Raw genomic sequence first — 57671 nt, 5'->3', positions numbered from 1 at the left:
CTATTATTCAGTCGCAAAGTACTTCAAACCCTTGTTCAATAAGTCAAATGGCTGCTATTGAAGCATTAAACGGTCCTCAAGATTATATAAAGCCTAATGCTTTAAATTGTCAAAAAAAGCGTGATCTTGCTTTATCAATTTTGAAAAGAGTAAAATATTTTGAATGCTATAAGCCGGAAGGGGCGTTTTACTTATTTGTTAAATGCGATAAAATATTTGGGCATAAAACTAAATCAGGAACAATTATTGCAAATAGTAATGATTTTGCCGAATATTTACTTGAAGAAGCAAAAGTTGCCGTAGTACCTGGTATCGCTTTCGGCTTAGAGGGATATTTTAGAATCTCTTATGCTACTTCTATGGAAGAGCTAGAAAAAGCTTGTATTAGAATTGAGAGAACAATCGATGTCATTCCTGCTTAAGGCTTTGCATGGATACCAAATCGTCATTGCGAGCAGCCCTAGGCTGCGTGACAATCTCGTCAAATATCCTGAGATTGCTTCGTCACTTACTTCGTAATTTCCTCGCAATGACGGAAAAGTTAAAAAGCCACCTAAACCAACAAAAAAATAATGAGGAAAGTTTTTAAAAAATTTTTAAAAAATAATAAATACGTACTTAGTATAATTACTATTTTACTATATTGGTATTTGCGTTTTGTTTACTTTACTTCAAAGCAGAAATTTATATTTTACGATAACGGCAATAAGGAAAAATTCCTAAACGAACAAGGGGTAATCTTTGCATTTTGGCATAATATGCTTGCCTTAAGTCCGTCTATGTTTATAGGACATAGAAATATCTATGCTTTAATATCACCGCATTTAGACGGAAAAATTTTAAACGATCTAGTAGGAAAATTCGGTTGCAGAGTGATAGTAGGTTCTACTAATAAAAATCCAATTGGAGCTTTACGTAATATTATAGGTAAGTTATCTCAAGGTGCAAATATAATAGTCACGCCGGACGGTCCTAAAGGACCGGTATATAAAGTAAATAGCGGTATTACCGAAATTGCCTATAGATATAACACAAAACTTATTACTATAGTCAGCTCCACTTCTAGATGTTTCAGATTAAAAAGTTGGGATAAATTAATAATACCCCTACCGTTTGGTACCATTAAAATCATAGTTGGCTCGCCTTTAGAACTCACAAATGATAAAATACAAAACCATATAAGCCTTGAAAAACAATTAGCAAGCTTAACAGAAAGTTTAAAGAAATGATGTTATTATATTATGCTTTAAGCTTTATATTATTACCTGTTTATTTTATCATAATTCTTATACGTTTATTAATAGGTAAAGAAGATATAAGACGCATCCAAGAGCGTTTTGCTATTGGCAAACACAGACAAGACTATTCATTAGACTTCGTGCAAACGTCCGCTAATAAAGAGGAATTTAAAGGAGACACTTCACTGCGAACCACAGCGTATACACTAATACGTGAGGATGAAGGGTTAGGATCGACGTATAAATTATCTTTAGAAGCAAGTTATGCACGAAGGCTGATATGGATTAATGCAGCAAGCATTGGCGAGTCTATGGTAGCTTTGACATTAATACATAATATAAGTAAACGCTACCCTGACGTTCGTTTTCTAGTAACTTCTTGGACTAACAGCTCCGCTAAAATATTAACTGCCAAATTACCTAAAATAGCAGTTCACCAATTTTTACCGATAGATAATATTATTTTTACTCGAAAATTTTTAAGAAATTGGCAACCTGATTTAGGCATTTTTATAGAATCGGAATTATGGCCGTGTACTATTAATGAGGGAGCAAAGCAGTGTAAATTACTACTAGTTAATGCTCGTATTTCCGATAAATCGTTTAAAGCTTGGCTACAAAGAAAAAGCTTTTTTCAGCTTATTCTCAAAAATTGCAGTAAAATTATCGTGCAAAGCGAACGTGACTTACAAAAATTCAATGAACTTGGCGTATCAGATGCAGTGAATTTAGGCAATATTAAATTTGCCAACGAAAAACTTCCGGTTAATCAAGAAGAGTTATCAAAATTAAACTTACATTTAGACAATAAGCGAGTCGTGCTATTTGCCAGCACTCACCCCGAAGATGAAGAGGTGATTTTGCCTATAATCAAAAACCTAAAAGAGCAGTTTTTAGACTGCTATATTATCTTAATTCCAAGACATCCTGAGCGAGTTAAATCAATTATCGATAATTGTAAGTCACATAATTTATCCGCTACCGCTAAGTCGCAAAATGATTTACCTGTTTTAAGCGATGATCTTTATATAGTTGATAGGTTCGGCGAAATGGGACTATTTTTTTCTGTAGCTACAATTTCTTTTATCGGCGGTTCTTTTAAACAAGGCGGGCATAATATTTTAGAAGCAGCATATTTCTCTAATTGTATTATATTCGGTCCCGATATGAGCAAAAACACCGATATCGCTAAAGGCGTACTGCAAAATGAAGCAGCTATCCAAATCAAAAACAGTGAAGATTTACTAACTAAACTAACATATCTACTCAGGTCTAATAATGCTCTAGAACTTACAGCTTACCGCGAAAATGCTTTAAAATTTATTAAGGACAACCAAAAAGTCCTAGATGAATATTTAAAAGTAATTACGAAGTTTCTTTGATAGAATTTAACTAAAAACTCTTATTCTCCTAAAAGCTCTATAGTAAATTCAGGATCTACGTGACTGATTTCTATACTTCCGTTATTTTCTAGTATTTTCTTATTCAAATACCTATAATACCCACTACTTATAGGCAAAGAACATAATTCACCTTTATAAACGGTTAAGGCCGGATACCATTGGTTATGAAAAATTATAGGTGGGTTTGGCAACGATAACTTATTTAATTTTCCGTCTCTACCGTAATGTATCTTTAAAAAAGCAGGATCTGCTTTAGGCATGTTTGCCCCATCAGAATATTTTAAAATTAGCGACATATCAAAAGTTTCTCCTGTATCTTCTGTAGTATCAGGGACAATCTCATGCTTCTAAATTCTTTAATCTTAACTATACGCTTGTTATTTAATCTTAATGTTAAGGAAGCTTCAATTGTCTCTTCCAACATAATACCGCACTTATAACCGTTTTCGGTTTTAAATTCTTTTTGAACAACTTTACACTTAGTAGGTTCAGAAAATATAAATTTTTCCTTACCGGTGCTGTTAAAAATCACTTCCTGGACCGACGACTTCTATTGTACCGATTGTCACTTTATAAGCGTTTGAAAGGGTTTTAGCTCCAATCTTTGCACTATCTATCAGTTTTTTTCCGTATATTTTAGCCTTTTCTCTTTTAGAGGTAGGAGTATTAGGGGGAGTTTGCTCTAAAGGATCTACACGATTAGTTGTCATCGACTGAGTGGGAGTACTCGTATTACCTCGAGACGAAGGATGCTTTGTTATATAAGTTATTTTACTTTCGGCATCAGTACCGAGTACTGCTATTTGTCCACTTCCTATCTTATAGGCGTTTTCTATAATTTTACTTCCTGTGACGGTAACTTTTACTGCCCCTTCTACTGCTTTATAACATGCATAACCGGCACATACTATAATAACTTCAAGCAATTCGGCATCATTATCACTATAATTAGCTTGTCTCCTACGATGCTCTTCGGCAGCATAAATTTGTGCAGCATATTCCTCTTTTGTCCTTGACATAAAATGCTCTTCACTTAAACTAATAATAACAATTAATGTAAGATTTTCTATGATTAAGTCAATATAAATCTTTTATTATAAAGTAAAAAACCGAAAATTATTTATTAATAGATAGTTGATTGTAGTTAGAAAGATATTATAAATACGAGTTTAGAATAAGCACTTATCCTAAATTCGCCTTTGTTTGCTTTGAAAAGGTGTGAGTGAGTATTTACGAGTTTTTTACTGTCACCTAGTTCAATTGACCACGGGAAGGTATTATTGCGTGGATAGAAAAACGTATTCGGTGTCATACCGTGGTTTGACCACGGTATTCATAAAAATAACTAGTATTAGGTGTTTTTATATTTTTACTGGATCCCGCGATCAAGTCGCGGGATGACAGGATAGAATTGTGTCTGCACAACAACGCATGCTCGCAATGACGATTTGGTATCCACGCGGGAATGACATTGAAGCTATGAAACAAGCCCATTAACCTTGCGTAATGGCAGCTACTTCATCGGCAAAGTTTTTTTCTTCGTGTTCTATACCTTCACCAAGTTCGTATCTAATAAATTTGGCAATTTTAATTTCTGCACCGAGTTCTTTTTCAGCATTTTTAATTACTTCCGCAACGGTAAGTTTAGGTTCAAATAAGAAATTTTGCTGAAGTAATACAACTTCCGAGAAGAATTTACGTATTCTACCTTCTACCATTTTTGCTATAATATTATCAGGCTTTCCTTCTTCTTTAGATTTTTCAAAAAATACTTTTCTCTCACGCTCTATGAGTGCTTGATCCAAGCTTGAATCATCTATACTTTGCGGGTTATTTCCTGCTACATGAACAGCAATTTGTTTAGCTAAAGCTTCTAGTTTTGCTTTATCTTTTGCGTTAGACGCAAGACCTACTAATACGGAAATTTTTCCTAAATTCGGTACAACTTCATTATGCACGTACGAACCGATTGCTCCTTCAGATATCTCTAATATATCCATACGACGTAATGTTAAATTTTCACCGATTGTAGCGATATTTTCTATAATTTCTTCTTCAACTGATTTACCGCTTTGCATTTTAAATGTTTTTAGCGTGTCTATAGTTTTTGCAATTACTGCAAAATTTGCAATATCCTTAACTAGATCCTGAAATTGCTCATTTCTAGCAACAAAATCCGTTTCGGAATTTACTTCAATTACCACTCCGGTAAGCCCATCAACTTTTGCAGCCGTTAAACCTTCAGAAGCAATGCGTCCGGCTTTCTTTGCAGCAGCAGCTAAACCTTTCTTACGAAGAAAATCACTAGCTTTTTCAAAATTACCGCTGGTTTCTATTAATGCTTTTTTGCAATCCATCATACCTGCACCGGTTTTTTCTCTTAATTCTTTAACTGCTGCAGCACTTATATTTATTTCACTCATACCTTACTTTCTCCTTAATTATTATATTTGGCTTGGGTTGTAGCTCGAAGAACGACCCCGGTGTCACCCCGTGGCTTGCTCCTGGGGTCTATAAAAACAATTTAAAATACTAATATTAATATTATTAGTATTTTAAGCTGGATCCCGCGATCAAGTCGCGGGATGACAATGGGAAATCCGATCCATGCAACAACACTTATGCATTATCAGAATTTTTATTTTCATCGGCATCATTTAATGCTTTCTCAAATTCTGTATTTGTCTCTTCATCAATATTTTTCGTTTTAGAGAATTTTTTAGCTTGTTTTAATTTAGAAACATTTTTAGAAGTTAACCCCTTATCTGTATGCTCTTGCATAGCACCCATATCAACTCCTGAAGCTTTCATTGATTCTTCAAGTCCTTGTAATGCCGCATCTGCAAATAAACTACAATAAAGTCTTATTGATCTTATAGAATCATCATTACCCGGAATCGGATAATCTACATTATCAGGATTAGAATTAGTATCAACTACTGCAACTATAGGAACATTAAGCTTTACCGCTTCATTAATTGCGATATGCTCTTTATTAGTGTCAATAACTACTAGAAGATCAGGTTTAGAATTAAGATTTCTAATACCGGCAAGAGATAGAAGTAATTTATCTTTCTTACGGCTCATATAGAGTATCTCTTTCTTAGTATAACCCATAAGTGCTTCTTCGTTTTCTAAGGTTTTGTCTAACTTATTTAGCTTTTCTATTGAACCCGCAATAGTTTTCCAGTTAGTTAGCATACCACCAAGCCATCTATGATTTACGTAATACTGCCCGCATTTTTCGGCATATTCAGCTATAATATCGCTTGCCTGTATTTTAGTACTTACAAATAATATTTTACCGTCTTTTTTTACGGTTTCATATATTGCATTCAAAGCAACGCTCATTAAAGCGACACTTTGTCTTAAATCGATTATATGAACATCATCACGTTCACCATATATATAAGATGCCATTTTAGGATTCCAGCGTGAGGTCTTGTGACCAAAATGCACGCCCGCATCTAATAATGCTTTAATGTTAACAGATGGTATTTTTGACATTTTTAAATTCTCCTAATTGTTAGTTTATACCTCCGTAAGATGTCCATTCTAATGAACTAACATATATCTTACGTGTGAATTTTTTGCTTAAGTTTTGGATAATCGTCATTGCGAGCAGCCGTAGACTGCGTGACAATCTCATCAAATATCCTGTGAGATTGCTTCGTCAATTATTACATAATTTCCTCGCAATGACTACTTACAAGCCCATAAATTATATACGCATATTGCGTAATTTACAAGCTTTTATTCTTTTCGCCAAATAGTAGTACCATCAGGTTGATCTTCTAGAATTATTTTTTCCTCTAATAACTGGTTACGAATTTGATCGGCTAATAACCAATTTTTTTGTTTTTTTGCTTCCAAACGCTTATTTACAAGCTCATTTATATAGAGTTCATCCACACCGCTATTAAACCACTCGTGTGGAGTCTTATTCATTAAACCAATAAAATTAGCACAAGTAATAATAGCAGAGGCGTTAAGCTGCCTTTCTTCTTCAGTTTTAGAAATAAAAACACCTTTAGCGTAGTCATTAATGATTTTAACGGCAAGCGGCGTATTCATATCATCAAGTAAGCTTTGCATGAAATCATGAGGTAAATCTATTTTCTGCACATTAATATTTTCTATAGCTCTATACCAATAATCTAAAGTTTTCTTAGCATCTTCTATAGCTTTATCATTATAATCAAGAGGACGCCTATAGTGACTACTTAATAAAAATAACCTTACTACTTCTCCTTGAATTTGTTTATCCATTAAATCCCTTACAGTAATAAAATTACCAAGAGATTTACTCATTTTCTCACCGTTAACCGTTAGAAACCCATTATGTACCCAATATTTAGCATAGGTAGAACTTGGAAAAGCACATCTACTTTGAGCAATCTCATTGGTATGATGCGGAAAGATTAAATCTGCTCCGCCGCCGTGAATATCAAAATTCTCACCTAAATATTTGTAGCTCATGGCTGAACATTCAATATGCCATCCAGGGCGACCAAGTCCCCAGGGGCTTTCAAAATTCATATTTGCCGATTCATTTTGCTTTGCCGGTTTCCATAATACAAAATCTTGTGGATTTTTTTTGGTTTTACTATTTTCTACATGCACTCCCTCAAACATTTCTTCTAAATTTCGGTTAGATAATTCCGTATAATTTGGCGCTGATAAAACATCAAAATAAACATGATTATCAGCAATATATGCGTGATCTTTTGCTATTAAGCGTTCTATTATTGCGATCATTACATCAATATGCTTTGTAGCTTTCGGCTCAATACTAGGTAGCATACAACCTAAATATGCCATATTTTTATGAAACTCTTTCGTAACTTTATCAGTCAACTCATCAATAGTAACACCAAGTAGTGCAGCTCTATCGATAATTTTATCGTCAACATCCGTAATGTTACGTACATATTTTACTGCCTTCTCACCGAATATTTTTATAACTATACGATAAAGTAAATCATATACTACTCCCGACCTACTATTGCCTATATGAGGATTATAATAAACAGTCGGTCCACATACATACATTTTTACGTTAGCTTGATCTTGAGGATTAAAAACCTCTTTAGTACGACTAAGAGTGTTATATAAGTGAAATTGAATTTGCATATTTTATATTTACCAAAAACTGAAGTACATTTCTGTCAAAAGTAGTATTACATACTCCTTTTGAAAAAAGTTTAAAATTCGGAGTATACATTAGCTTGAGATATATTAAACACATTTTGGCTAAAAAATTCATTGGTTAACAAAAATTAGTAATTAATAGTTCACATAAGTTAACAAAAATTATATGATTCGCCTCGTTTGTATTTAAAAAATAATAACTAATCAAGGTTTGAATGAATTTACAAAATTCCCACTCAAAAAAATATGTTTTAACTTTTTTCATGTCAACATGTTTGTTGACTAGTAGCTTTTTAAGTACAAGTGCTAGAGCGGCAAGCTTTAAAGATTTAGTTAGTAAAACCCCGGCATGGGAAAAGCACAATGCAACACAGCAACAAAATATTTGGAACGATTTGACTCAAAATGAAAAAATCAAAAAATGGCAAGAAGCAGCTTTAGTTCCTAGTTTTACTCAAGCACACAATGATCTAGGAATAAAGTATAAGGAAACAGATTTATCAAGTTTTTTAGATAATACTAGACATAAAGCAAGACAAGCAAGAGCTAAAATTTTATTATACATCGAAAGAGTAAAACAACAGGATTTTGATACAAAAAAACAAGAATATATTAATCAAGGTGTAGTTCCTACAGATATAGAAGCAGCAACAAATCTTGGAATAAGTTATGACCCTAGCAAAATAGACAATAATGTAGAACACGATCAAAAGGTACGTCGTGCAGAAAAAGACAAAAAAGCAGTAATCGAACTATATATCAGCTCAATAAACAGAGATATTAAATACAAACATTATGTTGATAATGATATTATCCCTGAACTGCAAGAAGTAAGGACTGCTCTTAACATGAATAAAGATGATGCACAATCTTTTGTTGCTTCAATAAGAACTGAAATTATGGAAAACGCAAAGGGACAATATATAGCCGATAGCCATATTCCTACAGAAAAAGAGTTAAAAAAGAAGTTTGGTATATCTCGTGATGATAATAGAGACGGCTATATTAAGTCAATAAGACTTAAAGTTATGGACAAAGAAAAGCCACAATATATAGCCGATAACCATATTCCTACAGAAAAAGAGCTAGAGCAGAAATTTGGTGCTGATAAAGGTGAGGCAACAAATTATATTGCATCAATAAACCAAATAAGAGCCGGAATAGAAGCAAACCAGTTTCTAAACAACAATGATACTACTAAACCATCTACCGGACGCTCTCAAAAAAAGAGCGGAAGCAAAAACGACCATTGGTATATGTCAAATCAAAGTATAAATGATACAAGAACATCTTCACGGATTTTCACGGGTAGAGCAAAGAAACAACGATATTTTTTTGATCCTATAAGTACTTTTAAAACTCACTTTAATACTAAAGCAAATAAGGGTAATTTAACGCAGTCTCAACACAATATAAATAGAATAATACAACAAGAAGAAAATATTGAAGAATTTAAAAATCTTATTAAAACAGATCCTATAGCAGCATTAACTCTTCAAGTAGATAGTAGTTATAAACAAGAAGCAGTAACGACTATCTTAAGTGATTTTAATGATGATACTATTCAAAGGGTATTATTTAGCAATGATAAGGGACAATTAGATTTCAAGACCAATATTGACGTTAAAAATAGACCTATTTTACAAGAATTATTAGAAAATAGTTCTTCTGAAGAAAAAACTAAATTTGTTGAAAGAATTCAAGACTATGCAACACGAAATATATCTAATAGTCAATTTGAAGAAAAGGCACGATTAGATCTTATCAAACTAGCAGCAAGTAAAGATAAGAGTTCAGTAGAAAACTTTTTAACTCTGCAATTAGAGTTAAAAAACAGAATACAACCCCATATTGCAAACAGCGTCTATGTTTTAACACTAGAAATGGTAAAAGAAATAAATATAGAACTAAAAAATAAAGGGCTAATAAAAGATAGTTTAACTAAAGACTATATGATTAAACTAGCCAAAGAAATAAATAACCACACATTAAATTCAGTAATTAAAGTAATATTATCTGATAGTAACATACTCAGCAATGAAACCAATAAAATTTTAGGGTTAGCAGTAGGTAATAATGCAAATAATTTAGAACAAACACAAAGCGGCATTCCGAATCCACCACCTCTACCGCTAAATGGGGATATTCCAAATCCGCCTCCTCTACCGCTAAACGGAAGCATACCATCACCGCCCTTACATTCTCAAGGCTTTAGTAGCAACTCTAAACATTTTGATTTAAATCAGTTACAAGCAGAATATCCTCACATACATTCATTATATATTCAGTTTACTCACAATACTACTGTTCAATCAAAAGCACCACTTCAACCTACAGCTTCTAGTGCAACCAGCACAGGCAGAAGCACGCCAAAGACAGCTTATGCCAAACTATATGCAGAATATAGAACTGAGACAGGAGGTACAAAAGCTAATGATTTACAAGATCAGCTTATAAAAAGACAAGCTGATCTTACAAATGTTATACGTCAAATATTAACAGAATCATACGCCAACCAAGGAGCTGACGAGAAAACTCTTGTAAATTTATTTAGCATTTCAACCCCTGAAATCGCAGAAAAAGCTAAAGAAGCTTTTAACATCCTTGCTCAAGACCAGTATATAAAAGATATAACCGTAAATGGTAAGAAAACAATAACAAGCGAAGAGATAATTAAAAATCTTTTCAATGAAGACACTGATGATGCAGTAAAACGTATTTTATTATCGTCATGTAAAATATCTGAAGAATTAAAGAGACCTATTAAACTTGAATTCAATAAATCAGAATTGATTAGAGAGTTACAGGGCAAACAAAATCCGTTTAAACAATTAGAATTTGCCTATATTAATGCAAAAAACTTCGATCAAGATATATTTAGCAATAGAGTCGACGAGTTAATTAACAACCCTAATATATTAACTATAGTACAACAAGCTACTTTTTTAATAACAGAAGATACAAACTTAAGAAAAACAATTAATTCTGATCAAGCACAGGCTAAACTTGATGATTTAAGAACAGCTATTTTAAGCACAATAAAATTTGAAGAATTAATTACAGCAAAATTACCTCAACATGATTTTATTGCTATAGTAAAGGAAAAAGACCCCGAATTATTAAAAGAGTTTTTAAAAGCTACTACTCTCAAACTAACAGGTAATAATAATTTAGATCAATTAAGATTAGCTTTGCCTTCATTTACAGACATGAGCAATGAACAAATAAGAATTCTTGCTAATAAATTAAAGATGCCTATAATATTAAAAGCTCTTAAAGAGTGCTCGCAAGAAAAAGCTAAACAACACATCCATACCGGAAACATGCCACCACCACCGCCACTGCCTGATTCACAAGATTTGGAATTAGCTTATCTAACAAGTTTAGGGATTACTAAATTCAATGCAAATACATCTACTTTTAAAACAACTCCAAAAACTTATCGCTTTAGCTCCGATATAGCTTTAAGATATAAAGAATTTACTTTATCAGGACAAAAATCAGCAGGATATAAAGCAAAATACTCCGATGCCGATTTATTGCAAAAAGCTATAGTGGAATCAGTAGCATTTGAGCATTCAAAAAATTTATCTAAAGCTCATCAAAATAATAAGTATTTTGAACAAATCCAAGAAGCAGTCGACACTATGCACCCTCGCTTTATAGGTCCTAGAACTGAAATAGGACAAAAAATACATAATATTTATACTTCTAAACTTTTGGCATTAACAAAAGATAAAGAATTTATTAAATATGTTGAAGATAATATTATACTTAGCAAAAAATTAACGGAGGCGTTTACTTCCGCTGACTCTGATTTTATAGATTCTAGAACTGAAATAGGACAAAAAATACATAATATTTATATACAGCAATTGACAAAATATCCAGAGGAAGCGGTAAAAGAGGCATTTAATACTGCTCACCCTGATTTTATAGGTCCTAGAACTGAAATAGGGCAAGAAGTACATAATATTTATAAATCTCAACTTTTAGAGTTAGCAAAAGATAAAGAATTGTTTCTACTTGTTCAACAAGTACTAGTAGAGTCTGCTGAACTAGAACAAAAATATGGTAGTGATATTCAATCAGAAAATAGTAACGATGAAAAGAAAGTAGGGCGTTTAGATCAGACAAAATTACGATTATTCCAACAAAACGAAGCTACAAATGACGAATCCTCAACAAAGGATGATACACAACCTGAAGATAGCAATAAAAAGTCAGAGCAATCTGATTCAAACACCGCTTTATCACCGAGATTATTGAGTTCTAACGATAGCAAAAATGATAAATCATCAGATTACAAAAAATCACTTCTAGCATTAAGATCTAGTGATGAAGACGATAAAGGGTATGCAACTGATGAAGAAGAATTAGAAGAAAGCAATAGCACCACTGGCGAAGAATTAAAAAAAGATATAGTTTTAGAAAGCGAAGATGAAGCTATCGATGTGTCATTCAAAACTGAAGCAATTACAGAACAAGATGAGGTGACACAGAGACAACAGGTATCTGATGATACTAGTGGGAAAGTAGCAATATTAGTTCAGGCGACTTCAACTCTTCACAAACCTGTTCACTATAATATAAATGATAGATTAAAGGTTGCTGCAATAGGGGCCGGTGATGAAGAAACTAGTATAAACAGAGGGGTATGGATTAGCGGCTTATACGGCATCAGCAAACAAAGAATTTGGAAGAATATTCCAAAATATCAAAATCGTACAACCGGCATAACCATCGGGACTGATGCTGAATTCATCAATAGTCATGATGTTATAGGAATAGCTTATAGCCGTTTGGCATCCCAAATTAAATATAATAAAAAACTAGGGAAAACCGCAGTTAACGGTCATCTTTTAAGCATTTACAGTCTAAAAGAACTAATTAAAGGTTTCTCATTGCAGACTATAACATCTTACGGTCTTAATTATATTAAGAATAGATCTAAAAATATTAATAATATAATTGGAAAATATCAAAACAATAATTTAAGTTTTCAAACTTTATTAACTTATAAATATCGTACAAAATACGATTTACAGTTTATTCCTAATATCGGTTTTCAATATGATTATTCAAGAGCTAGCAACTATAAAGAGTATAATGTAGATATAGAAAATCTCATGATTCAAAAGAAATCAAATCAATTATTTGAAAGTAGCCTTGGCGGTAAAATAGTGTTTAAGCCTATAGTGACCACAAACAATATAGTATTAACACCAAGTTTGTATGGTAATATTGAGCATCACTTCAATAATAAAAATACAAAAGTTAATGCAAAAGCGACTTTTAAAGGACAAACATTACAAGAAACAATTATTACACTAAAACAACCTAAGCTTGGATATAATATCGGTAGTAATATACTTATGAGTAGAAAAAATATCAATGTTCTACTTGAGTATAATTATTATACGCATAGAAAGTATCAAAGCCATCAAGGACTTATTAAACTAAAAGTCAATTTGTAAATCACTAATAGAAAATTTAAATAAGGATAAGCTTTTCCTAAGAGCTTATCCTTTCTTAATAAATAAACTTATTAACCAAACTCCTGCATAGAATACTGGAGTACTAAATATAGTAAAAAATAGTTTAAATGAATAGCTATTAAGTACAAGATGACCTAATTGGTCAAAAGGAAAAATATTAAATAAGCTCATAATCCCAATTACAATAAAAGTATCGATAAATAAAGAAATTGCCGTACTAAAATTATTTCTGATCCATAAATAGATATTAATATCAACAAGTTGAGCTATATAACAGGCAAAAGTTGATACTAAAAAAGATATTAGTAGCTTCCAATTTATCCATGAGACTTATTATTAAAACTACTATTATATTAAAAATAATAGCAAGCTTTACACAAAATTTGGCTCTTTCTTTATTGTAAAACTCAGCTATTAAATCCGTTAATAAAAAAGTTAACGGGTAAAAAATTGCTCCTATAGATAATTCAAGAATATAAAAATTAAAAATATTAAGGTAAACAAATTTTTGCTATATTAAGTTTCCTACTATAATAAGGACTGTAAAAAACGTACATAAAATGATATAAATTTTTTCTTTTATATTAAATTCTATAGACATTTCTAAAATTATTTTAGGTGCAAAAACATTGCTGTACTCTAATAATATATATTGGGAGTTCTGAAAACTATACTAAATTCTCTGATGTCATGCCATTGATCCATAGGTGTTGTTACATGACTCCTGTTATGTCATTCCCGCAAAAGCAGGAATCCAGTACTTTTATCTGTCACCCCGTGGTCAAGCCACGGGGTGACACAGTGGATTTGACCGATCCACGCAACAATACTAACAAAGGTAGACAATGACAAGTATGAGAGATATTACTAAGATAAAGCTGTAACTATTTAGCTATAGGTAAACTATTTTCTGCTTGATTTTCTTCAATTTCATTAATCTTAGAAACTAAATCAGATTTCTTTTTTGAGGAAAGGTTAGCAAGTACTATTGCATTTATTAAAAATAATGTTGTCAGTATTATAGTGCTTTTAGTAAGAAAATTACCGACTGTTTTAGCACTGACTACTCCCATATTATTACCGCCGCTTATACTACTAATTCCATCCGATCCGCTACGCTGCATCAGAATAACTATAATTAGCAATATTGCAATAGTAATATGTACAAAAAGAAGAATGTCTATCATATAATAAAATAATCGTTACCGTATTTTAAATGTAAATCATACATTAGTTTTATATTATTTGCAACTTAGCTTTATAAAATAAACATAATACTATTTAATAGTATCTGACAGAAACTAGACTAAAATCAGCATATGAATTTTTCAAGAAAGGTTAAAAACTCACAAAGCTTAGGATGTGTGGTGGTGCTACTAGGGGGAATCGAACCCCCGACCTCTTCATTACCAATGAAGTGCTCTACCCCTGAGCTATAGTAGCAAGATTATTTCAAACCCTTTTTGGCACATATTTGTCATTAAATCAAGAAAAATTTTGGAAATTCGTTTACTCTTTACAAAAAAGCTCTTATTCGATCTCTTCATTCGCTCCACTTATATGTCCCCCATCATAAGATGCTACTGTAGTTTCATTAGCATGCATCCCAAATTCTTTCTGTAAATAATCACTTAAAATCTTTAGTGTTTTTTCTTTGGTTTGGCATGCTAATATCATTTTATTATCTTGTACTAACTTGTGTAATTTGGGTATCTCTTCTGCAGTAACAAGCCTCATTGCCAAACAACCATTTTCTTCTTATTGTAGAAGGTCAGCCGTTACACTCGTAGTAACTCTATGACATGTACCGAATAAGTCTAGATCTATCCTTGAAATTGCTTCGTCACTAGTTACTTCTTTAAAAGTTCTGGAATGATTGATGTATCCTCAGAGATACTGGCAAAGACTAATCCCTTTGCAGTTATTTTATGTTCACAAGCATCGCCATAGTAATAACTCTTAGGTTTAAAGACTACAATTTTGTTATTAAATTCAACTAGGTTTGCAGGTTTTGTAATTTTTTCATATTTTATCTAAACTTCTATTTTTGTAAAAAGATAAGGCAATCAATGCAAAAATACAGCTTAATATGACATAATAAACTGCTGAGGTTACATGCCCTGTTTTGTGTACTAAATATTCAAAGACAAGAGGCGTAGTACCACCAAAAATACTTGTAGCAGTGTTATATGAAATAGAGAGAGCAGTGTTACGTATATTTGTAGGATACAATTCTGCTTGTAATGCCGGTTCAGGACCAATATAGCTAGCAGCAAGTATAGCAAGTATCAATTGTGAGATAATTACACTTGTGAAGACCCCATTCTCAAAATTATTAAGTAAAAATGGCGTTGTTACAATAATTATTATCAGATTAATTACAAAAATTTTCCTGCGACCTATAATATCGGATAGATAACCGCTTAATAAAGTTACGGCTATCATAATCACGTAACACACGCTAGCAAGGCTATTTACCTCATTTTCAGTAAAGTTGCGGCTGATTTTTAAAAACGATACCAAGTAAATTGTAGTTAGATAGAATATTATCGAACCGGGAGCATTGATAAAAATCGAGATTAATATATCAAACCAATAATTGGTAATGACTTTTTTTAATGGTGATTGTAAAATCTTTTTCTGCTCTCTTAGATTTTTAAAATTCGGTGTTTCGTGTGTATTTTTTTTAATATAAAATGCTGCAAAAAGAATAAAAAAACCAAGTAAAAAAGGTATTCTCCAGCCAAAACTATCAAATTGTGAAGCTGTTAGGATATTCTTAACTATATAAGAAACAAAAGAACCAAGCAATAAACCAGCGCATATACTAGACATTGAAATACTACCGATGAAGCCTTGGTGTTTATGGCTAGTATGCTCAATAACAAAGGAAATAGAGCCGGTCAAAACTCCCCCCATTGATAATCCTTGTAGAATTCGTACACAAATCATTAATATAGTCGCAGTTATACCGATAGTATGGTAAGTTGGTAATATTCCTATTAATACGGTTGGGGCAGACATGCAAAATAACGCACTAGTTAAGGCTACTTTGCGTCCAAATCTATCACCGATAACACCAAAAAATATGCCGCCCAACGGTCTTGCCAAATAACCTATAGCAAATACTAAAAAAACTTGCAGTAAAGAAGTATTAGCATCATCATTTGGAAAAAATTTTGTTCCTATTATGGGTGCAAAATAACCGAATAATACATAATCATACCATTCAAAAATGTTAGCGATACCGCTTGAAAATACTAGTTTACTGCAATTCATGTTTTCTATTCATAGCTTTTTTTTCGGAATATATTATAAACAAGGTGGTAGGAATTATTATTACTGCTCCATGAAGTGTGCTTTTATCAGGAAATTCGTTAAATATGAAATATGCCGCTATTACCGAAATCACCAGCTCTAAATATCTATAAGGAGCGGTAGCGGTTGCATCTACCATGGAAAAAGCTTTAAGCAGGAAGAATAATATTAAGCTTCCGCTACTACCGAGTACAAACAATAAAGCTAATTCAAAACTACTAGGAGTTAGCCAATACTGCGATGCTACAGGTAACGACACTATAGCAGTTACTATTGCCGAATAAAATAGCATGCTAATCATCGATTCTTTTATTACGAATTTTTTATTAATAATATCAAGCATAGCAAATGAAATAGCGGCTAATACAAAATACAAAATTTCTGGGTTAAAATCCTCGGCATGCGGTTTAAGCGTAATAACAAGTCCTATAAATCCTACTACGGTAACTACCCATCTTGGCCAAATAATATTTTCGTTCAGAAAAAATACGGCAAGTATTAAAGTAAATAAAGGAATAGAAAAACTTACGACTGTTGCAGTAGTAACGGGAGCTATGGTAAGACCGTAAGTCCAAGAAGTCATACCGAAAAATAATAATAACCCTCTTAATATATGTACAAAAGGACGACTTGTTTTTAAAGTATTTTTACCATAATAAACAACAAAAGGTAGTAAAACTATGCTACTGAAAAAGAAGCGGAAAAAAGCTACTTCAAAGCTATGTAAACGAGTCCCAAGATATTTAGATATTACATCATTGGCACTACTACTTACTAAACTAAGTAAAAACCAACCTATACCGGTTAAATATGTTTTTAATGCATCATTCATTAATATGCTCCAATAATTTCTATAATTTTACTTAAATGTCTTGACTTTTAGCATAAAAGAATTCTATCTTTTATGACAATGGTATAAATATATAAACAAAAATTTTATATAATAATACGGTAATCAATTTTAAGCAAGTAAAGGTTATAATTATATGTTAAGAATAGTGAAAAAATTAGGGATAATTTTGTTTGTATCCACCATAAGTATTAATAGTTTTGCTAAAAGCATGTATGATTATGTAGACTCTGCTTCTGACTATGATAGTACACCGTATTACGAAAACGAAGGCAGTTTAGTTTTCAAGATGCGTCTAGGAGGTGTTGTTTCAAGTGCTAAGCAAAAAGGATTACCTACTCCTACCTCTCCTCAACCTGTTTCAGTAGGAGAAGTGGCAAAAAACGGTTATGGAGGTGATGCGTCCACTACTATATTCTTTAATAATTATTTAGCTACTGAATTATCACTTGGCTTTAATGTTTTACGCACTAAATATACATCCCTTGCAGCCGTTGCTCATAATTATGGCGTTGATAATGTTAAACTAGGAAAAAACAAACCTATTTATATGATTCCTGCAACAGTTACCGGACAATTTCATATAGCTCCTTATGGTGGAATAAGACCATATATAGGTATAGGTTATCACAGTTCTTATATGCTTACTCAAGCTACCGGTCTTAAAATTAGAAACGGACACGGTGCCGTAGGACAAATAGGTGTAGATTTTTATGCTACAGACGATACTTTAATCAATATTGACGTAAGACAATTTTTCTTAAATCCTAAACTTGAGTATAAACCGAATTTAGTAGGTAATAAAACCATGACCTCTAAAGTTAAACTTAATCCTTTAATAGTTTCTATAGGTATAGGATTTACTTTTTAGCCTTGTTGCATGGTTCTTGAAGCGTATTTGTCATCCCGCGACTTGATCGCGGGATCCAGTTTTTTTATTTTTTTTGGATACCGTGGTCAAGCCGCGGTATGACACTAAATAGCTAATAATATAAACATACATTCACCTATGTCCCTACAAATTATCCAGTTATTATACTTAGTTGCGGCTGTTTGCTTTATTCTATCACTCAAATTCTTATCCTCACAGAAACAAGCACGTTTAGGCAGTACCATAGGTATTTTGGGGATGGCGATAGCAGTCATCGTTACTTTTTTCCTACCGGATTTTACTCATAAATTACCCATTATAGCAACCATATTATTAGGTGCTGTAATCGGCGGGATTATCGCACTTAAAATCTCCATGACACAATGCCTCAATTAGTAGCGGGATTTCACTCTTTTGTCGGTCTTGCTGCGGTATTTGTAGCTTATGCTACAGTACTTGCTCCTGAAAATTTTTCTATAGGAATAGCAGGAAGTTTACCGATTAATGCATTAATAGAAATATTAGTAGGCGTCTCTATCGGTGCTTTAACTTTTAGCGGTTCGATTATAGCTTTTCTAAAACTACAAGGCTTAATGAAAAGTAGCGCGTTAAAATTCTACGGTCAGCAATATATATGCTTATTAACGGCAATAATATTGGTTATTCTAGTAATATCGTTTATTCGTTCAGAGAATATATTTTTATTTAATCTAATAGTCTTTTTATCACTGTTAATCGGAGTATTACTAATAATACCGGTAGGCGGTGCAGATATGCCTGTTATAGTCTCAATGCTAAATTCTTATTCAGGTTTTGCGGCAGCAGGTATAGGCTTTACGCTTGGCAATAGCCTACTTATTATTACTGGAGCATTAGTCGGTAGTAGCGGAGCTATACTTAGCTATATAATGTGCAAAGCAATGAATCGCTCATTAATTAAGGTTATTTTTGGGGCGTTTTTGCCTGCACCTACTGGAATTAACAAGGATATAGACGACAATAAAATAGCAAAAACAAGCTGCCCTGAAGATGCGGCACATTTACTACTTAATACATCATCGGTGATAATTGTTCCCGGTTACGGTATGGCAGTAGCCCAATCTCAGCATATCATAAAAGAGATGGTTGATATATTAGAACGTTCAGATATTAATGTACGTTTTGCCGTACATCCGGTAGCAGGTAGAATGCCGGGGCATATGAATGTTTTACTTGCAGAAGCTAATATAGATTATGAGAAAGTACTTGAGCTTGAAGAAATTAATAGAGATTTCGCTACCACTGACGTAGTGCTTGTGATTGGTGCAAATGACGTAACTAATCCTGCTGCTAAAAATGATCCGAACAGTCCAATTTACGGTATGCCGGTACTCGATGTCGAAAAAGCACGTACGATTTTGTTTATTAAACGTTCTATGGCATCCGGATATGCAGGTATAAAAAATGCGCTATTTTATCACGATAATACTTTTATGTTATTCGGCGATGCTAAGAAAGTAGTTGAGGAGATAGTTAAGTTTCTAAATGAAGATTGACTTAAATAACTCTATTTGTTATATTTTCTTAAATTAAGCTAAAAAACAATTATAATGAATTCGCAAAAAACATTACCGCTTCTGCCAAAAGCCACGGCTATATGGTTAATTGAAAATACTTCTTTAACTTTTAAACAAATTGCCGATTTTTGCGGTATTCATGAATTTGAAATAAAAGGTATGGCTGACGGTGAAGTAGCACACTCTATAAAAGGTTTAAATCCAATTGCAAACGGTCAGTTAACTTTAGAGGAAATTGAGCGTTGCAGTAAAGATCCTAATGCTAATTTACAAATTTCATATAGCCCTGCTGATGAATTGATGAAAAATCAGAAAAAAAAACGTGCTAAATACACTCCTATAGCAAGACGTCAAGATAAACCGGATGCTATATATTGGTTATTGTCTAATTATCCGAACATCCAAGACCATCAAATAATTAAATTAATAGGTACTACTAAAATTACTATAGATGCTATTAGAACCCGTAGCCATTGGAATATGAATTCTATTCGTCCTCGTGATCCCGTATTACTGGGGATCTGTAGTCAAATAGACCTGAATAAAATAGTAGAAAGCCTAAAGCCTCCACAAAATCCTACAAAAGAATCATAAAATTATACTAACTGCTATCCTGCGAAAAGCTTGCTTACGTGAATTATTTTTGATTGTTACCACGCCTTGATCAGCGTTATTGCGTGGCTCGTTTATGTCATTTCTGTATAGTCAGAACATTGCTGGATGGACCGGTAAAATCCACTGTGTCACCCCGTGGCTTGACCCACGGGATCCAAAAAAAACCTAAAATACTATTAATAGTATTTTAAGCTAGATTCCGTGGTCAAGCCACGGAATGACAACGGATGCGTTTTTCAATCCACACTGACAATACTTTTCTCACAAACGGATTTTTTTATGGAGTAGAAAAGTGATTATTGCCTAATAAATCGTTTATCGCTAGGTAAAGTATAACTTTTATCGGTAGAACGATAGGGACAAATATCAATTCCTCCACGCCTAGCATATACTATATAAATAGAAAGAAAATCAGGACTTATAGCGTTTTTAATATCTGTAAAAATACGCTCAGCACACTGCTCTGCAAACTCATTACAATTTCTAAAAGATATTAAATATTTCAGAAAAGAATCATATTTTAACTTTTTTCCTTTATATTTTATAACGATTGTACCCCAATCCGGTTGACTGGTTACTAGGCAATTTGATTTGAGTAAATTAGAATTAATCTCTTCTTCTACCAAAACATCTTCATACTCAATTAAACTATTATCGGGTGCACCGTAATTATTGCATACTATATCTAAATCATCGATATTTTTACCACTGGGAACACCAAATTCTACTTTTGTATTTATAGGAAATATACGTCCTGTTACTTTAGCGTGTGTAACATTACTTAGATCCTGCAAGATAATTCTTTCTAGTTCTTTTACTGATTCAACAACAAAGTTATTAAAAGAATTTAGATATAATTTAAATGATTTTGATTCTACTATATTTTCAGAATCCGTCGGTATATAAAAAGTGCCTACTCCAACCCATGGCTTACCGTTCTTATTAAGGCAAGATAGTTCATATGTATTCCAAACATCTACACCGTAAAACGGAAGATTATTACTATTTATTCCAAGTTCGTTTCGATTATTTATACGTGGAATTTTAAATAATAAAGTCACATCATAACTATCTTTATAAGTACTTTTTTTACCAAGTAAAGAAGTAGATAAAGGCATTAATTATGCTCCTTGTGCTAAAATTTCTTTTTGTTGTAACTCATCATATTCTTTTAGCATATAACCACGTCCCCATACTGTGTCGATATAATCTCTACCGCCGGCAGCATCACTTAACTTTTTACGAAGTTTACAAATAAATACGTCAATAATTTTCATTTCCGGTTCATCAACACTACTATATAAGTGATTTAAGAACATTTCTTTAGTTAAGATAGTTCCTCTTCGGAGTACTAATAGCTCTAAAATAGCATATTCTTTGTTCGTCAAATGTACTTTTTTGCCGTCAACTTCTACACTTCTAGTATCTAGGTTTATGCTAACCTTATCAAACCTAAATACTGATGCTGCATGACCTTTAGAACGTCTAACTATAGCTTTAATTCTAGCAATTAATTCCTCTCTTACAAACGGCTTGGTTAGATAATCATCGGCTCCGGAAGAGAAACCAGTAATCTTTTGATACGTATCCGTTAAGCTAGATAAAATTAAGATTGGGGTTTTTATTTTTGCAGCACGCAATCTTAGTAATATCTTAAAACCATTAATATCCGGTAACATAAGGTCTAAGATTACTAGATCATAACCACCAACTTTACCAAGTCTTAAACCTTCTACACCAACTGAAGCTTTATCGCAAACTATCCCTTCTGAAGCTAAAGTTAGTTCAATTAAGTTAGCCATTTCCGGCTCGCCTTCAATTAACAAAACTCTCATTATTTTTCTCCATAAAATTCAATTTTTATATTGTGCTATAATTTAATTACAGGTAATTATTGTTAACTACATTATAATTTTTTATCTAGTGCTGTATACATTCATTAATAATATAAGTAAAGAATATTTAATCAAATTGATAAAATTTTTACTATTAAGATCTATCTGTGGTTTAAAAACCATGGCGTTTAAAATGAAATTTATTAAATAATTAAATGATTTTCTTAGTTTTGATGCTCTGACATTTTCTTATGATATAAGGCACCAAAATCTATAGGATCAATCATTAAAGGCTGGAATCCTGCATCTTGAGTACAGCTAGCTATAATTTTTCTGGCAAATGGAAATATCATTGCCGGACAATGAACGGATAATAAAACCGGATGTTGTTCAGAATCAATATTAATTAAATTAAATACTCCAGCATATTTTAATTCTATCTGAAATAATTTATATTTCTCATTTCTTGCAATTGCCTCGATATTTAACTCTACTTCATAGAAATTTTCTTCCGATAAATTAGTAATATTTATATCTAGAGATAAATCAATTTGAGGGCGTTGATCCAAAGCCGCAAGAGAAGACGGGGCAGAAGGATTCTCAAGAGATAAATCTTTTATATATTGTGCATTAACGGAAATATGCGGCATTGTCTTATTAGTATCGGTGTTTATTGTACTCATAAAAATCCTTATTAAAAATTTAATATAATTTTTTACATAAAAAAGTTATGTTAGCGGTAAAGTTACGCCTACTTGTTTCATATATTTTCCTTGGCGATCGGCATATGAAGTATCACAAATTTGATCACTCTTTAAAAATAAAAACTGACAAGCTCCTTCATTTGCATATATTTTAGCAGGTAATGGAGTAGTATTAGAAAACTCTAAAGTTACATGTCCTTCCCACTCCGGTTCTAACGGAGTCACATTTACTATTATACCGCATCTTGCATAAGTGGACTTGCCGACACAAATAACTAATACATCACGCGGTATTTTAAAATATTCTATAGTTCTGCCAAGGGCAAAGCTATTAGGTGGGATAATACACACATCTACTTCTCTATCAACTAAATTATATTCACTGAAATTTTTTGGATCAACCGTAGTAGAATTTATATTGGTGAATATTTTAAATTCATTAGATACTCTAGCATCATAGCCGTAAGAAGATAAGCCGTAAGAAATAATCTTTTCTTTATTATGCACTCTTACCTGCTTTTCCGCAAAGGGCCTTATCATACTGTGATTTATAACAGCTTCTTTTATCCACTTATCTGACATTATAGCCATAATCAAAACTTGATTTAATTAATAAACTAATGATTATAACTCATAATTATTTACAATACAAAATTTTTCTTTAAAACTATAAGTCTGAGACTACTTGAATAATGATAGTGATAATAATACAACATTATATACTTAAAATTATATTACAAATTAAAATAGTTTTTTATTGTCAATTTTGAATAAGTATTATTATATTATAGCATAGTTAATTTTATATTTATTAATACTAAAAATTTACTTTGTATAGTAAATTTTATTAAGTTTATAGGAGCTTTATTAAAGTGAAAAAATTATTATTAGCTGCAAGTATTATTTGCCTTGCATCGGCTGGTCTTGCCGAAGAAAATCCAACACCTGTTATTTCTAATTCTGATACTGAAATAAAATTAGAAGGATTCTATTTATTTGAAAACGGTTATATTAAACAGGATCACTTAATTTTATTTGATAAAAATGTAACTGATAACAGGAAAAAGCTAGGGTTTTACACGGAAGCAGCGTTTGCGGCCACTATTGCTAAAACTATCAATGATGTAATAGCAGGTGCTAAAATAGTGCTTCAGCCTACTACAAGAGCAAAAACCTCTACAAGTTATAATGGATCACATATATTTATTGAAACTAGTTACGGTAAAGTAGAACTAGGTTCTCCTGCTGATGCAAGCGCTAAGTTGCGTATTACCGGTAGTCAAGTAACTGCAGGTACCGGAGGATGGTCTAGATATGCTCTACTTGACGGTCAATATATGCGATATAATGGTTTAAAATCGGATTTTGATACTAATGCTAGCTTTTATCTTGAGTCATACTCTAATTCTTTTGATCAAATCAATGATAAAGCTGAGAGAGCTAGAAGATTGAATTTTTTCACGCCTAAAATGAAAGGCTTCCAAGCCGGAGTTTCTTATACTCCCGATACTGCTAATACAGGCGGTAATAGAGATATAAATAATTTAACGCTTGAAAGCTCAGGCAGAAACGGAGTTAGTGTTTCTAAAACCGGAATAAAGACGGTTAAATTAGAGAATAACGAAACCATGACTATTAATCAGAATATTAGGGATGCTTTTTCTGCCGGCTTAACTTATGAACATGAAATTAGCGAAGATGCAGACTTAAAACTATCTGTCACCGGAGAATACGGTAAACCTGCTCGTCGTCTTATTCATGCTAAAATGGACGGAACTACAATTCAAGTGCTTAATACCTATAAACTTTCTAATTTAAAAGCATATAATCTTGGAGCTGTATTTACTTACGGTAATTTCTCTTGTGGTGCTTCTTACGGTAATTTAGGTAAAAGCTTAACCGCTAAGGAATATTATAAAGTCGGTCGTGATACCTATTATTACAATGGAGCAGTTGCTTATGGACAAGGACCTATAAAAACAAGTCTTGAATATCTTAAAACTTCAAGATATAAAAACACCGTTGATGCTGTAAGCCTCGCTACTGAATATAAGATCATGCCTGGTTTATTACCATATGCTGAAATTTCTCATTTCCAAGCTAAAGGTAAACCTGTATATTATCCTGAAGCACCTAGTAAAACAACACGAGGTACTGTTGGTCTTATAGGTACAAAACTTAAGTTTTAATTATTTACAAATTAATTGCCATCACTATTATAATCAAGGCTTAGAGTAATCTTATGCCTTGATTATTATATTTTTTTTAATTGAACTATCAATAAACTTTATAGTTCCGTTGTTGTAATAATCTTGTTTTCTCTTCTGTTAAATCTTTAAACCATTCTATTAGCTTACAGTACTCTAATTCTTGTCAAATTATGCTTAGCTTTTGTACTTCAAGTACCGGCCCAAACCTTGAAAAATTCATTCTATACTGCCTTTTGATTAAATAAAATTATATATTTTACTTTTTTTATTTTTAGATATTGATTTTCTCTGATTACCATATATTGTGATGCAACCACAATATATGGTAATCATGTGATATATGATTTTTATTATTTTAAAACAGGAGTAACACTGTGAATCATGCTCAATTTACAAGCTCAGGATATGCCTTTGTAAATGGATTAAAAGCAGTTACAAGATATGCAACCGCTTCTAAATTATTATTTAAAGATGCATATAATTTTGTTTCTAGTTCCAACTTAAAAAATATTTACAATATTACATGCTTTAAATATTCAGAAAGTCTATACAAAAGACAGGGATTTTGAGGCAGCATTGAAGTTTTTTAATATGCAACAGGATAATTCTCTAAAGATATGTAACTCAGAACATCGAAAACCAGCATCAGAGGACAATGAAAATCTTTTCCCTCCTATATTAATATGATGAAAATCTATTATTTTTTGGGAAGCCCATAGGAGGTAATTTACCGGTACTACCTCTTTTGCCTAAAAATGCAACAATGTTTTTCTCAAGTTTTACTTTTCCATTGTTATTCCAACCTAAGCCGTCTTCTTTATTGAATATTTTAATATCTAGAAGCTTAGCATTCTTAAATTTTTGCAGCGTTACACCTTGCCCTTTTTTCATTTCAGGTATTTCATCTATATTAAATACCAATAATTTACGACTTTCACCGATACAAGCAATACTATCACCGTTTACAGGTAAACAAGCTATACATACATGACCATCCGGTACATTCATAATTTGCTTTCCTGTTTTTGTTTGAGCCATTACTTCATTTGAATTAACTAAAAACCCCTTACCTACACTACTTGCAAGTAATAAAAGCTGATCAGGTTTATAGACTAAAATATTCGTAATATCGTTATTACCTATATCCACAAGTAGCTTTATAGATTCCCCTGTTCCTTTACCTTTGGAAATATTATCGGCAAGCAAAGTAAAAAATCTGCCTTCTGAACTAACTATTAATATTTTATCAGTCGTGTAAGCTTCTAAAATAAATTTTTCTGCATCACCTTCTTTATATTTGATAGTCGATAAATCGGTGTTATGACCTTTTAACGAACGCACCCACCCCATTTTTGAGCAGATAATAGTAATCGGCTCTTTAGTAATGAAAGCCGTTATATCAACTACTTGATTCGTAAACGTTACTTCCTCAAAGCTTGTACGCCTTGCTCCTATTACCGTATTTAATCCAAATTTCGTTTGTACTGTTTTGATTTCTTTTTTAACTATTTTCCATAGTTCTTTAGGATTATTTAGAATTTCTTCTAATATAGCTTGTTGCTTCTGCAAATTACTATGCTCATTAATAATTTCCTGCTCTTCAAGCTTGCGAAGCGAGCGAAGACGGGTATTTAATATCGCTTCTACTTGTATTTCGGTTAGTTTAAACCGCTCCATCATTATCGCTTTTGGCTCATCTTCTTCACGAATAATTTTAATTATCTCATCAAGATTTAGATAAGCTATCCTAAGTCCTTTTAGAATTTCTAAACGATGCTTGATTTTGTTTAAAAGATAAGTTGATCTGCGAGTAACAATATTTTGTCTATGATATAGAAACTCTTGTAAAATCTCTAAAATATTCATTACTCTCGGCACGTTATTACTGCCGATCACATTCATATTTAACTGAATGCGGCTTTCTAAATTCGTTAGCTTGAATAGAGATTCCATAACTATTTGCGGATCACATCCCCGATCTGTCGGCTCTATAACCAACCTTATAATGTCTGTTGATTCATCTCTAATATTGCTAACAAGGGGAATTTTTTTATCCTTTAGTAATATTGCTATTTGTTCTATAAGTTTTGATTTCTGAACCTGATAAGGTATCTCGGTTACGACTATCTGATATGTACCGTAACTTAGCTCCTCTTTTTCCCATCTGCTTCTCACTCTAAGACTACCGCGTCCAGTAGTATATGCAGCATTAATAACTTCAGCTTTATCAATAATTATGCCGCCGGTCGGAAAATCAGGACCTTTGACAAAGTTCATTATATCGTTAATTTCAGCTTTCGGATGGTTAATTAAATGTATTAGAGCATCACAAAGCTCATGTAAATTATGCGGCAGTATATTGGTTGCCATACCGACTGCTATCCCTTCAGAACCATTAGCTAGTAAATTCGGAAAACTTGCCGGCATTATTACCGGTTCTAAATCGGAACCATCATAAGTAGGGCGAAAATCTACCGTATCTTTATCGATGTCCTCCATTAATAACGTACATATGTCCGTCATACGTGATTCAGTATAACGCATAGCTGCTGCATTATCACCGTCGATAGAGCCGAAATTACCCTGCCCATCAATTAAAGGATAACGCAACGAAAAATGCTGAGCAAGGCGTACCAAGGTATCATACACTGCCACATCACCGTGCGGGTGGTATTTACCTATTACGTCACCGACCACCCTAGCACATTTCTTATAGCCGGAATTCGGCTCAAGCCTTAACTGTAGCATTGCGTATAATAACCTACGATGTACAGGCTTGAGTCCGTCACGTACGTCAGGAAGCGAACGTGACATAATTGTTGATAACGCATAAGCAAGATAACGCTCTGATAATGCATTACCAAAGTCAATATTTTCTATTTTATCTTCTTTCATAAGTTATTTAGTTTTTATTTATAGTCGTTGTTGCGTGGTTCTCTATGTCATTCCTGCGAACGCAGGAATCCAGAAAAAAAGTATAAACACAGCAAATTCTTAAAATTAAAAGCTCGATTTATCTCGCTTTATGATAGATTTCTGCTTTCGCAGGAATGACATAAGAGTATACAAATATCACTTCAACACACAACTCTGCTTATTATAAGCTAATTTCTTACAAACCGCTTTAGCTTGACTAAGACTACCATAATCACCGGCTAAGATTAAATAGAAAAATTTGCCGTCGTCATATTTAACTTTTTTGGTTGTGATAACAACATTTTTAAGAATTTTCGGGAATTGCTTTTTTATTCTTTCTCCTTCTTTCATTGCTTCTGTTTCAGATTTTACCGAACCTAGTTGTACTTTATAACTTTCATTATTTTTACAATTTTTAGCATTACTAACCTTATCTTTACTTCCTTTTTCAAGCTTTATTATATTTAAATCCGTTTCATTTTTGGAGTTATTATTTGGCTCTATTAATGCAATAAGGTTAGATATTTCATCAAAAGATTCATCGCTTTGACTTTGGTTGCGAGAATCTATACTCATAGGTTTCTCAGGGTCAGGAAGCAATTTTACGGTTTTAATATTTGTATCTTTAGCAATAAGATTTTCATATATCGTACTATGTACTGCGGCTATTTGGTTATTTTCTATTATAGACGGTTTTATTTTTGTAGGCAGCTCATCAGGATAAATAGTAATTACTGGCTTGCTATTCTGATAATATTGATAACCAAAATAAATAGCGGACATACATACTAAAAATACTAGAAATATTTTAATAAAAATATTATTGATCATATTTAGTAATTTGATAATAGAAAAACGTCATTGCGAGGAAAAATTGTAAGTTTTGACGAAGCACTCTCAGGAGTATTATTTCATGAGATTGCCACGCAGCCTACGGCTGCTCACAATGACGACTCGGTATCCACATGAGCAATACCTCCTTGCAATGACGATGAAAACCTAACTACATTTTGTTCATTGGTTCTACACCTATCACTTCGAGACCGCTAGCTATAACTTTCTGTATGGCACTTGCAAGAGCAAGGCGTGCTAGAGTTAATTCTTTATTGCTCTCAATTACAAATCTATAATCGCTATTTTCTTTACCGAAATTCCACATAGAATGAAATTTTGAGGCTAAATTTATTAAATAAAATGCGATGCGATGCGGTTCAAAATATTTTGCAGATGCTTCTAATGTTTTTGTCCAGCTAGCCAAAAGTTTTATAATCTCAATTTCTTCTTCAGAGGATAATAAAGATAAATCATACTTACCTGATTCAAAGTTATTATAAGATTCAGGAATTAATTCTCTAGCTTTTGATAAAATAGATATCGTTCTCACATGTGCATATTGTACATAAAAGATAGGATTTTCTCTTGATTGTTCTTTCACTTTTACCAAATCAAAATCAAGTGGCTTATCATTTTGTCTAGTCAACATCATAAATCTTATGATATCTTTCCCCACCTCATGATTTACGTCTTGCACACTAGCAAAGTTCCCAAGACGTTTTGACATTTTAACCGGCACACCGTTTTCAACGAAATTGACCAATTGACAGATTTTAACGTCCACTTTAACCTGCTCCTTACCTAAAGCTTTAACTATTGCCTCAATTCTTTTAACATATCCACTATGATCGGCACCAAGTACATAAATTAAGTGATTCGCTCCCCGCTCTATTTTATCCTTAGCATATGCAAGATCAGAAGCAAAATAAGACCAACTTCCATCAGCTTTTTCTATAGGACGATCTTGACTATCACCGTACTTAGTAGATTTAAATAATTTTTGAACTCTATTATCCCACTCTTCGTGAATTTTACCTTTAGGGGCAGGTAACGTACCTTCATAAATTAGCCCCATACGCTCTAGTAGTTTAACTGTTTCCTCTATCTCACCTTTATCATGCAATGATTGCTCAGAGAAAAATATATCATGTTTAATCCCTAAATCTGCTAAATCTTTTCTATTTAAATCAAGCATTTTTTCTACGGCAAAACTTTTAACTATTTTGAACCTTTCAGCATAGTTCATCGTTAATAATTTATTGCCGTATTCTTTCGCTAAAATTTGCCCAAGCGGAATTAAATACTCTCCCGGATATAACCCGGCAGGGATAGTAATTTGCTCACCTAAAGCCTCTTTATAACGTAATAATACCGTACTAACTAAATCATTTATTTGTGAGCCTGCATCATTAACATAATATTCTTTTGTAACGGAATAACTTACCTTTTGCAAAATCCTTGCTAGCACATCACCATATACCGCACCCCTAGCATGCCCTATATGCATTGGACCGGTGGGATTTGCCGAAACATACTCGATGTTAATATTTCTGCTTTTATCTATATCAATTTCAAAAAACTTTTCTTCATGCTGTAAAATATCCTTTATTGATGCCTGCCAACTATCAGCTTTTATAGTAAAATTAATAAAGCCCGGTCCTGCTATTTCTATACTTGCAATATAAGGTAATGTTATAAGGACTTCTTTAAATTTTAAAGCCACTTCCCGAGGAGCAATACTTTCTTTAGCTGCAATAATCATTGCAACATTACTTGATAAATCACCGTTAAAACTATCTTTCGGTATTTCAATAGTAGCAGTATTTGCTATTTCTTGATTATTATATAATTGCCTGCTTGCCACAATTATATCTTGTTTCAATTGATTAAATATATTCATAATTATTAAATGTTATTAAAATTCAGCGAATAGAATTCTTACAAACACTTGCTAATAAGGAGGAATTTGTAGGAGACACAGAACGCAGCACCGCAGCGTACACTTTAGTACGTGAGGATGCGAGTACCGGGTCGACGCACAAATTACCCTTAGAAGCAAGTTATGTAGGAAGTCGAGCAGAGCTGATTATATTCCTGAATGGCAAAACGGTCAGTCATCCCTGCTATATAATCAGCAACAACTCTAGCTTTACTATATGTTTCATTAGAGTCTATTAGCATTTTCCAATTAACCGGCAATAAATTAATATCATCCATATAAATCTTAAACAGCCCTTGTACGATTTTAGTACATTTAAGGCTGATGGCCGTAATTTTATTACTTTTATAAACTCGCTCATGAAGAAACTTCTTAGTTTCCTTAATATTTTTATTAGTTTTTTCCGTAAAATCCACTATCTGATAATTTAAGTTACGTATCTCATCTATGTTAGTAATTTTTTCTTTATTTAAATTTTCTTTTGTTTGCCATAATAAATCGGTAATTAACTCATGTATTAGCTTACGTACTACCTCATAAATCAGACATGAGGAACTAATATTTTTAAATTTTGACTTGAGTTCAACAACATGTTGATCAATATATTTAAGTTCAGCAAGACTATTAAAATCGATAATTTTAGCACCGATACTATCTTCCAAATCATGCGAAATATAGCTAATATCATCGGCAAGAGCTGCTATTTGAGCCTCTGCTGATGCATAGGTACTAAGTTCTAAATCATTTTGCTTATTATACTCTGCTATATATTCATTTATCTCGCCTAGTATAGGACCGTTATGTTTTACTATTCCTTCTAAAACTTCCCATGTTAAATTTACTCCATTATAAGCCGCATATCTTTTTTCAAGTAATGTTAGTATCTTTAAAGATTGAGCATTATGAGAAAAGCCGTTATACTCTCTCATACATTCATTTAAAGCCCGCTCTCCCGCATGACCGAAAGGCGTATGCCCAAGATCATGAGCAAGTGCTATTGTCTCAGCTAAATCATTTGATAAATTTAAAGTACTAGCGACCGAACGTGCAACAGTCGAAACCTCTAGAGAATGAGTTAGCCTATTTCTGTAATGATCTCCCTCGTGATTAATAAAAACTTGAGTTTTATATTGCAAACGCCTAAATGCATTAGTATGTATAATGCGATCACGATCACGTTCAAACTCGTTTCTATAAGAGGTCGGGATTTCCTTATATAATCTTCCCCTACTTTTAAGAGGATCAGAAGCGTATGAAGCAAGCATCGTTATCCTTTATTTTGAAAGACGTTGTTGTGGTTCTAACTTTTCGTCATTGCGAGGAAATTGCGTAGCAATTGACAAAGCAATCTCAGGAGTTTGTTATTATTTCATGAGATTACCACGCAGCCTACGGCTGCTCGCAATGCCGATTGGGTATCCACACAACAAAGCCAACTTGAAAAATATCAAGATATACTATATAATTTATGAGACTTTTACAAGGTAATTTTAAGTGACGATAACAATTACGGATAGAGCTTTTGAACGGGTTTGCGAGTTAGTAAAGCTAGAAAAAGATAAGAATTTAGTACTGCGAGTTTCGGTTGATAGCGGCGGTTGCTCAGGACTTATGTATAATTACGAACTAGTCTCAAAAGATAATATAGAGCAAGATGATTATGTCATTACTAAACATAATGCTACAATTATTATTGATCCTATCTCTCAAAAATTTATGCTAGATTGCACTCTTGATTTTATAGAAGAACTAGGCAGTTCATATTTCAACGTTAGTAATCCGCAAGCTAAAGCAAAATGCGGCTGCGGTAATTCTTTCTCGGTGTAAATGCAAGTATTGCGAGTGGGCATTGTTATTAGAATGCCGATGTCATTCCTGCAACAGCAGCAATGACATCGCAACGTCAAACTTTTAATGTTAATCATTAAGTTGCATAGTTGCTCCACCTACCTCAACTTCGTCATTATTATCATAAGGAGGACGCTCTACTTCATTACTATTAACGTTATTATCTTTATCTTCTTCGTTATCTGAAGCATTACTATCTAATGTTAATATAAACATGTTGTTCTTGGACTTGTTTGAGAGCTATTAAACTTTGTTTTAATGTTTCAGCTTGAGATTTTCTTAAATTTAGTCCTTGTCCTTTACATTGCTCCGTAGAGAGAATTTTAAGGCCTTGAGATTGTCTTATTAAATCATCGCATACCAAAACTCCGTAGTCCTAAGTATTTCCTTCTTCTTGTTGTTGAGTTTTTAAATCCATTATTTCTGCATCAGAGCAAACCTCGGCAATAAGTTTTACTAAGTCAGGATGATCAATTTAACGATCTGCCTAAAGGATCATTATAAGTAAATATTATCTTATTTGTATCATTATCTACCCAATGCCTATGTCCTGTATTAATTGGCATTTGTTTACTTCTTGTTGATTATTAGTCAATTGCTCATTTTGATTTTGTTGTACTTCTGGCCACTCCTTAGCTTGCAGTTCCGGCAGTGAAACAAAATCATTTATTATAGTCTGTGTATCACTTAAAAATTTTGTTCTGTCAGCCTCTTTAGTAACTATACTCAGATCTTCCATCTTACCTTTGTCAAGCATTGAGCGTATAAAAGCAGTATTTTCCTCCATCTCCGTACTATAAACTTTATGAACTTTTAACAATAATTTTTGTTCTTCCTGAGGGCTAGCTATACTTGCAGCCTTTAAATATTCAAAAGCAGCTAGCGGTACTAAATTTAATTTAAATAAAAATTCTTCTAAAGATATATAAAGATCTTTTTTTAAAGATAGATAATTCTCTACTTCTTTTTTATTCTTAGGGATGTTAAAAATTTCTCTAAGAATAAAACTACACTCTTCTATCGGGTCTATACTTAAACTTACCTTGAAATATTTTATTGCTTCAAGAAGCAATTTAATTACTATTTCGCTTTTATTTTCGTCCTTATAGAATCTCCCTAAATTTAAAATAATCCACCTATTTTTTTTACAAATTTTGCTAAAAATGTACGGAATTGTATCATGGTTATAGAGAAAGTTAAAATCTTTCTCAATTTCCAGAGTACTAATATATTCTCTTATTGCTCTAAACCAATCTAATTCCGATTTACTATTTTCATAGATCATACCTAAATAATAATGAGCATTGGCTTTTATTTCATTTATAGATATAATAATATGCTCAGCTTGCGATCCCGTAAGTTTATCAAGCCATTCTAATGCTTCTTTATAAGATTTTTTTTGTTCTTTATTAGATTCTACATTATCGGTTACTTGATAAGGTTTTAATTTTATATTATTATTTACTCCGTCAAAAAATCATTGATATTTTTCTGTTTAGGACTACCAAGCAGTGTACTGCCAACTGCTTTTATTTGATTCCATATAATAATTATACCTATAAATTATTTGCATTTATACAAATAAAAACATTTTTGATCTATAAGCTGAATAAATCAATATTAAGACTATTTTAAAAAAAATTCTAAATAAGTAAATTTACAACAAAGATTTAAAGGCAAATTTGTGAAATTCTAACGATAAGAAAGTTCTATTTTTTATATTGTAAAAAATTATTACTTCTATTTTAAAATTGAATTAATAGGGGATATTTATATATATTTTGAAAGGTAAAATTTGAAGTTATTTTTCTTTTGTAATTTTATCATATTTTTTTAGTTTGATAAGAATAGACTCTAGATTATCCAACTTCATCATACATGGACCATCGCTTGGAGCGTTATCGGGGTCTTGATGTACTTCCATATACATACCGGCGATACCTACAGAAGTTGCTGCCTTTGCAAGTAACTCTACATATTTTCTTTCTCCGCCGGTACTGCCTCCTAGCCCGCCCGGTTGCTGAACGGAATGTGTGGCATCAAAAACTACAGGTACATTTAACTCTGCCATTATTGCAAGACTACGCATATCAGATACCAAGTTATTATAGCCAAAACATGCTCCTCGCTCTGTAAATAATATATCCTTTACTCCAAAAGTTTCTAGTTTTGTTTGTACATTTTTCATATCCCACGGAGCTAGAAACTGTCCTTTTTTTACTTTTACTATTTTACCTGTTTTTGCTGCAGCTTGAAGCAAGTCGGTTTGTCTACATAAAAATGCCGGAATTTGTAAAATATCTGCTACTTCGGCTGTTTCAATACATTGACTCTCTGAATGAACATCAGTAACAATAGGGCAATCGAATTCAGATTTTACTTTTGATAAAATGTCTAAACCTTTCTCAATACCAACTCCTCTAATCCCATGTACGGAAGTTCTATTAGCTTTATCAAAAGAAGATTTATAAATAAATGGAATCTCAAGCTTGCTAGTTAATTTAACAAGTTTTTCTGCCATAAACAACGCATGATCTTTTCCTTCAATCTGACAAGGCCCTGTAATTAGAACAAACGGTAAATCATTTCCTATTTTGATATTGTTAAGTTTTACTACTTTTTGCATAATTCTTAGATTTAATCAATTGAACGAGGCACGGATTAGTGTTTCTCTGTTATATCAGGTACTGATTCATTTTCTATTAAGTCATTATTAATTATTAGTGTATAATATTTTTCTTTTATTGTCGTTAAATCATAACTACCATGATAATAACCTTCTAGGTTAATAATTTTTTTAAATAAAAATTTACCTGCTCTGTTTCTAACGGTTCATCTATATTTTTTACAATAGATGACTTAATATTAATTAAATACGCTTTTATTTTTTTTAATTCTTTAATAATTATAAAAATATCATGCGGTTTTGTTACCAATATTCCTACAAACAAAATTAATAATATTTGCGTTAAAGACATATTTATATTAATTTCTTATGTTTATATTTTGGATTTAAAATACTTTCCCCGTTAGTACTTAGCATATATTCATGATAATCTTGATAATTTCCTTCAAACCATGTAGCATTATTTTCTTTATCATATGATATAATATGAGTGGTTATTCTATCTAAAAACCATCTATCATGACTAATCACTAATACACAACCTGCAAAATCTAAAATAGCATCTTCAAGTGCTCTTAACGTATCAATATCTAAATCATTAGACGGCTCATCTAATAATATAACATTTGCTCCTTCTTTTAGTAATTTTGCCAAATGTACTCTGTTACGTTCTCCACCTGAAAGTTGTCCAACTTTTTTTTGTTGATCACCGCCTCTAAAATTAAAAGCTGCACAATAAGCTCTACTTTTAATTATTCTATTACCAAGTTGTAATTCATCTAGACCTTCTGAAATTTCTTCCCATATAGTCTTATTATCATCTAAATGATCCCGTGATTGATCGACATAACCTAATTTTACCGTTTGACCAATTTTAATAGAACCACTATCTGGCATTATTTTACCTGTAATAATATTAAACAAAGTAGACTTACCTGCTCCATTCGGTCCAATAATTCCTACAATAGCTCCACGTGGAACTTTAAAACTAAAATCTGATAATAATATTTTATTATTAAATTTTTTAGCTATATGTTCTGCTTCAATAACAAGATCACCTAAACGAGGTCCGTTAGGTATAATTATTTGAGTAGGATCAGTTTTTTGTTCTTGTTGTTTATTTAATAACTCTTGATATGCTGTAATACGTGCTTTATTTTTTGATTGTCTAGCTTTTGGAGTTTGACGAATCCATTCAAGTTCACGATTCAATTGGTTTTTTCTATCATCGTCTTCTTTACTTTCTAAAGCTAATTTTTTTTGCTTCTGCTCAAGCCAAGAACTATAATTTAATTCCCACGGTATACAATTTCCACGATCTATTTGTAATATCCATTCTGTAACATTATCTAAAAAATAACGATCATGGGTAATTACTATTACAGTACCTTCATAATGCTTTAAATAATCCTCAAGCCAAGAAACTGATTCTGCATCCAAATGATTTGTAGGTTCATCAAGTAACAACATATCAGGTTTCTCTAAAAGCAATTTACATAAAGCCACTCTTCTTTTTTCTCCACCGGAAATTTTTGTAATATCTGCTTCTTTTGGTGGGCAACGTAAAGCAAGCATTGCGATCTCTATTTCACGTTCTAGATTCCATCCATCACAATTGTCTATTTTTTCTTGCAATTCTGCTTGTTTATCAAAAAGCTTTTGCATTTCTTCATCAGCGATTTCAGCAGCAAATTTGTTACTTATATAATTAAATTCATCAATAAGTTTTTTCTTTTCATGAAGACCTTCTATGATATTATCAAAAACATTTTTACTAGCATCAAGATACGGTTCTTGAGGTAAATATCCTACTTTTATACCAATTTTAGCTGTTGCTTTACCTTCAAACTCTTTATCAATACCTGCCATTATTTTTAATAAAGTCGATTTGCCTGCTCCATTTGGACCTATTATACCGATTTTAGCTTTTGGTAAAAATGATAAATTTGTTTCTTTTAAAATTCGTTTACCATTTATAATTTTGCTTAAACCAACCATTTCATAAACATATTGATATGACATAAATTACTTATTTCCTTATATTATTATTACTACTGTATTGTATGAATTTATTGCTCTATGATCATATAATTCAAAATTAGACATTGTAATTTCTATCATTGTTTTTCTCGTTTAGATATTTATTTTAAGAAATAAAATGCTGTATATATACTTTAATTTTAGCAGCTTGAGGATTGTGTATACTTTTATACTTATAATTTTTCGTTCAAGCTTATTGATAATTTTTCCATATGCATTTTAATTTAATTTTAACAATATCAAGTCTAATTCTTCCAAATCTTTATAATGAAATATTAATTTTCCGCCTAATGGATAATTTTCTATTGTTATTTTTATACCAAATTTTTCTGATAAAGCTTTTACTAATAATTCTAGATCATTATCCGTAGCGTTGTCCTTTAAAAAACGCTTTCCTATTTTGTTATTATTGTTCGGGGATTTTGTATACTCATTTTTATACCATCGTCTTACTAGTTCTTCTGTTTGACGTACATTTAAATCATTATTTATAATATAATCAGCTATTACTTCTGCATGTTCATGATTTATTAAACACCGAGCTTGACCCATACTTAGTATATTTTCATTTACTTTATCTTGAATAGACTGCGGCAAATTATTAAGCCTTAATAAATTAGCTATATGACTACGACTTTTACCAAGCCTTTCAGCTAATTTTTCTACCGTATAATTAAAATTTTCTATTAAATATTTAAAGCCACGAGCTTCTTCCATCACTGTTAAATCAGTTCTTTGTATGTTCTCAATTAATGCTATTTCCATACTCTCTCTAGCATCTAAATTTTTTATAATTACCGGTATCTCTAAAACTTTTGCTAATTTACATGCACGCCAGCGTCGCTCTCCTGCTATAATTTGGAAATTATTATCAATAATAATAGGCTGTAATAAACCATTATTCAATATAGAATCTGCTAATTCTTTTATTTTATCATATTCAAAGTTTTTTCTAGGCTGATTCTCGTTTGGTCTTATTTTATCAATATTTATTATTTGTACTATTTCTGATTCTATAGAAATAACTTCTTCTCCAAGTAATGAAGATAATCCTCTTCCTAGTCCTTTATTTTTCGCCATATCTTTCTAAGATTTCTTTTGTAAGTTCTATATATGCAACTGCTCCCGAACATTTATAATCATATATAATAGCCGGTTTTCCATATGAAGGAGCTTCAGATAGTTTAATATTTCTTGGAATAACGGTTTTAAATACTAATTCTCCTAAGCATTTTCTAACATCATCTTCTACTTGTTCAGTTAAACGATTACGCTTATCATACATTGTAAATAATATACCTGCAATCTTTATCTTAGGATTTAATTTTTTCTCTACAATTTCAATTGTTTTTAACAAATGACTTAATCCTTCTAAAGAATAAAAATCACATTGCATTGGAATCAGTACTTCATCGCTTGCAACTAAAGCGTTTACCGTTAATAAATTTAATGAAGGAGGGCAATCAATAATTATATAATCATATAATATTTTTATTTCTGCCAATAGCTTCATTAAAATATATTCTCGGTCCTTTAATTTTGTTAAGTCTAATTCAGCCGCAGATAGATTAGTGTTTGAAGTAATTATTTCTAAATTTGGTATATCTGTAGAAATTATTGCATCTTGCAATTCTATTAAATTTGTTAATACTTGGTATATAGTATTTTTGCGTTGTTGCTGACTAATTCCAAAACCGGTACTACTATTCCCTTGAGGATCAAGATCTATAACTAAAATTTTTTTATTTACAGCAGCAAAAGCTGTAGCTAAATTTACAGTAGTTGTAGTTTTAGCTACCCCTCCTTTTTGATTAACAATAGCAATTACTTTCATATCATTTTTGTTAAATTACTAACTTCTAGAATTTTCCCTTCTTCACAAGTAATACTTTGATGTATTAAATAACCAAATAACCATCTCTCTTTAGCTTCTACTATTTCAGTTAAATAATTTTTTCCTTTTAATAACAAAAATTTTTCTCGTACTGAAATATTTTTTATGCAATTAAATATTGTATTTAAGTTAGAGAAAGCTCTAAAAGTTAATATACTACAATCTATTTCTACTTTTTCTATTCTTTGATTGATTATTTGTATGTTATTATTTGATATCTTTGATGCTTTTTCTAAAAATATACATTTACGTAAATCAGCTTCTATTAAACTTACTTGCGCTACCCCCGCTATAGATAATACTATACCAGGCAAACCGGAACCGCTTCCTATATCAACTAAATGTATTTCTTTATTATCAATATATTGTATTAATTGTAATGAGTCTAATATATGACGTTGCCAAAAATTATGTATAGTATTATCCGATACAAGATTGATTGATTTATTCCATTTTTTAACTAACTTTTGAAAAATTTCTAACTTTTTAATTATTTCACGTGGAACTTCCATCACTATATTTAGTTTTTAAATAAATTATAATAGCCGTAATTGCTGCAGGTGTAATCCCTGGAATTCGACGTGCTACACCAATAGTAGTAGGTTTATGGGAAGAAAGTTTTTCCTGTATCTCTAATGATATACTTGGTATTTTAAAATAGTCAAGATTTTTAGGTATGAACTGCGCCTCTTCACTTTGAAATAAATTAATATCTGCGTGTTGTCTAGTTAAATATGAAGCATATTTTGCTTCAATATAGAGTAATTGTAAAATGTTATTATTTTGTGTTTCTTTAAGCATAGGAAAAATTTTAATAGCTTGTTCAACATTAAAATTAGGTATTTTAAATAAGTCTAATACTGTTTTATATGTACCATCCTGTGCAACCTGTATACCCATTTTAGCAAGTTTACTAGTAGTTAAAGACAAGGTATTTAATAATGATTTTATTTTTTCTATATCTTCACATTTTTTTGTGAATATTTTTTTACGTTTTTCTGATACGACTCCAATGTTCATCCCTAATTCCGTTAAACGTAAATCAGAGTTATCTGCTCTTAAAGATAATCTATATTCTGAGCGAGAAGTAAACATACGATAAGGTTCTATAGTACCAAATGTTGTTAAATCGTCAATCATTACTCCAATATAACTGTTTGCTCTTGTTAACATAAACGGTGCTTGATCTTTTACTGCTAAAGCAGCATTTATACCGGCTATTATACCTTGCCCTGCGGCTTCCTCATATCCTGTAGTACCGTTAATTTGCCCGGCCAAATACAATCCAGCTATTTTTTTTGTCTCTAGCGTAACACTTATTTCACGTGGATCAACATAATCATATTCTATAGCATAACCTGGACGTAAAACCTTTACATTTTCTAATCCTGGTATTGTTTTGATTAATTTATGTTGCACATCTTCAGGCAAAGAAGTAGAAATACCGTTTGGATAAATTGTATAATCATCTAACCCTTCAGGTTCTAAAAATATACGATGTTCTGATTTTGTACTAAATCTGACTATTTTATCTTCAATAGAAGGACAATATCGCGGTCCTATTCCTTCTATTTGCCCTGAATACATTGCGGATTTATCAAGATTCTCACGTATAATATCATGAGTTTCTGAGGTTGTTGTTGTGATAAAACAATTTATCTGAGAAACATTAACAATATTTGTTAATTCAGAAAAAGGACGAGGAATTTTATCGCCGGGTTGTAAAATTGTTTTACTATAATCAATAGTACGTCCATCAATACGAGGCGGTGTACCTGTTTTTAAACGAGCCAGTTTAAAACCTATTTGTTTTAATGTATTTGATAATCCATACGAAGGCTCTTCATCTACTCTACCTGCAGGAATTTTTTTTTGTCCAATATGAATAAGACCTGATAGGAAAGTACCTGTAGTTAATATAATTTTTTGACAAAGAATTTTGCTGCCGTTATTTAAAATAACCGCTTCAATTTTAGAAGATTTAATTTCTATATCTTCCACTTTTCCATATAATATATCTAGATTAGGATAATTTGTTAATATTTGATACATTGCTTTTTTATAAAGCTTGCGATCAGCTTGAGCTCTAGGTCCCCAAACTGCTGGTCCTCTAGTCTCATTCAGCATTTTATAATGTATACCGGCTTGGTCTATAACATAACCCATTAACCCATCAAGTGCATCGATTTCTTTAACTAATGTGCCTTTTGCAATGCCACCGATTGCTGGATTGCAAGACATTTCGCCTAAATTTTCCGGTTTTAACGTAATTAAGAGAGTAGGAACTCCAAGACGTGCAGAAGCAGCGGCTGCTTCTACGCCTGCATGTCCACCGCCTATAACTATTACGTCATATTTTAGCATTAATTATTCTATAATTTCAGATTTATTAAAGAAAAATGCGATTTCTCTTTTCGCACTATTTTCACTATCTGAACCATGAATACTATTAGCCTCAATTGATTCGCCTAAATCTTTTCTAATAGTGCCTGCTTCAGCTTCAGCAGGATTAGTTGCACCCATAACGGTGCGGTTTAAAGTTATAGCATCCTCCCCCTTAAGCACTTGAAGTACTACCGCTCCTGAAGTAATATATTCAACTAAGCTATTAAAAAACGGTCTTGCTCTATGCTCATCATAAAAACATGCAGCTTCATATTTAGTTAAAAATTTCATTTTCTGAGCCACTATTTTTAAACCGGCATTTTCTAAGTAAGTATTAACTTGCCCTATTTTATTCCTTTTGATAGCATCAGGCTTAATCATTGAAAAAGTATATTGTATTGTCATTTTGTAACCTATTTATTATAATTATTAAATGTATTTTTTAGCTGAACGATTCCATATTAAAGCAAATAATCCTCCTCCTAAAAGAGCAGAAATACTGAAAAATATAAATACCCCATTCCAACCATAATTATCGCTAATCCATCCTACGCCGACTCCCGCAATAGCCGCTCCTAAATAACCAAATAACCCTGATAATCCATTAGCCGTACCGACAGCCTGACGGGTACTAAAATCAGCAGCTGCTATACCTACAAGGAGCTGAGGTCCTGAAACAAAAAAGCCTATTAAAGAAAGAATTACTATACTTAATAATTCACTGTGAATAGGAATAGGAAGTTTCCAAAACAAGACTAACAATAAGCTAAGCAATACCATACATATGGATGCAACAGGACCTCGACGACCTTGAAATAGTTTATCAGATAAAACACCTGCTATTAATGCCCCTGGGATACCTATCATTTCATATAAACCGATTTGTAAGCCTGCATTTGCAAGACTTATATTACGTAAATCTTTTAAAAATGTTGGAGCCCAATAAATTACTCCGGAACGTATTATATAAACAAACATGTTTGCTAAACAAACATACCATATTAGCTTATTACAAAAGACCATTTTAAGTAATTGTGGAGTTAATAGCTTCTCATAATCTCCTATAGCTTCAAGCGGATATTCTTTATATTCCTCTACGGTAGATAAACCTACTTCTTTTGGAGAATTACGAAGCCTATTATATAAAAAAAGCGATACTACACAAGCAACTACACCTGGAACAAAAAAGGCAGCTCTCCAATCAAATTTATCGATTAAATAACCGCAGCTTATCATAGCAAGAGCACCACCTATTTGATTAGAAGTTGCACCCATAGCCCATTTAGTTCCAAGTTCTTTTGAAGCGAACCAGTGAGTAAGCATCTTTGTTGCAGGAGGCCAGCCCATAGATTGAAACCAGTTACTGGCTATCCATAAAATTCCTATAAGCCATAAAGAATCTGAAAAACCTATTAGCATAGTAATGATCCCGACAAATAAAAGACCCAAAACCATAAATATCCGAGCATTAACTTTATCGCTAATAAACCCGTTACACGCTTTACTAACTCCATACATAATAGATGAAGCAGTTAATATCCAACCAATTTGTGTTTTAGTAACCCCAAAATATTCTCTTATAGCAGGAGTTGCTATATTAAAATTCTGACGACAAAAATAAAAAGTTGCGTAACCTATAATAATAGAATACAAAATCCTTACTCGCCAACTATTATATTTTTTTACATATGGCGATCTTGGAGTTTTAATTTTGGATCTTGTATTTGTCATATTATAAACTCTCTGACTATAAAAAAAGCAAGTTTAAGAGTCTAGCAGTAAATAAATTTTCATTAATAATTAAAGAGCTTTTTTGCTACAAATTATAAGATTTTTGTGAAATATGAATAACAAAAATCTTATAATTTGTAGCAAAAAAGCTCTTTAATTATTAATGAAAATTTATTTACTGCTAGACTCTTAAACTTGCTTTTTTTATAATATTAAATTTTAACAAATTCTACTTTCGGTTTTATTTACCAAAACTTTATACTCTTTATTTAAACCTTTAACGGCATATATCCATAATATTACTATTACAAAGAATATAGAAGCAAAATAAGGAGTTGCCTCTACAAAACCAAACGCAGGAAATAAAATAAAGAATGTAGATTGAATAATAGCACCACCTGATTTACCAAATCTTCCTCCGATAACTTCAACAGCAGCTTGCCCTTTTACTCGTAAATCCTTATCAAGCGGAATATACGCCATGTTTTTAGTGGCATCAAATAAAGAATATTTTACACCTTTACTTAAAACATTTTGAATCATACCGATCATAACAGCAAGTGCTAAAGGACCTGAAGCAAGAATACCTGTTAAATGCATAGCAATAACACTATCAAAAAAGATAAATGCAAAAAACGCTGCACCGGTAATTAACATCATTAATGGAGTTATCATAGCTGCAGTTAGCCATGATACTTTCCTTAAAATATTACTACCTATAAGCATGAAAGCAATTGCAACCCAACCCTGATAAAATTGGAACTTCCCCATATATATAGTGTAAGCCTCTTTCGTCGGATATAATTCTTTTACTTTGGATTTCCAAACACCTTCAACTAAATTTACTGAAACACCGTAAGCAATAAGTAACAATGCAATATAACCTACATACTTAGAAGTAAAGATCATTTTAAAACTGTCTATTAATGACATTTTAGCTTTAGCTTTCTTTTCTTTTACTAATGCCGGATCATAAAGTCTAGGATCGGTTAGAACGTTTTTATTCATCCATCTATATGTTAATATTACCAAAAAGCTACTTGTTATCATTATAACAAATAAAGGCACAAATTTTAGATGTTCTGCAACTATTTGAGTTTTTTCATGCAAGCAATATCCAATAATTACGGATGTTACAGGCAATGCTAAATTAGCAAGTAAACCAAACATTGAGTAAAAACGTTTAGCTTCATCGGTTTTAGTAATTTGGTTAGCAAATTGCCAAAATAATAAACTAAGCATCATTGTTCCCCAAAGCTCTGCCATAGTATAAAAAGATGCAAAACTCCATTTCCCAACTATTCTTATAAACCATTTGAAATTAGGATAAACTACACTCCAAGATTCTATGGTTTCAGGATCAGGATGAACTAAATCAGGGTAAGGGTAAAGAACAAAAGCAAATAATGCAAAATACCCTAAGAAAAATGAAGTAATAACATAAAACACGTTTTCTTGCTTTAAAATATCGCAGAGCTTAACATAAATTACCATAGCGATTACGGCAGAAGGTAGTACTATATATGTTTTTAAGAAACTTATTGCTTCTGCTCCTATATCCGTTACTACAAACCCGTCTTTAATTGAACGAAGCGTTGAGTAGTTTAATAAAATACAGAACATCATAAACGCCATAGGAAGAAACTTCTTATTTTCATATCTTTCTATAGGCCAAATTACCTTGCTTAGTTCCGAGAGATAATTGTCATTTTTGGGAGTATTCATAAATTAAATTTTTCTATTTATTTTGAAGATAAATATTATACTAGCATATGTTAGAAAAGTCAAACCTATGGATTTTTCTCAAAAGAAATTAAATAAAATTATTAACTATAGGATGCGTAAAAGAAATATGACAATTTATTTACTTGATTTTAGTTTCTATCTATAATTTTCTTTTTATAAATTATTATAATAAAATATATGTCCAAATTAAAAACAGCTCTATTATTAACTGCTATAATTTTTATAACAGGTTGTAAAAGTAATATGAAAAATGAAAACAATATTTCATTACCGCAATATGTAACTTTGAACATTCAAACCTTAAATAGTTCAGAGGATAAAACTATTAGAATAAAGGCAAAAACTTTAAACTTTCCGTTATCTTCAGAAGATTTACGTGATATATCTATTTTAGAAAAGAAATATGATCAAGAAGAAAATTGTGCAGGACTTGCTGCACCGCAAATAGGCATATCAAAATGTATAATAATATTTGCAGTACATGAAGATGCAGAGTTAAAAAAATGGCATCCTGACCTTAAGGATACAATGCCTAAAACTATTTGGATTAATCCCTCATATAAACCGATAGGTATTGATAAACATGAAGATTACGAGGGATGCTTTTCTGTTGAAAATGCTACAGGACCGGTAGCAAGATTCAAGAAAATTCATTATCACGCATATGATATAAATGGCAATCAAATTCAAGGTATCGCAGAAGGATTTTTAGCAAGAGTTATCCAGCATGAAATCGATCATCTAAACGGAAAAGTATTTTTAGATTATGTAGCTCCAAAAAAAATAATGACTAAAGAAGAATATTTAGAAATGCGTAAAAAAGCAATGGAGCAGGAAAATATAAAATCTTAGAGTTCTCTAAATCTCAAATATCATTCTAGCTAAAATTTGAGTATGTCATTCCCGCGAAAATTTACTTTATATTATTTGGTATAATACTATTGAATCGGATACGGGACGCACGCGATGTTCGCCTAAAGCTTCATCTTCATCACCTGTTACATTATTTATAATTTTTCCGCCCATGAATAATGTAGAAGAACCGCCACCGTCTAAATTGATTTCCGATTCATATCCAAGTTAACATATAATATGCAAGTTCTGTTTTAGTTAATCCTATCACAGTATAATTAACAAGGTGTTTTTCTAAAATTTTTAAAGCTTCAGGGATTATTAATTTATCAACATTTATTTCTTTCTCTTTCCGTAATATTGATCTTACTTGCACAAGCTTAAGGTCTTTTACATGTTGCTTATAAATATGCTCGACTACAACTATAGTGCCGTCATTACACACTCCTAAGGCAGTACGAGCATGAGCCGGATCATCTTGCTTTGGATTATCTACAACATTTTTACCGTTTTGAACCAATAAGGGAATACCGGTTACTATTGAAGCAGTGTTACTTAAATTTATAAGCTTACCGTCTTTATCGATAAATTCCAAAATTAACTTTACAGAATCATTTATATTTACTACCGGCAAACTTGTTGCTTGTGGAAAGGACAATATAAAGCCTTTCTATGGGATTTGATTATCACCATGCTTACTTATTGCCGTAACAATAAAATTAGACCTATTCTGATCAATCAAAATTTCTTTGTTAGTATACGACGTTAATGTGGTAGACGCCCAAACATCATTATAGAAAGTAATATCTTTTAGGTTTGAAACATAATGAACTTGATTTGGAATAACAGATTTATCGCCTATTGCTACTAAAATTTTTGCACTAGCCTTGGTAATTTGAATATTGCCCTGATCTATAATTAACAAACTTTGTAGTTGTTTTCTAAGGCTAAATAGCTTGCTGTCTATCATTAAAGTAAGACTTGGTCTGCCGTCATCACTACCAGCGATTTCAAAGAATCCGACATTAATAGCAGCAGCTGCATTAGTGCGGTGTGCCATAACGTTTACTGTTTCTCTGCCTTATCACCTGATTATGAGCTTTAACTAGTTTTAACCCAAAATTCTTAGGATCAATAGTTAAGACATGAATCACATGCTTATCTTTTTCATAACGATTATATGTTAAGCATTTATATTCCTTTGCGTATATTTTAAAACTGATTATTAAAGCAAGAAATAAGTAAACTAATCTAATCATATTGTTTTACTTTTTTTAACAATAAAATTTAACCATAATGCCTCTTTACTTGGAGAGAATCTCTTACTCTTTTCCGTCCATATTTTAACTATTTCAAAAAGCCTGTTAAAATAAGGTTTTATTGTATCTTCATGCATATTGTAAAAATCGCGATCATCACGTTGTATAATATCTGAACCGTATCCGTAAGAAACATAAAAAATGCCTTCCGGCTTTAATGCAGCATGAATTTTACACATTGATTGTTTCATTATAAGGTACATAAAGGAGAGTTGCTTGAGCCCAAACACCATCAAACGACTCCTTAAAATCGATATCTTGAAAAGTGGAGTGCAGTACATCTATTCCGGTCGCTTTTGTAGCTCATTTAACCATTTCGGTTGAACCGTCAAAAGCAGTAACTTGATATCTTTGACTTAAAAAATATTTTGTATCACGACCAACTCCGCAACCTGCATCTAAAATATGAGCCTGTTCAGGTAAATAGCTAGTAAATGCTTTATAGTTATCAGACAAATCTGCATTGATTGTTCTGCTATAAAACTCTTGAGCGTTATTATTATAATATTGTATATTTTTCCCAACTATTAGTATATTTATACTCACCAAACAATAACATTCAAATAGAAAATACATATAATTTCTATTATATATTAGACTTCTTTTCGAACTCGCTTATAGGGAGGCATTTGGAGGAAACACGGAACGCAGCACCGCAGCGTATAAAAAAGTACGTGAGGATGCGAGTACCGGATTGACGTACAAATTACCCTTAGAAGTAGAGTTCCAAAAGAAGTCTATTGACTATTAGACTTAAAAATGGTCTACTTATCAAGAATAAGGCTTAAGGTTTATATGATAAAAAAAATAATATTTGGAATAGCTATTTTCCTTAGTACAAGCTGCTTTGCCAATAGTACAACTTCTGACGGCTCAAAAAAAGATGCAGCAAAAACTAACGATGTTACAACACAAAAAATTATAGATGATTTTTCTGCTTACGCCGGTACTATAAAACCGGAAGTACGGGAGGAAATACAAAAATATAGAGTAGCAATAGTCAAGATTAATAAGAAGAAACGTGAACTATATAACAGGCTTTCCAAAGAGGCTCAAAATTTTTTAGCAGAGCAACAAAAATATAAACAAAAACTATCTATCTCTAAGCTACCGGTAGAAAACGACCAAAAGAATAATACTGCTGATTCTAATGATAATAAGAGCAAAGATACAAAATAAATTACTTTTCTTAGCCGTTATTGTGCGAGTCAAAAATCGTCATTGCGAGCAGCCGTAGGCTGTGGCGGCAATCTCATGAAATAATAACAAACTCCTGAGATTGCTTCGTCAATTGCTACGCAATGTCCTCGCAATGACTGATAAACCTATCCATACAACAACTCCGCTTTTTAGCTAGATTTCATAAATCTGCTCTACTACACCATCAAGACCCATTAAAAAAGTATAAACTTTTAATTGGGGGAATTTTTCTTTTATTATATCACGGGCCTTGTTTAAAATTGCTGCATGTGCTGCCGTTTCTTTTTCCTTGGTATTTAGCTGTTCCTGACCTATAAGTATTTTATAAGCTCCACATTCTCTATGATCAAGAAAAACAATTTGTTTTATGTTATGTAATTCTTGCAAAATCTCAATAGTATCTTCTATTGTTTTTCCCCAATAAGTATATTTGTCGTTAATAAGAGCAAGCGATGCACCGGGCAGTGATACTTTATCAAAATTATCTTCTAATCCTAATTGCTTCATTAATTTATCTGTTTCGTCTATTAATCTAAAATCTACACAACTAATTAAAAGAGTAGAAGCTTCATTTAATGTTTTTAAATATTCATTACTTACTTCTACCTTTACAACTTTCTTATTGGCAATTATATCATTGTTAGCAGCGTAAAGATTTAAACTAGACACCATAATAAACCCTAAAATTATATATTTTACATGTATCATAAAATTCTCCTATTTAAAAATATTTCTTACAGGCTTTAAAATAAGAATAACCTGTAATGATTGTTAAAAAAGCGGCAATCCATAAAATTATTTCCCCTACTATATCTAAATAAATAATTCCTGAACCTTTTGAGCCTAGTATCAATATCGATAAAGCAAACATTTGTAAAAACGTTTTTACCTTAGCAAGTCTCGATACAGGCACACTAACCTTTACTAGAGCTAAAAATTCCCGAAGACCGCTAACTAAAAATTCTCGTGCTAAAATTAATAAGCAAGGTATCTCATCTACATTATCTTTTTTTAGTAGCATGATAATAACGCAACCTACAAGTAGCTTATCTGCTATAGGGTCAAACATCTTGCCGAAACTTGTAACTAAATTATATTTTCTTGCAATATAACCGTCAAAAAAATCCGTAATACTAGCTAAAACAAATAATAATGCCCCAAGTGTACGTGCAAGTGAATTATTTATATAAAATACCAGTATAATAACTGGAATTACCATTATTCGAGCAATAGTTAGATAATTAGGTAAATTTTTATCTATTCTCATTAATTAATTAAATTTATTAATATAATATTGTTGAATGATGGATAGAATATTATTCCAAGACCAATATATTAAAAGTCCCACAGGAAAACTACTAAACATAAATAAAAAAATTAGCGGCATAAATTTCATTACTTGAGCTTGCATCGGATCCGCAGGTTCAGGACTCATTTTTTGCTGTAAGAACATAGTAATAGCCATTAAAATAGGCCATGCTCCAATCATTAAAAATGACGGCGGCGAGAACGGTAATAAGCCGAATAAATTAAAAATAGTAGTAGGGTCAGGTGCAGATAAGTCTTTAATCCAGCCATAAAACGGTGCTTGCCGCATTTCAATAGTTACATACAATACTTTATAAATGGAGAAAAATACCGGAATTTGAACAAGTATAGGTAAACAACCAGCTACCGGATTTACTTTTTCTTTTTTATATAAAGCCATAATTTCTTGATTTAAACGTGCTTTATCATCACTGTATAAATTTTTTATCCTATCGATTTCCGGCTGTAAATTTTTCATTTTTTTCATCGAACGATAAGACTTATTGGCTAAAGTAAACATTAATAGCTTAATTATAACCGTAACAATTAATATACTAACACCGAAATTACCGACATAGCCATAGAAAAAATTCATGGCGTAGAAAACCGGTTTGGTAATTATATAGAACCAGCCGAAATCAATAGCTCTATCAAATAATTTAATATCATATTGCTTTTCATATTTATCAAGCAAGTCTACTTTTTTTGCTCCAGCAAAAATTCTGCTTTTAATTGAAAAATTTTCGCCGGGCTTTATTATTTGTACCGGTGAAATAAAATCTACCTGATATCTTTCAGTCCCTTGCTTAAGAGCATAATTAAAATTCGAGCTGTAATTACTTGATTTATCCGGAATCAAGGAAGATAACCAATATTTATCGGTAATTCCTATCCAGTCAACCTTACTTGCTGCAAATTTTTCACTTTTCTTATCTTTAATATCATCATAAGAATATTCTTTAAGATTCTCGTCTATACACCCGATAGGTCCTTGATGTAATATATTCACCGCTTTCTCTACGGCAATATATTTACGATTTATTAAACCGTAAGATTGCACAGGAAGTTCTTTATCACTATTATTAACGATGGTTTGCTCTATAGTAAATAAATAGTTTTCATCGACAGTAATAGTAACTAAAAATTTAACTCCGTCTTCATTAACCCAAAATAAATGCACAGGTTTTTCAGGGCTTAATATTTCACTATCACTATTCCATATAGTATCGTTGTTAGGGAGTTTTACACTAGATAAATTACTAACTAAACCAACTTCAGCAAAATATGCATTTTCTGTATTAGCCGGTGAAAATAATCTCACTTCAGGACTATTTTTAGATAAATCTTGTTTATATTTCTTTAATATTAAATCATCAAATCTAAGTCCTTTTAATGAAACAGAACCGGTAAGTGATTCAGATTCTATTTTAATACGCTGTACTTGACTTTCTTCTTGCACAACAATACCAGTTGCAGGTTCGACTAAAGCTTTTAACTGTTGTTTCTTTAAATTTTCTGCTTTCTGCACTGCTATTTGCTGTTGCTGTTTTTTTTGTTCAGGTTTTACAACAAAATACTGCCAACCGAAAATTATACTTAAAGACAGTATAATAGCGGCTATTAAATTAATTATATTATTATTCATTCCTAGGTCTTAAATTTTAATATTTTTAAAGCTTTAAGTTTTAAAGCATTTAGAGCAAATAATCAAGTAGTATAATATACTTCTTTGCTTTCAAAAGTAGTGAATATCCAAGCTGAAAGACAACTTCCATCTTGGATACAAATTTAATTTATTTTTTTATTTTTACTACTTTTCATTTTACTTCGGATATATTATACCACTCCTACATTCTGAAATATTTTTAATTTAAATTCAGGAAGTATAGAAATGAAATGTTCAGAAATATTGTCCTGTATATTTTCATAACCTACTAAATTTACTTCTTTAACAAAGATATATATTTCTATAGGCAACCCATTAATCGTAGGTTCAAGCTGTCTTACTAGAAAAGTAAACCCTTCGGTATAAACTGCTGGATTATTTTTTAGATATTCCTGAATATATAATTTGAATAGTTTAATGTTGGTTAAATCTTTCTCTTCTTTATCAAGAGTGATTTTATCTATTACATCCTTTGATATATAAGGAGATTTTTTTAGTGCTTTTAAAATAGTAGCATCACAGAAGTTAATAGTTGCCATATTAATATTAAATACTCTCTTTACCCTTCTTGCTCTTGATTCACTAATTCCTCTATAATTAGTTACGTTAGAATTTAAAATGCTGTAAGTAGGAACTGTGGAAATAGATTGGTCAAAATTCCTAATTGTTACTACGGAAATAGTAATTTTTTCAACTGTTCCTTCAATTGCGCCTATACGTACCCAGTCTCCAATATTAATAATTTCTTGAGTAGTTAGTTGCAAGCTTGCAAGTAATCCTAAAACGGTATCTTTGAAAACAAATGTTAAAAGAGCTGCGGCTGCACCTAAGCTTGTTAAGAATGTACTAAGCGAAATATTTAATATATATGAAATAGTTACCATTGCTGCAATAACTATGACAATAATTTTTAATATTTGAAAATATAAGCTAAGCGGTGCATTTTTTGTAACGGCTTTGATTCTATTGTGATACAGATCTGCAAAAGCATCTATAAGCGTTAATAATAACATCGTCACAGATATACCAGTATATAAGATTACTATAGTATCTTTGATTCCCAGTAATACATGTGCTTTAAAAGAAGTAGGATGAAAAATCTTTCCCCAACATACAAAGTAAAGTGCTAATAAAGTATGTAATAAATAACGAAATATAGGATATTTTTTTATCCTTTCATAATCATCATAATGATGTCTAGTTAAATAATTTTTTACCGGAATAAAAATTAATCTTTTAATTAGAAATATCACCGGTATAAGAGATACTAACATAACAAACAATAATACTAACTCAGTACTTGAGGTATGATATAGATCCATTAAATATTGCATATTTTACCTATCATTATTATTATAAATATAAATCTTTTTTATTATTACTAAGAATTTTATTTTTATCAATAATTTTAACTCAAAAGAATTTGGTATTGCTAAGCAAATATAGATACTGTCATTGCAAAGCCACGAAGCAGCTGCGGCAACCCATAAAAATAATAAAAAACTGAATTGCCTAGTCAATTACTTACGTAATTTTCCGTAACTCAGACGTTAAATGAATTAAATAACTTATTTATCTATGACATTTCCTAATATCAATCCAATTATTTTCTCTATAGGTCCACTTGCTATCTCTTGGTATTCTCTTTCATATGTAATAGGAATTTTGCTAGGCTGGTTCTATGCAAATAAAATTATAGAAAAATTTAAGCCTCAAATTACCAAAAAAAATCTAGAAGATTTCATTACTTATGCCGTTATAGGCATAATAGTCGGAGGCAGACTAGGGTTTGTTTTATTATATAACCCTTCTAGATATTTTTCAAATCCAATAGATATCTTAAAAACTTATGAAGGCGGGATGTCTTTCCATGGCGGAGCTTTAGGGGGGATTATTGCTGCTTATTTGTTTTGCCGAAAATATAAAATTAATTTTTTAAGTTTCACGGATATAATAGCCCCTGTAGTACCTATCGGATTATTTTTAGGTAGAATTGCTAATTTTATTAACGGCGAACTATACGGACGTATTACAAATGCTTCTTTTGGTATGATTTTTCCGAATAGCGATTTGATGCCAAGACATCCTAGTCAATTATATGAAGCTTTTTTTGAAGGTTTAGTATTATTTAGTATCTTAGCACATGCAACATTTAAGCACAAAACTCTTAAAAAGTGCGGTTTAAACTCAGGAATATTTTTCACATTTTACGGTCTTTTCCGAATCACTATTGAAATATTTAGAGAACCCGACATACAAATCGGGTTTATTTTAGATAGCTTAACTATGGGACAAATTTTATCCGTACCTATGTTACTTTTAGGAAGTTATTTAATATGTCAATCGAATCCAAAATAAGACAATTAATTGATCAAAACGGTTATATTACTTGCGATGTCCTCATGCAGGAGGTATTAAACTTAAATCCTACTTCCTATTATAAGCAAGTAAAATCATTAGCTAATGAAGGTGACTTTGTTACGGCTCCTGAAATTTCACAGCTATTCGGTGAAATTATCGGCTTATGGTGTATCAGAGAGTGGCAAAGAATTGGCTGCCCAAAAAGTCTTAGTTTAGTAGAGCTTGGTCCTGGTCGAGGTCTATTAATGCGTGATTTACTACGTACTGCAAAATTAGTACCGGAATTTTATAAAGCCTTATCAATTGAACTAATAGAAATTAATAAAAATTTTATTGCTTATCAAAAGGCTAATTTACAAGATATTAATTTACCGATTAGTCATCAATCATTTGTAGAAGATATACCAAAAAAACCTACTATAATAATAGCTAACGAATTCTTTGATGCTATACCGATAAAGCAATATATTAAAGTCAAGGAATTATGGTATGAAAGAATATTTGTAGTGCAGCCGGTAGACGAAAGAATTAAATACGATAAAATAAGCGTTAATAAGCAATTACAAGAATATCTGCTGTGTACTCATATTGAAGCAAAAGACGGGGCAGTACTTGAAGAATCTTATAAATCGATAGAAATTATAAAATTTATAGCGCAGCATCTAAAAAGACTAAGCGGCAGTGGCTTAATAATAGATTACGGCTATGATATAGCTCCGAATGGTAGAACTAGATATCAATATAATCAAACATTACAAGCGGTTAAAAACCATAAATATTGCCCCACCCTTGAAAATCTTGGAGAAGCTGATTTATCGGCACATGTGGATTTTTATGCATTAAAGACGGTAGCTAAAAACAGCAAAATAAACGTAATAGATACAATATCGCAACGAGATTTTTTAATAGAAAATGGAATCTTATTACGTAAACAAACATTGCAAGACAAGCTTAATGATAGACATCTTGCCAAATTCGCTTATAGAGAGGAATTTAAAGGAGACACGAAACGCAGCACCGCAGCGTACACTTTAGTACGTGAGGATGCGAGTATCGGATCGACGTATAAATTACCTCTAGAAGTAGAGTTTGGCAAGATGTATGAGCAGGCACAAATAATAGAAAGACAGGTAGAAAGACTAATATCACCGAAACAAATGGGAGAATTATTTAAAGTATTACAAATTATGAATTAATTTAGGTTTTGTGGACATTTCTAAAAAGATTTAATTTTGGCTATTTGTTGCTGCAAATTATAAGATTTTTTTGAAATATGACTAACTATTCCGCAAAAATCTTATTAATTTTTGTTACAAAATACCTCAAAATAGCAAATCAACTAGAAATGTCCACAAAAAAACCTAGGTTCTGAGTCTTGATTATAAATGGACAACTTAAGTCCCCTTCTTCACATTTCAGCATGGCTTCAAATTCTTTTTTATACGCTCTTCGGTTTTTCCTATAAGATGTAAGACACATAAGCAGTATCATTGGATATACGGAACCGCCATAAACCCCAAAACCTCGAAATTCACAATCAGCATCTCGGTACTTAATCCATAAATTTGGGGATTTTTTAAGTAAATTAACTTGTTCTCGTTTGTCTGAAATATTGTTTTAATATTTCTTGGTATATTTCTTATCAACTTTCTTATATTCTGCAGCGACACAATAATTCATGTCACCTTGTGTCATGGTATTATTACAATCAACAGAAAATAATTGCTTTTTTCATTATTTTATCATTTTTAAAAATAATTAATTAAGAATCACACACCGTGACGTTCTGCAATTAAACTTTTTATTTTACCGATAGCTTTAGCAGGATTTAAGCCTTTCGGGCAGGTCTTAGTACAGTTCATAATCGTATGACAACGGTAAAGCTTAAATGGGTCTTCTAAAGCTTCAAGACGTTCACCGGTATTATCATCCCTTGAATCGGCAATCCATCTATATGCTTGTAGTAAAATCGCAGGACCCAAATATTTATCACCGTTCCACCAATAGCTAGGACAAGAAGTAGAACAGCAAGCACATAATATACACTCATATAAACCGTCAAGCTTTTCTCGGTCTTTAATCGACTGTAACCTTTCAGAGTTTGAAGGGGTAGGGCTATCGGTTTTGAGCCAAGGTTCTATAGATTCGTATTGTGCATAAAAATGCGACATATCAGGTACTAAATCTTTCACTACTTTCATATGAGGAAGCGGATAGATTTTGATATCGCCTGATATATCTTCTATTGGTTTTATGCATGCTAAAGTATTTGTACCGTCAATATTCATTGCACAACTACCGCAAATTCCTTCCCGACAAGAACGCCTAAAAGTTAAAGTAGAATCGATTTCGTTTTTGATTTTAATTAAAGCATCTAAAACCATCGGTCCGGTTTTGCTTAAATCTATCTCAAAACTATCGATAGTAGGATTCTTATCAAGATTAGGATCATACCTATAAATTTTTATCTTTCTAGGTTTAAGCATTTCCCCTTGTTCTTTATGCTCTCTACCTTTTTTTACTACTGAATTTGGCGGTAACCTTAACTCTGCCATTTTAAGTACTCTCTTAAAATTTATTTTTAGAACTATACAAAATAATTAGCTAATTCACAATCTTTCATACCTGTTACGTGGATGACATTAATGTCTCTAGGTTGCCATGCTACTTACAGTTACTCACAAGGTATTGCCAGCGTGGATACCGATGTCATTCCCGCTTCTGCGGGAATGACATCAAGAGCATTTACTGGTCCACGCAACAATGCCTACTCACAATGACGATATTTATAGTTAGCAATCCATATACGAAGATCAACTTCAAAAAGAGCCAGGAGTTCACAAGACGAGGAACGCAGCGTATACTTAATACGTGAGTACCGCAGTACTTGTAGAACGACTTAGCCAATTTTGAAGTTGATCGAGTATATTCCATTATCCATTAAACTGCTCTTTTATTGAGTCATATATATTTTATAATCTCATCTAATTTTTTAGTTTCAATTACGCTGCCATTATTAATATTCAGAATATTTTTAACATTCTCAAGCAATAATATATAGGGTTTGTGATATTGTACTATTCTGATTATTTCATACAAAAGTCTACATCTCCTATACCAAGCCTCTTACCTGAAATACTAAAAGATTGGCAAGGAAAACCGGCACATAAAATATCATGTTTAGGGATTTTGGTTTCTGATATTTCCGTAATATCACCGTATGGCTTATCACCGAAATTTCTTTTATATGCTTCTTGTACGTCTTTGTCTATGAAAAAACACATTCAAGACCCTTTATTTCCAAGGCTTTTCTAAAACCACCGATACCACAAAATAAATCTATAAATTTATACATAAATTATACTACTAAACTTAGGAAGCGTAATTTTCTTTTTTAGCTTTAGTTATTTTTGTTTTCTCAGGTGATTTTTCTTTATCTATTTTTATAGTAGATGAATCATTAAAAGGAAATTTATTCTCCTCTTCTGAATCTAAAACTCTACCACTAAGTAAATTTTTAATTTGCTGACCGGACAATGTCTCATATTCAATTAAAGCATTTGCTAAGGTATGAAGTTGATCTATATGTTTTGTTAAAATATCTTTTGCAAATTCATATCCTTGCGTAATAATTCTTTTAACTTCAGCATCAATTAACTCTGCAGTAGCTTCCGAGGTTTCATTATTAGGTTGTCTACCATACATATCGTCACCACTTGAACCGTGAAATATCGGTCCTATTAAATCACTTAAACCT

54 protein-coding genes, 1 tRNA gene and 6 pseudogenes (2 of these 61 cut by a window edge) are annotated in these 57671 nt (G+C 31.8%); 15 read left to right on the top strand and 46 right to left on the bottom strand.

Annotated elements, in window-relative coordinates:
- From RPR_RS02775 to waaA, 3 genes are all read left to right on the top strand, one after another.
- Positions 1 to 422, top strand: partial view of a pyridoxal phosphate-dependent aminotransferase gene (locus RPR_RS02775; protein ID WP_012736613.1) — the 3' end only. The gene continues 784 nt to the left of window position 1, outside the view; 422 of the gene's 1206 nt are visible here — the last part of the coding sequence; its start codon lies off the left edge, out of view; its stop codon occupies positions 420 to 422.
- Between the two features lie 150 nt (positions 423 to 572).
- Positions 573 to 1229, top strand: a complete 657-nt coding sequence (locus RPR_RS02770) for a lysophospholipid acyltransferase family protein (protein ID WP_012736612.1) — start codon at positions 573 to 575, stop codon at positions 1227 to 1229.
- Complete coding sequence (gene waaA / locus RPR_RS02765; RefSeq protein ID WP_012736611.1) at positions 1226 to 2620, top strand: lipid IV(A) 3-deoxy-D-manno-octulosonic acid transferase; 1395 nt, start codon at positions 1226 to 1228, stop codon at positions 2618 to 2620. The genes RPR_RS02770 and waaA overlap by 4 nt, the downstream gene beginning before the upstream one ends.
- A 20-nt stretch (positions 2621 to 2640) precedes the next feature.
- Here waaA and RPR_RS02760 read toward each other — a convergent pair whose 3' ends face one another.
- The 5 genes from RPR_RS02760 to cysS form a co-directional block, all read right to left on the bottom strand.
- A complete protein-coding gene (locus RPR_RS02760) occupies positions 2641 to 2937 on the bottom strand; it encodes a Sca4 family protein (RefSeq protein WP_187145802.1) in 297 nt (98 codons plus the stop codon).
- A gap of 225 nt (positions 2938 to 3162) precedes the next feature.
- Positions 3163 to 3660: a hypothetical protein gene (locus RPR_RS02755; protein WP_085065639.1), complete on the bottom strand. Its 498-nt coding sequence runs from the start codon at positions 3658 to 3660 to the stop codon at positions 3163 to 3165.
- 474 nt (positions 3661 to 4134) lie between these two features.
- Positions 4135 to 5064, bottom strand: coding sequence for a translation elongation factor Ts (gene tsf / locus RPR_RS02750; protein WP_012736610.1), 930 nt, complete (start codon positions 5062 to 5064; stop codon positions 4135 to 4137).
- A gap of 196 nt (positions 5065 to 5260) precedes the next feature.
- Positions 5261 to 6148: a 30S ribosomal protein S2 gene (gene rpsB / locus RPR_RS02745; protein ID WP_012736609.1), complete on the bottom strand. Its 888-nt coding sequence runs from the start codon at positions 6146 to 6148 to the stop codon at positions 5261 to 5263.
- Between the two features lie 246 nt (positions 6149 to 6394).
- Positions 6395 to 7774 carry a cysteine--tRNA ligase gene (cysS, locus tag RPR_RS02740; protein WP_012736608.1) on the bottom strand — a complete coding sequence of 460 codons (1380 nt, stop codon included), beginning with the start codon at positions 7772 to 7774 and terminating at the stop codon, positions 6395 to 6397.
- Between the two features lie 233 nt (positions 7775 to 8007).
- On the opposite strand from cysS, the gene RPR_RS02735 reads away from it, so the two are divergent.
- A complete protein-coding gene (locus RPR_RS02735; RefSeq protein ID WP_187145801.1) occupies positions 8008 to 13269 on the top strand; it encodes an autotransporter outer membrane beta-barrel domain-containing protein in 5262 nt (1753 codons plus the stop codon).
- A 45-nt stretch (positions 13270 to 13314) separates the two neighbouring features.
- Here the strand turns inward: RPR_RS02735 and RPR_RS02730 are convergent.
- From RPR_RS02730 to RPR_RS02700, 6 genes and pseudogenes are all read right to left on the bottom strand, one after another.
- Positions 13315 to 13891 (bottom strand): annotated as a pseudogene (locus tag RPR_RS02730) (queuosine precursor transporter).
- Between the two features lie 283 nt (positions 13892 to 14174).
- Positions 14175 to 14477: a preprotein translocase subunit SecG gene (gene secG, locus RPR_RS02725; protein ID WP_004996773.1), complete on the bottom strand. Its 303-nt coding sequence runs from the start codon at positions 14475 to 14477 to the stop codon at positions 14175 to 14177.
- 181 nt (positions 14478 to 14658) lie between these two features.
- A tRNA-Thr gene (locus RPR_RS02720) sits at positions 14659 to 14733 on the bottom strand.
- A gap of 87 nt (positions 14734 to 14820) precedes the next feature.
- Positions 14821 to 15033: a hypothetical protein gene (locus RPR_RS02715; RefSeq protein WP_085065637.1), complete on the bottom strand. Its 213-nt coding sequence runs from the start codon at positions 15031 to 15033 to the stop codon at positions 14821 to 14823.
- 279 nt (positions 15034 to 15312) lie between these two features.
- Complete coding sequence (locus RPR_RS02705; protein WP_012736606.1) at positions 15313 to 16569, bottom strand: MFS transporter; 1257 nt, start codon at positions 16567 to 16569, stop codon at positions 15313 to 15315.
- A complete protein-coding gene (locus RPR_RS02700; RefSeq protein WP_012736605.1) occupies positions 16556 to 17440 on the bottom strand; it encodes a DMT family transporter in 885 nt (294 codons plus the stop codon). Before RPR_RS02700 ends, RPR_RS02705 begins: the two co-directional genes overlap by 14 nt.
- Before the next feature lie 154 nt (positions 17441 to 17594).
- Here RPR_RS02700 and RPR_RS02695 point away from each other — a divergent pair, with 154 nt between their 5' ends.
- The 3 genes and pseudogenes from RPR_RS02695 (at position 17595) to RPR_RS02680 (ending at position 20479) form a co-directional block, all read left to right on the top strand.
- Positions 17595 to 18329: an OmpW family outer membrane protein gene (locus RPR_RS02695; RefSeq protein ID WP_012736604.1), complete on the top strand. Its 735-nt coding sequence runs from the start codon at positions 17595 to 17597 to the stop codon at positions 18327 to 18329.
- Between the two features lie 138 nt (positions 18330 to 18467).
- Positions 18468 to 19864 (top strand): annotated as a pseudogene (locus tag RPR_RS02685) (NAD(P)(+) transhydrogenase (Re/Si-specific) subunit beta).
- A 54-nt stretch (positions 19865 to 19918) separates the two neighbouring features.
- Positions 19919 to 20479, top strand: coding sequence for a cell cycle transcriptional regulator TrcR (locus RPR_RS02680; protein ID WP_012736602.1), 561 nt, complete (start codon positions 19919 to 19921; stop codon positions 20477 to 20479).
- Positions 20480 to 20796: 317 nt separating this feature from the next.
- Here the strand turns inward: RPR_RS02680 and queF are convergent, their stop codons facing one another.
- The 4 genes from queF to dcd all read right to left on the bottom strand — a co-directional run bounded on the left by queF (position 20797) and on the right by dcd (position 23630).
- Positions 20797 to 21618 (bottom strand): NADPH-dependent 7-cyano-7-deazaguanine reductase QueF, encoded by an 822-nt coding sequence (gene queF / locus RPR_RS02675; protein ID WP_012736601.1) that lies wholly within the window; start codon positions 21616 to 21618, stop codon positions 20797 to 20799.
- Between the two features lie 3 nt (positions 21619 to 21621).
- Entirely contained in the window at positions 21622 to 22335 is a 714-nt protein-coding gene (gene ctrA, locus RPR_RS02670; RefSeq protein WP_012736600.1) for a response regulator transcription factor CtrA, read from the bottom strand.
- A gap of 224 nt (positions 22336 to 22559) precedes the next feature.
- Entirely contained in the window at positions 22560 to 23018 is a 459-nt protein-coding gene (gene secB / locus RPR_RS02665) for a protein-export chaperone SecB (RefSeq protein WP_012736599.1), read from the bottom strand.
- 45 nt (positions 23019 to 23063) lie between these two features.
- The gene (gene dcd, locus RPR_RS02660; RefSeq protein WP_004996797.1) at positions 23064 to 23630 is read right to left on the bottom strand and encodes a dCTP deaminase; all 567 of its coding nucleotides are present in this window, start codon (positions 23628 to 23630) and stop codon (positions 23064 to 23066) included.
- A gap of 281 nt (positions 23631 to 23911) precedes the next feature.
- Here dcd and RPR_RS02655 point away from each other — a divergent pair, with 281 nt between their 5' ends.
- The gene (locus tag RPR_RS02655; protein WP_012736598.1) at positions 23912 to 25228 is read left to right on the top strand and encodes a porin; all 1317 of its coding nucleotides are present in this window, start codon (positions 23912 to 23914) and stop codon (positions 25226 to 25228) included.
- Between the two features lie 699 nt (positions 25229 to 25927).
- On the opposite strand, the gene parC is transcribed toward RPR_RS02655, so the two are convergent.
- The 3 genes from parC to argS form a co-directional block, all read right to left on the bottom strand.
- A complete protein-coding gene (gene parC / locus RPR_RS02650) occupies positions 25928 to 28144 on the bottom strand; it encodes a DNA topoisomerase IV subunit A (protein WP_012736597.1) in 2217 nt (738 codons plus the stop codon).
- A gap of 177 nt (positions 28145 to 28321) precedes the next feature.
- The gene (locus tag RPR_RS02645; protein WP_012736596.1) at positions 28322 to 28996 is read right to left on the bottom strand and encodes an SPOR domain-containing protein; all 675 of its coding nucleotides are present in this window, start codon (positions 28994 to 28996) and stop codon (positions 28322 to 28324) included.
- A 172-nt stretch (positions 28997 to 29168) separates the two neighbouring features.
- On the bottom strand, positions 29169 to 30899 hold the full coding sequence (gene argS, locus RPR_RS02640) for an arginine--tRNA ligase (RefSeq protein ID WP_012736595.1): 1731 nt from the start codon (positions 30897 to 30899) through the stop codon (positions 29169 to 29171).
- Between the two features lie 23 nt (positions 30900 to 30922).
- Between argS and RPR_RS09885 the strand changes: the two are divergent.
- Positions 30923 to 31114: pseudogene (locus RPR_RS09885) on the top strand (palindromic element RPE1 domain-containing protein); the annotation flags it as partial.
- Here RPR_RS09885 and RPR_RS02630 read toward each other — a convergent pair.
- A complete protein-coding gene (locus RPR_RS02630) occupies positions 31049 to 32203 on the bottom strand; it encodes a deoxyguanosinetriphosphate triphosphohydrolase (protein WP_012736594.1) in 1155 nt (384 codons plus the stop codon). The pseudogene RPR_RS09885 and the gene RPR_RS02630 overlap by 66 nt on opposite strands.
- Before the next feature lie 229 nt (positions 32204 to 32432).
- Here RPR_RS02630 and RPR_RS02620 point away from each other — a divergent pair, with 229 nt between their 5' ends.
- The gene (locus tag RPR_RS02620; protein WP_012150318.1) at positions 32433 to 32765 is read left to right on the top strand and encodes an iron-sulfur cluster assembly accessory protein; all 333 of its coding nucleotides are present in this window, start codon (positions 32433 to 32435) and stop codon (positions 32763 to 32765) included.
- A gap of 90 nt (positions 32766 to 32855) precedes the next feature.
- On the opposite strand, the gene RPR_RS08520 is transcribed toward RPR_RS02620, so the two are convergent.
- The 13 genes and pseudogenes from RPR_RS08520 to tlc1 form a co-directional block, all read right to left on the bottom strand.
- Complete coding sequence (locus RPR_RS08520; RefSeq protein WP_187145800.1) at positions 32856 to 33002, bottom strand: hypothetical protein; 147 nt, start codon at positions 33000 to 33002, stop codon at positions 32856 to 32858.
- Between the two features lie 254 nt (positions 33003 to 33256).
- The gene (locus RPR_RS09880) at positions 33257 to 33352 is read right to left on the bottom strand and encodes a hypothetical protein (RefSeq protein ID WP_410526304.1); all 96 of its coding nucleotides are present in this window, start codon (positions 33350 to 33352) and stop codon (positions 33257 to 33259) included.
- Entirely contained in the window at positions 33319 to 33858 is a 540-nt protein-coding gene (locus tag RPR_RS02615) for a hypothetical protein (protein ID WP_085065636.1), read from the bottom strand. Before RPR_RS02615 ends, RPR_RS09880 begins: the two co-directional genes overlap by 34 nt.
- A 729-nt stretch (positions 33859 to 34587) precedes the next feature.
- The gene (kdsA, locus tag RPR_RS02610; protein WP_012736593.1) at positions 34588 to 35412 is read right to left on the bottom strand and encodes a 3-deoxy-8-phosphooctulonate synthase; all 825 of its coding nucleotides are present in this window, start codon (positions 35410 to 35412) and stop codon (positions 34588 to 34590) included.
- Positions 35413 to 35447: 35 nt separating this feature from the next.
- Positions 35448 to 35764: pseudogene (locus RPR_RS02605) on the bottom strand (DUF2672 domain-containing protein).
- Positions 35765 to 35766: 2 nt separating this feature from the next.
- Positions 35767 to 37434 carry an energy-dependent translational throttle protein EttA gene (gene ettA / locus RPR_RS02600; RefSeq protein WP_012736592.1) on the bottom strand — a complete coding sequence of 556 codons (1668 nt, stop codon included), beginning with the start codon at positions 37432 to 37434 and terminating at the stop codon, positions 35767 to 35769.
- A 237-nt stretch (positions 37435 to 37671) separates the two neighbouring features.
- Positions 37672 to 38532 carry a ParB/RepB/Spo0J family partition protein gene (locus tag RPR_RS02595; RefSeq protein ID WP_012736591.1) on the bottom strand — a complete coding sequence of 287 codons (861 nt, stop codon included), beginning with the start codon at positions 38530 to 38532 and terminating at the stop codon, positions 37672 to 37674.
- Positions 38519 to 39286, bottom strand: a complete 768-nt coding sequence (locus RPR_RS02590; protein WP_010976770.1) for a ParA family protein — start codon at positions 39284 to 39286, stop codon at positions 38519 to 38521. Before RPR_RS02590 ends, RPR_RS02595 begins: the two co-directional genes overlap by 14 nt.
- The gene (gene rsmG, locus RPR_RS02585) at positions 39283 to 39861 is read right to left on the bottom strand and encodes a 16S rRNA (guanine(527)-N(7))-methyltransferase RsmG (protein ID WP_085065635.1); all 579 of its coding nucleotides are present in this window, start codon (positions 39859 to 39861) and stop codon (positions 39283 to 39285) included. Before rsmG ends, RPR_RS02590 begins: the two co-directional genes overlap by 4 nt.
- On the bottom strand, positions 39842 to 41710 hold the full coding sequence (gene mnmG / locus RPR_RS02580; protein ID WP_012736589.1) for a tRNA uridine-5-carboxymethylaminomethyl(34) synthesis enzyme MnmG: 1869 nt from the start codon (positions 41708 to 41710) through the stop codon (positions 39842 to 39844). The genes rsmG and mnmG overlap by 20 nt, the downstream gene beginning before the upstream one ends.
- Positions 41711 to 41713: 3 nt before the next feature.
- Positions 41714 to 42136 (bottom strand): nucleoside-diphosphate kinase, encoded by a 423-nt coding sequence (gene ndk / locus RPR_RS02575; protein ID WP_012736588.1) that lies wholly within the window; start codon positions 42134 to 42136, stop codon positions 41714 to 41716.
- A 24-nt stretch (positions 42137 to 42160) separates the two neighbouring features.
- Positions 42161 to 43462 carry an MFS transporter gene (locus RPR_RS02570; RefSeq protein ID WP_012736587.1) on the bottom strand — a complete coding sequence of 434 codons (1302 nt, stop codon included), beginning with the start codon at positions 43460 to 43462 and terminating at the stop codon, positions 42161 to 42163.
- Positions 43463 to 43681: 219 nt separating this feature from the next.
- On the bottom strand, positions 43682 to 45187 hold the full coding sequence (tlc1, locus tag RPR_RS02565) for an ATP/ADP exchange transporter Tlc1 (RefSeq protein WP_012736586.1): 1506 nt from the start codon (positions 45185 to 45187) through the stop codon (positions 43682 to 43684).
- A 198-nt stretch (positions 45188 to 45385) separates the two neighbouring features.
- On the opposite strand from tlc1, the gene RPR_RS02560 reads away from it, so the two are divergent.
- Complete coding sequence (locus RPR_RS02560; RefSeq protein ID WP_010976764.1) at positions 45386 to 46060, top strand: peptide deformylase; 675 nt, start codon at positions 45386 to 45388, stop codon at positions 46058 to 46060.
- A gap of 66 nt (positions 46061 to 46126) precedes the next feature.
- Here RPR_RS02560 and RPR_RS09455 read toward each other — a convergent pair whose 3' ends face one another.
- The 6 genes from RPR_RS09455 to RPR_RS02530 form a co-directional block, all read right to left on the bottom strand.
- A complete protein-coding gene (locus tag RPR_RS09455) occupies positions 46127 to 46234 on the bottom strand; it encodes a hypothetical protein (protein ID WP_014419687.1) in 108 nt (35 codons plus the stop codon).
- 43 nt (positions 46235 to 46277) lie between these two features.
- Positions 46278 to 46718: a phosphodiester glycosidase family protein gene (locus RPR_RS02550; RefSeq protein WP_266105324.1), complete on the bottom strand. Its 441-nt coding sequence runs from the start codon at positions 46716 to 46718 to the stop codon at positions 46278 to 46280.
- Between the two features lie 12 nt (positions 46719 to 46730).
- The gene (locus tag RPR_RS02545; protein ID WP_228368884.1) at positions 46731 to 47120 is read right to left on the bottom strand and encodes a hypothetical protein; all 390 of its coding nucleotides are present in this window, start codon (positions 47118 to 47120) and stop codon (positions 46731 to 46733) included.
- The gene (locus tag RPR_RS02540; protein WP_085065633.1) at positions 47104 to 47319 is read right to left on the bottom strand and encodes a hypothetical protein; all 216 of its coding nucleotides are present in this window, start codon (positions 47317 to 47319) and stop codon (positions 47104 to 47106) included. The genes RPR_RS02545 and RPR_RS02540 overlap by 17 nt, the downstream gene beginning before the upstream one ends.
- Positions 47316 to 47558 (bottom strand): hypothetical protein, encoded by a 243-nt coding sequence (locus tag RPR_RS08955; protein ID WP_228368883.1) that lies wholly within the window; start codon positions 47556 to 47558, stop codon positions 47316 to 47318. The genes RPR_RS02540 and RPR_RS08955 overlap by 4 nt, the downstream gene beginning before the upstream one ends.
- Positions 47559 to 47682: 124 nt before the next feature.
- Positions 47683 to 47955: a class I SAM-dependent methyltransferase gene (locus RPR_RS02530; RefSeq protein WP_085065632.1), complete on the bottom strand. Its 273-nt coding sequence runs from the start codon at positions 47953 to 47955 to the stop codon at positions 47683 to 47685.
- A gap of 19 nt (positions 47956 to 47974) precedes the next feature.
- Here RPR_RS02530 and RPR_RS08020 point away from each other — a divergent pair.
- A pseudogene (locus tag RPR_RS08020) lies at positions 47975 to 48124 on the top strand (palindromic element RPE1 domain-containing protein); the annotation flags it as partial.
- Positions 48125 to 48174: 50 nt separating this feature from the next.
- Entirely contained in the window at positions 48175 to 48558 is a 384-nt protein-coding gene (locus tag RPR_RS02525) for a hypothetical protein (protein WP_012736585.1), read from the top strand.
- A 174-nt stretch (positions 48559 to 48732) separates the two neighbouring features.
- Here RPR_RS02525 and RPR_RS02520 read toward each other — a convergent pair whose 3' ends face one another.
- The 4 genes from RPR_RS02520 to RPR_RS02505 form a co-directional block, all read right to left on the bottom strand.
- Complete coding sequence (locus RPR_RS02520; protein WP_012736584.1) at positions 48733 to 49287, bottom strand: carbonic anhydrase; 555 nt, start codon at positions 49285 to 49287, stop codon at positions 48733 to 48735.
- Between the two features lie 13 nt (positions 49288 to 49300).
- Complete coding sequence (gene pgsA, locus RPR_RS02515) at positions 49301 to 49846, bottom strand: CDP-diacylglycerol--glycerol-3-phosphate 3-phosphatidyltransferase (protein WP_010976760.1); 546 nt, start codon at positions 49844 to 49846, stop codon at positions 49301 to 49303.
- A gap of 3 nt (positions 49847 to 49849) precedes the next feature.
- Positions 49850 to 51532, bottom strand: a complete 1683-nt coding sequence (gene yidC / locus RPR_RS02510) for a membrane protein insertase YidC (RefSeq protein WP_012736583.1) — start codon at positions 51530 to 51532, stop codon at positions 49850 to 49852.
- 191 nt (positions 51533 to 51723) lie between these two features.
- Entirely contained in the window at positions 51724 to 52887 is a 1164-nt protein-coding gene (locus RPR_RS02505; protein WP_012736582.1) for a mechanosensitive ion channel family protein, read from the bottom strand.
- 244 nt (positions 52888 to 53131) lie between these two features.
- Between RPR_RS02505 and lgt the strand changes: the two genes are divergently transcribed.
- Positions 53132 to 53911: a prolipoprotein diacylglyceryl transferase gene (gene lgt, locus RPR_RS02495; RefSeq protein WP_012736581.1), complete on the top strand. Its 780-nt coding sequence runs from the start codon at positions 53132 to 53134 to the stop codon at positions 53909 to 53911.
- Positions 53890 to 55110 carry a class I SAM-dependent methyltransferase gene (locus RPR_RS02490; RefSeq protein WP_012736580.1) on the top strand — a complete coding sequence of 407 codons (1221 nt, stop codon included), beginning with the start codon at positions 53890 to 53892 and terminating at the stop codon, positions 55108 to 55110. The genes lgt and RPR_RS02490 overlap by 22 nt, the downstream gene beginning before the upstream one ends.
- Before the next feature lie 139 nt (positions 55111 to 55249).
- Here the strand turns inward: RPR_RS02490 and RPR_RS02485 are convergent, their stop codons facing one another.
- The 4 genes and pseudogenes from RPR_RS02485 to ftsH form a co-directional block, all read right to left on the bottom strand.
- Complete coding sequence (locus tag RPR_RS02485; protein WP_266105330.1) at positions 55250 to 55471, bottom strand: hypothetical protein; 222 nt, start codon at positions 55469 to 55471, stop codon at positions 55250 to 55252.
- A 212-nt stretch (positions 55472 to 55683) separates the two neighbouring features.
- Positions 55684 to 56469 carry a succinate dehydrogenase iron-sulfur subunit gene (locus tag RPR_RS02480; RefSeq protein ID WP_012736579.1) on the bottom strand — a complete coding sequence of 262 codons (786 nt, stop codon included), beginning with the start codon at positions 56467 to 56469 and terminating at the stop codon, positions 55684 to 55686.
- Between the two features lie 406 nt (positions 56470 to 56875).
- A pseudogene (locus tag RPR_RS08950) lies at positions 56876 to 57269 on the bottom strand (DNA cytosine methyltransferase).
- 17 nt (positions 57270 to 57286) lie between these two features.
- Positions 57287 to 57671, bottom strand: the 3' portion of a protein-coding gene (ftsH, locus tag RPR_RS02460) for an ATP-dependent zinc metalloprotease FtsH (protein WP_012736578.1). The gene runs 1529 nt beyond the window's last position; 385 of the gene's 1914 nt are visible here — the last part of the coding sequence; its start codon lies beyond the right edge, outside the window — the gene reads right to left on this strand; its stop codon occupies positions 57287 to 57289.

The sequence above is a fragment of the Rickettsia peacockii str. Rustic genome (assembly GCF_000021525.1).
GTDB lineage: Bacteria > Pseudomonadota > Alphaproteobacteria > Rickettsiales > Rickettsiaceae > Rickettsia > Rickettsia rickettsii.
The sequence above is the reverse complement of the archived record's forward strand: the minus strand, read 5'-3'. Positions and strand labels throughout refer to the sequence as shown.

Bases quoted from the DNA above. Each gene is read 5' to 3' on its own strand.
- argS (WP_012736595.1), bottom strand. From the start codon at position 30,899: ATGAATATATTTAATCAATTGAAACAAGATATAATTGTGGCAAGCAGG.
- RPR_RS02590 (WP_010976770.1), bottom strand. From the start codon at position 39,286: ATGAAAGTAATTGCTATTGTTAATCAAAAAGGAGGGGTAGCTAAAACT.
- tsf (WP_012736610.1), bottom strand. From the start codon at position 5,064: ATGAGTGAAATAAATATAAGTGCTGCAGCAGTTAAAGAATTAAGAGAA.
- RPR_RS02645 (WP_012736596.1), bottom strand. From the start codon at position 28,996: ATGATCAATAATATTTTTATTAAAATATTTCTAGTATTTTTAGTATGT.
- waaA (WP_012736611.1), top strand. From the start codon at position 1,226: ATGATGTTATTATATTATGCTTTAAGCTTTATATTATTACCTGTTTAT.
- tlc1 (WP_012736586.1), bottom strand. From the start codon at position 45,187: ATGAATACTCCCAAAAATGACAATTATCTCTCGGAACTAAGCAAGGTA.
- RPR_RS02700 (WP_012736605.1), bottom strand. From the start codon at position 17,440: ATGAATGATGCATTAAAAACATATTTAACCGGTATAGGTTGGTTTTTA.
- ctrA (WP_012736600.1), bottom strand. From the start codon at position 22,335: ATGAGAGTTTTGTTAATTGAAGGCGAGCCGGAAATGGCTAACTTAATT.
- RPR_RS08520 (WP_187145800.1), bottom strand. From the start codon at position 33,002: ATGTTTATATTAACATTAGATAGTAATGCTTCAGATAACGAAGAAGAT.
- RPR_RS02490 (WP_012736580.1), top strand. From the start codon at position 53,890: ATGTCAATCGAATCCAAAATAAGACAATTAATTGATCAAAACGGTTAT.
- cysS (WP_012736608.1), bottom strand. From the start codon at position 7,774: ATGCAAATTCAATTTCACTTATATAACACTCTTAGTCGTACTAAAGAG.
- queF (WP_012736601.1), bottom strand. From the start codon at position 21,618: ATGCCTTTATCTACTTCTTTACTTGGTAAAAAAAGTACTTATAAAGAT.
- kdsA (WP_012736593.1), bottom strand. From the start codon at position 35,412: ATGCAAAAAGTAGTAAAACTTAACAATATCAAAATAGGAAATGATTTA.
- RPR_RS02540 (WP_085065633.1), bottom strand. From the start codon at position 47,319: ATGATTAGATTAGTTTACTTATTTCTTGCTTTAATAATCAGTTTTAAA.
- RPR_RS09880 (WP_410526304.1), bottom strand. From the start codon at position 33,352: ATGCCAATTAATACAGGACATAGGCATTGGGTAGATAATGATACAAAT.
- yidC (WP_012736583.1), bottom strand. From the start codon at position 51,532: ATGAATAATAATATAATTAATTTAATAGCCGCTATTATACTGTCTTTA.
- secG (WP_004996773.1), bottom strand. From the start codon at position 14,477: ATGATAGACATTCTTCTTTTTGTACATATTACTATTGCAATATTGCTA.
- RPR_RS02705 (WP_012736606.1), bottom strand. From the start codon at position 16,569: ATGAATTGCAGTAAACTAGTATTTTCAAGCGGTATCGCTAACATTTTT.
- RPR_RS02570 (WP_012736587.1), bottom strand. From the start codon at position 43,462: ATGACAAATACAAGATCCAAAATTAAAACTCCAAGATCGCCATATGTA.
- dcd (WP_004996797.1), bottom strand. From the start codon at position 23,630: ATGGCTATAATGTCAGATAAGTGGATAAAAGAAGCTGTTATAAATCAC.
- RPR_RS02525 (WP_012736585.1), top strand. From the start codon at position 48,175: ATGATAAAAAAAATAATATTTGGAATAGCTATTTTCCTTAGTACAAGC.
- pgsA (WP_010976760.1), bottom strand. From the start codon at position 49,846: ATGAGAATAGATAAAAATTTACCTAATTATCTAACTATTGCTCGAATA.
- RPR_RS02595 (WP_012736591.1), bottom strand. From the start codon at position 38,532: ATGGCGAAAAATAAAGGACTAGGAAGAGGATTATCTTCATTACTTGGA.
- RPR_RS02505 (WP_012736582.1), bottom strand. From the start codon at position 52,887: ATGCAATATTTAATGGATCTATATCATACCTCAAGTACTGAGTTAGTA.
- RPR_RS02520 (WP_012736584.1), bottom strand. From the start codon at position 49,287: ATGATACATGTAAAATATATAATTTTAGGGTTTATTATGGTGTCTAGT.
- RPR_RS02530 (WP_085065632.1), bottom strand. From the start codon at position 47,955: ATGTATTTTCTATTTGAATGTTATTGTTTGGTGAGTATAAATATACTA.
- RPR_RS08955 (WP_228368883.1), bottom strand. From the start codon at position 47,558: ATGTGTAAAATTCATGCTGCATTAAAGCCGGAAGGCATTTTTTATGTT.
- RPR_RS02770 (WP_012736612.1), top strand. From the start codon at position 573: ATGAGGAAAGTTTTTAAAAAATTTTTAAAAAATAATAAATACGTACTT.
- ettA (WP_012736592.1), bottom strand. From the start codon at position 37,434: ATGTCATATCAATATGTTTATGAAATGGTTGGTTTAAGCAAAATTATA.
- RPR_RS02560 (WP_010976764.1), top strand. From the start codon at position 45,386: ATGTCCAAATTAAAAACAGCTCTATTATTAACTGCTATAATTTTTATA.
- rpsB (WP_012736609.1), bottom strand. From the start codon at position 6,148: ATGTCAAAAATACCATCTGTTAACATTAAAGCATTATTAGATGCGGGC.
- secB (WP_012736599.1), bottom strand. From the start codon at position 23,018: ATGAGTACAATAAACACCGATACTAATAAGACAATGCCGCATATTTCC.
- RPR_RS02735 (WP_187145801.1), top strand. From the start codon at position 8,008: ATGAATTTACAAAATTCCCACTCAAAAAAATATGTTTTAACTTTTTTC.
- parC (WP_012736597.1), bottom strand. From the start codon at position 28,144: ATGAAAGAAGATAAAATAGAAAATATTGACTTTGGTAATGCATTATCA.
- RPR_RS09455 (WP_014419687.1), bottom strand. From the start codon at position 46,234: ATGGGCGGAAAAATTATAAATAATGTAACAGGTGATGAAGATGAAGCT.
- mnmG (WP_012736589.1), bottom strand. From the start codon at position 41,710: ATGCTAAAATATGACGTAATAGTTATAGGCGGTGGACATGCAGGCGTA.
- RPR_RS02545 (WP_228368884.1), bottom strand. From the start codon at position 47,120: ATGGCACACCGCACTAATGCAGCTGCTGCTATTAATGTCGGATTCTTT.
- RPR_RS02760 (WP_187145802.1), bottom strand. From the start codon at position 2,937: ATGTCGCTAATTTTAAAATATTCTGATGGGGCAAACATGCCTAAAGCA.
- lgt (WP_012736581.1), top strand. From the start codon at position 53,132: ATGACATTTCCTAATATCAATCCAATTATTTTCTCTATAGGTCCACTT.
- ndk (WP_012736588.1), bottom strand. From the start codon at position 42,136: ATGACAATACAATATACTTTTTCAATGATTAAGCCTGATGCTATCAAA.
- RPR_RS02695 (WP_012736604.1), top strand. From the start codon at position 17,595: ATGTTAAGAATAGTGAAAAAATTAGGGATAATTTTGTTTGTATCCACC.
- RPR_RS02755 (WP_085065639.1), bottom strand. From the start codon at position 3,660: ATGTCAAGGACAAAAGAGGAATATGCTGCACAAATTTATGCTGCCGAA.
- RPR_RS02630 (WP_012736594.1), bottom strand. From the start codon at position 32,203: ATGCTTGCTTCATACGCTTCTGATCCTCTTAAAAGTAGGGGAAGATTA.
- RPR_RS02680 (WP_012736602.1), top strand. From the start codon at position 19,919: ATGAATTCGCAAAAAACATTACCGCTTCTGCCAAAAGCCACGGCTATA.
- RPR_RS02480 (WP_012736579.1), bottom strand. From the start codon at position 56,469: ATGGCAGAGTTAAGGTTACCGCCAAATTCAGTAGTAAAAAAAGGTAGA.